The sequence below is a fragment of the Microcoleus sp. ARI1-B5 genome, assembly GCF_036705795.1.
In the GTDB taxonomy this organism is placed as follows: domain Bacteria; phylum Cyanobacteriota; class Cyanobacteriia; order Cyanobacteriales; family Microcoleaceae; genus Microcoleus.
The window spans coordinates 1-43,339 of sequence record NZ_JAUBVK010000049.1 but is presented as its reverse complement, the minus strand read 5'-3'; the positions used below and the strand labels follow the sequence as shown (position 1 = coordinate 43,339).

General features: G+C 47.3%; 30 protein-coding genes, 1 tRNA gene and 1 pseudogene. 20 read left to right on the top strand and 12 right to left on the bottom strand.

Features of this window, described 5'->3' with window-relative positions; translation table 11 throughout:
• From QUB63_RS33665 to QUB63_RS33625, 9 genes and pseudogenes are all read left to right on the top strand, one after another.
• Nucleotides 1-321, top strand: a pseudogene (locus tag QUB63_RS33665) (hypothetical protein); the annotation flags it as partial.
• Nucleotides 321-833 carry a hypothetical protein gene (locus tag QUB63_RS33660; RefSeq protein ID WP_332949732.1) on the top strand — a complete coding sequence of 171 codons (513 nt, stop codon included), beginning with the start codon at nt 321-323 and terminating at the stop codon, nt 831-833. The pseudogene QUB63_RS33665 and the gene QUB63_RS33660, both read left to right, overlap by 1 nt.
• Entirely contained in the window at nt 833-1,012 is a 180-nt protein-coding gene (locus QUB63_RS33655) for a hypothetical protein (protein WP_332949731.1), read from the top strand. Before QUB63_RS33660 ends, QUB63_RS33655 begins: the two co-directional genes overlap by 1 nt.
• Nucleotides 1,012-1,275, top strand: a complete 264-nt coding sequence (locus QUB63_RS33650) for a hypothetical protein (protein ID WP_332949730.1) — start codon at nt 1,012-1,014, stop codon at nt 1,273-1,275. The genes QUB63_RS33655 and QUB63_RS33650 overlap by 1 nt, the downstream gene beginning before the upstream one ends.
• Nucleotides 1,266-1,808 carry a hypothetical protein gene (locus QUB63_RS33645; protein WP_332949729.1) on the top strand — a complete coding sequence of 181 codons (543 nt, stop codon included), beginning with the start codon at nt 1,266-1,268 and terminating at the stop codon, nt 1,806-1,808. The genes QUB63_RS33650 and QUB63_RS33645 overlap by 10 nt, the downstream gene beginning before the upstream one ends.
• The gene (locus tag QUB63_RS33640) at nt 1,805-2,086 is read left to right on the top strand and encodes a hypothetical protein (protein WP_332949728.1); all 282 of its coding nucleotides are present in this window, start codon (nt 1,805-1,807) and stop codon (nt 2,084-2,086) included. Before QUB63_RS33645 ends, QUB63_RS33640 begins: the two co-directional genes overlap by 4 nt.
• A gap of 667 nt (nt 2,087-2,753) precedes the next feature.
• A complete protein-coding gene (locus QUB63_RS33635) occupies nt 2,754-5,789 on the top strand; it encodes a DUF5906 domain-containing protein (protein ID WP_332949727.1) in 3,036 nt (1,011 codons plus the stop codon).
• Between the two features lie 137 nt (nt 5,790-5,926).
• Nucleotides 5,927-6,259 carry a hypothetical protein gene (locus QUB63_RS33630; protein WP_332949726.1) on the top strand — a complete coding sequence of 111 codons (333 nt, stop codon included), beginning with the start codon at nt 5,927-5,929 and terminating at the stop codon, nt 6,257-6,259.
• Nucleotides 6,260-6,291: 32 nt separating this feature from the next.
• Nucleotides 6,292-6,576, top strand: a complete 285-nt coding sequence (locus QUB63_RS33625; protein ID WP_332949725.1) for a flagellar alpha dynein — start codon at nt 6,292-6,294, stop codon at nt 6,574-6,576.
• A gap of 78 nt (nt 6,577-6,654) precedes the next feature.
• Here the strand turns inward: QUB63_RS33625 and QUB63_RS33620 are convergent.
• Nucleotides 6,655-6,739: transfer RNA gene (locus QUB63_RS33620), tRNA-Leu, on the bottom strand.
• Nucleotides 6,740-6,936: 197 nt separating this feature from the next.
• Here QUB63_RS33620 and ndhL point away from each other — a divergent pair.
• The 4 genes from ndhL (at nt 6,937) to QUB63_RS33600 (ending at nt 9,755) form a co-directional block, all read left to right on the top strand.
• Nucleotides 6,937-7,152: an NAD(P)H-quinone oxidoreductase subunit L gene (gene ndhL, locus QUB63_RS33615; RefSeq protein ID WP_332949724.1), complete on the top strand. Its 216-nt coding sequence runs from the start codon at nt 6,937-6,939 to the stop codon at nt 7,150-7,152.
• Complete coding sequence (locus tag QUB63_RS33610; protein ID WP_332949723.1) at nt 7,153-7,458, top strand: DUF3007 family protein; 306 nt, start codon at nt 7,153-7,155, stop codon at nt 7,456-7,458.
• A gap of 412 nt (nt 7,459-7,870) precedes the next feature.
• Nucleotides 7,871-8,668, top strand: coding sequence for a tryptophan synthase subunit alpha (trpA, locus tag QUB63_RS33605; RefSeq protein WP_332949722.1), 798 nt, complete (start codon nt 7,871-7,873; stop codon nt 8,666-8,668).
• 460 nt (nt 8,669-9,128) lie between these two features.
• Nucleotides 9,129-9,755, top strand: coding sequence for a DUF6658 family protein (locus QUB63_RS33600; protein ID WP_332949721.1), 627 nt, complete (start codon nt 9,129-9,131; stop codon nt 9,753-9,755).
• A gap of 385 nt (nt 9,756-10,140) precedes the next feature.
• Here the strand turns inward: QUB63_RS33600 and QUB63_RS33595 are convergent, their stop codons facing one another.
• Both QUB63_RS33595 and QUB63_RS33590 read right to left on the bottom strand, forming a co-directional pair.
• On the bottom strand, nt 10,141-16,116 hold the full coding sequence (locus QUB63_RS33595; protein WP_332949720.1) for an esterase-like activity of phytase family protein: 5,976 nt from the start codon (nt 16,114-16,116) through the stop codon (nt 10,141-10,143).
• A gap of 899 nt (nt 16,117-17,015) precedes the next feature.
• Entirely contained in the window at nt 17,016-18,647 is a 1,632-nt protein-coding gene (locus QUB63_RS33590) for a YcjF family protein (protein ID WP_332949719.1), read from the bottom strand.
• Nucleotides 18,648-19,292: 645 nt separating this feature from the next.
• Here QUB63_RS33590 and QUB63_RS33585 point away from each other — a divergent pair.
• The 3 genes from QUB63_RS33585 to QUB63_RS33575 all read left to right on the top strand — a co-directional run bounded on the left by QUB63_RS33585 (nt 19,293) and on the right by QUB63_RS33575 (nt 22,522).
• Complete coding sequence (locus QUB63_RS33585) at nt 19,293-21,113, top strand: sensor histidine kinase (protein WP_332949718.1); 1,821 nt, start codon at nt 19,293-19,295, stop codon at nt 21,111-21,113.
• A 123-nt stretch (nt 21,114-21,236) separates the two neighbouring features.
• Complete coding sequence (locus QUB63_RS33580; protein WP_332949717.1) at nt 21,237-21,764, top strand: DUF937 domain-containing protein; 528 nt, start codon at nt 21,237-21,239, stop codon at nt 21,762-21,764.
• Between the two features lie 173 nt (nt 21,765-21,937).
• On the top strand, nt 21,938-22,522 hold the full coding sequence (locus QUB63_RS33575; RefSeq protein WP_442921888.1) for a Uma2 family endonuclease: 585 nt from the start codon (nt 21,938-21,940) through the stop codon (nt 22,520-22,522).
• An 84-nt stretch (nt 22,523-22,606) separates the two neighbouring features.
• On the opposite strand, the gene QUB63_RS33570 is transcribed toward QUB63_RS33575, so the two are convergent.
• Both QUB63_RS33570 and ilvD read right to left on the bottom strand, forming a co-directional pair.
• Entirely contained in the window at nt 22,607-22,897 is a 291-nt protein-coding gene (locus QUB63_RS33570; RefSeq protein ID WP_332949716.1) for a hypothetical protein, read from the bottom strand.
• Nucleotides 22,898-23,071: 174 nt separating this feature from the next.
• Nucleotides 23,072-24,757: a dihydroxy-acid dehydratase gene (gene ilvD / locus QUB63_RS33565; protein WP_332949715.1), complete on the bottom strand. Its 1,686-nt coding sequence runs from the start codon at nt 24,755-24,757 to the stop codon at nt 23,072-23,074.
• A 420-nt stretch (nt 24,758-25,177) separates the two neighbouring features.
• On the opposite strand from ilvD, the gene QUB63_RS33560 reads away from it, so the two are divergent.
• Both QUB63_RS33560 and QUB63_RS33555 read left to right on the top strand, forming a co-directional pair.
• Nucleotides 25,178-26,020, top strand: coding sequence for a pentapeptide repeat-containing protein (locus QUB63_RS33560; RefSeq protein WP_332949733.1), 843 nt, complete (start codon nt 25,178-25,180; stop codon nt 26,018-26,020).
• A 150-nt stretch (nt 26,021-26,170) separates the two neighbouring features.
• Entirely contained in the window at nt 26,171-27,007 is an 837-nt protein-coding gene (locus tag QUB63_RS33555) for a sulfite exporter TauE/SafE family protein (RefSeq protein ID WP_332949714.1), read from the top strand.
• A 117-nt stretch (nt 27,008-27,124) separates the two neighbouring features.
• On the opposite strand, the gene QUB63_RS33550 is transcribed toward QUB63_RS33555, so the two are convergent.
• A complete protein-coding gene (locus QUB63_RS33550; RefSeq protein ID WP_332949713.1) occupies nt 27,125-27,925 on the bottom strand; it encodes a hypothetical protein in 801 nt (266 codons plus the stop codon).
• Between the two features lie 221 nt (nt 27,926-28,146).
• On the opposite strand from QUB63_RS33550, the gene QUB63_RS33545 reads away from it, so the two are divergent.
• Together QUB63_RS33545 and QUB63_RS33540 are read left to right on the top strand one after the other, a co-directional pair.
• Nucleotides 28,147-28,473, top strand: coding sequence for a hypothetical protein (locus QUB63_RS33545; protein WP_332949712.1), 327 nt, complete (start codon nt 28,147-28,149; stop codon nt 28,471-28,473).
• Between the two features lie 59 nt (nt 28,474-28,532).
• Nucleotides 28,533-29,072: a GIY-YIG nuclease family protein gene (locus tag QUB63_RS33540; RefSeq protein WP_332949711.1), complete on the top strand. Its 540-nt coding sequence runs from the start codon at nt 28,533-28,535 to the stop codon at nt 29,070-29,072.
• 203 nt (nt 29,073-29,275) lie between these two features.
• On the opposite strand, the gene QUB63_RS33535 is transcribed toward QUB63_RS33540, so the two are convergent.
• The 6 genes from QUB63_RS33535 to QUB63_RS33510 form a co-directional block, all read right to left on the bottom strand.
• Entirely contained in the window at nt 29,276-30,676 is a 1,401-nt protein-coding gene (locus QUB63_RS33535; protein WP_332949710.1) for an IS4 family transposase, read from the bottom strand.
• 19 nt (nt 30,677-30,695) lie between these two features.
• Nucleotides 30,696-30,920, bottom strand: a complete 225-nt coding sequence (locus QUB63_RS33530) for a hypothetical protein (RefSeq protein ID WP_332949709.1) — start codon at nt 30,918-30,920, stop codon at nt 30,696-30,698.
• A gap of 8 nt (nt 30,921-30,928) precedes the next feature.
• A complete protein-coding gene (locus tag QUB63_RS33525) occupies nt 30,929-32,251 on the bottom strand; it encodes a hybrid sensor histidine kinase/response regulator (RefSeq protein WP_332949708.1) in 1,323 nt (440 codons plus the stop codon).
• A gap of 355 nt (nt 32,252-32,606) precedes the next feature.
• Nucleotides 32,607-36,740, bottom strand: a complete 4,134-nt coding sequence (locus QUB63_RS33520) for an ATP-binding protein (protein ID WP_332949707.1) — start codon at nt 36,738-36,740, stop codon at nt 32,607-32,609.
• Between the two features lie 32 nt (nt 36,741-36,772).
• The gene (locus QUB63_RS33515; RefSeq protein ID WP_332949706.1) at nt 36,773-37,297 is read right to left on the bottom strand and encodes a DUF6887 family protein; all 525 of its coding nucleotides are present in this window, start codon (nt 37,295-37,297) and stop codon (nt 36,773-36,775) included.
• A 287-nt stretch (nt 37,298-37,584) separates the two neighbouring features.
• Entirely contained in the window at nt 37,585-43,119 is a 5,535-nt protein-coding gene (locus QUB63_RS33510) for a PAS domain S-box protein (RefSeq protein ID WP_332949705.1), read from the bottom strand.
• Nucleotides 43,120-43,339: the final 220 nt, after the last annotated feature.

The window sequence follows — 43,339 nt, the reverse complement described above, 5'->3', positions numbered from 1 at the left end:
TCTGACGCCCGCCTTTTCGGCAAACTCAGTAAGACCGACACCTGGCAAAAACTGTTAAGAGCGCACGGTATTAACGGCGACTCCTACCTCGCCACAATCAACGACTGTTCGACTCGCGACCCTGTAGACATCTGCGTCAACAGCACTAAAAACAGTCCTAAACCTATTAACTTCCTAGAATGGGTTGATTTTTCTCAACTCATCGCATTGACCTTTGCATCAGTCGGACTGTTTGTGTTGCTAACTTCTGTTTGGTCGCACAATCCCCTCAAATTCCTACCATCCCCTATCCGCATCACCATTCAAATAGGACAAAAATAATGAGCTTACAACTGCGACTGTTCGGCGGTGCGAAAACCGCTGCTGGAAACTTAGCTGCTACCAATGAAGGCGGACACGCAATTAACAAATCAAAAGTGCTGCAAGCCACCGCCCCCGGTGTCATCACCCCCAACAACCCCGGCAACTTCGGCTCAGTCCGCACCGTCCCCGTATTGCCCGAACCGCGCTACTTTGACCGTGAAGAAGCCGATCGCTTGAAGGAACTTGCCAAGGAAAAAACCGACGGCGCGCGCCAGTCGAAACGAGCCTACAAAGCACTAGGCAAGATTGAACTGGCGGATGCCGTGGTGCATAAGGAACACCGCAAATATGAGGGCGCGGTGGCTGAGAACGAGTTCAAAAAAGTTCGGGGCAACGCTGGTTTGGCAAAGAAACTGCACGGGCTGAGGCCGGGTTACGCACGTCTGGGACTGGGTATTGACAAAGCTGACAGCGATGCCCGCACCCACATTGATGCCATCAAAGCCAAGCTGACAGGAGGGCAAAACTAATGTGTGAGCCAATCTTCAACAAAGATGGTTATCCCATTTACCACGAAGATGCCGAATATGGTGGCATTTTTTGGCTTCAAGAATACTGCCCCGATTGCTTTGACGATAACTACACGGATGCCGACTACTACGCCTACCACGATGCAGATGGGAAATTACTAGACAAGGAGGAACACTGATGCGAGCGATGTATCTGGCAAATTATTTCTGTGCCGGGTGCATCGCTTCCTCCTTACTGGGATGGATAGCGAGTTTGCATCCGATGGCAATGAAGGCGATCGCTTTTTTACTAGCAGCAATCGCAGTCGCTTGGGTCATGTGTTGGCTGTTGGACTACTCCCTCAGCCAACTCCTGAAAATCTCAGTCACCCAATTGCAGGCACTTTTGGTCAGCGGTTTGGCTGTGTTACTGATTGGCTTGGGGGTGTTTGTATGCACCTAAAAATGTTTGTTTTGAGCGCGTCAGCAGTTGTGCTGTGGCTAACTCCCTTGAGCGCTCTTGATAAAAAAGTAAGCTGGCACAAAGCAGTCCAGGGCTTGAGTTTGTGCGCGGGAATTGCCTGCGCTCTGAAGGCTGGTAGTATCGCTCGCAAACTGTCTGAGGAGGCCGAAATAGAAGTAATTAAGGAGCGAGCTATTACCGCTGATGTAATTGATGAAATTTCAACATCGGCTTACGTTTCACAGCAGCAAAGACAGCAGGAAGCCGAACTTATCCTGACTTCCCCTGGACTTGATGTGGAAGCGAGTCGCAAGTCGCTGGAAGCTATGTATGACAACGACTTACAGGATAGTGCTTCCCCGAACAACAACCCAGACTACCTAGTTTACTTGGAAGTTTGTAAGTCAATGTCAGCGGGTAAGTCGGTCACTTGGATTGTTGAGAATGTCCTCCACATGGGAGGGCGCAAATTCACCGAGGGCAAAGTCAAACTAGAAACACTTTTGCAGCAGTTTGAGGGGGAGCAAAAATGACAAATATTTCACTGGCAGCGATGCGACTGACTGGGACTAAATCGGAGATTGGAATTACCCTAGCTGTCTTGGAAGGTCTCGGCTTCACTTGGAAAAACAACGGTCAGTATTACCAGCAAAGGAACGAGGCGTATAAGTTCGCTTTTTACTTGTATGACTTGCAGGTGTCGCCAACTGAGCCGACAGCACCCAACCCCAACGAACCGCAACCTCGGCCGTATGATGCGGTGCTCGGCGGTAAGGGGCGGCGATCGGGCGACAAATCCGTCGAGTCCTGAAACCCGCAGAGCGAGCCGTTCGTCTCATGCTTTTACCTTTAAACCCGACGAGTGAGTTTCTGGACGCTCGCGTTTCGTTTTTCGTTTCGTTTCAGAAGGTAAAAAAATAGCTTTTGACCAGGAGGCTAAATTCTAAGGTTGTGAAATCGAGTAACATAGCAGTATGAATCTAGAGTCGCTTCAACAACACACCCATCCAAAACGTCTGAAAGAGTTCCTGAGAGAGAACTCCATATCAGACTTTGAAGCAATGCGGGTAATGCGCCCAAAATTTACAATATTTTGGCGGTACATCTGCAAATCTTTAGTGCAGGCATTAGAGCGATTGGTTAAGGCAATAAACGCATCCTACCCAGTAGCTATTGATGGCTTGTCCCAGCTCTTTTCCTTGATAGAGGCTCTCAATACTGTTAAGCCAAAGGTTGAAACAGTCGAGGTCTATGCCCCCCGTGACCCGCCTAAACCCTACAACCCTCTTCCGAAAGTCGAAATAGGTGGCTGCGCTCGCAGCGACTCACTTGTCCGCTCGCTGATTTTCTAGCGGGCGGTTCCTCCTGTGCCTTGAATTTTTCAAAAACTGTAGACGCCAAAAAACCGCTGCCTTCAATTGGAACCTGGAAACAGCGGTCTTTGGTAACAAAACTCGCCTCAAGGGCGGGTCAAACTCATGACTACATCTTACCCCACAGGGTCAAATTTTGCATCCGATTCCTCAGAAATTTCCAGCCAACTGAACACAGGTTCATTCGACATCCGCAACCATCTGGACAAACTCTCACCCGGCAAAGGGAAGGGCAAATATGTTTGCCCAGTGTGTGGTGGGCGCAATCTAAGCATTGAAAGTAAAACCGGGAAGTACCACTGCTTTACCTCCGACTGTGCCACCGCAGATATTCGTGAAGCCATCAAGCCGTGGACTGAAGTAGTAGCAGAGCGTGAAGCAGCCAAAGATAAGTCAGGCAGTCAGAGCCCACAAAAGAAGGTGGTAGCAGTCCAGAGTCTCACCCCACAGTCGGTACAGGTTCCAATACCGACTGGTTTGAAGCTCCTAAGACTACCAGCACCACAATGCGGGCCCAAACCTCAGAAACCTGACTACTTCCCCAAAGGCGTACCTGTGGATGCAGAGCAAATCATCTATGATTACAGCGCTTCACAGCAAGTTTTTCGGTTCCAGTGGCTAGACCTGAGTCTGCCAAAAGGACGCGATAAAACCTGCCGCCATACTCACATTGACGTACACGGCAAACGGTTATGGAGCAAGGGTGACTTGTCATGGCCTGCTTACCGCATTGATGAAGTAGTTGAAGTTTTAAAGGGTGTGCCAGACGGTGAACCCGTAGCAGTTCTGATGCTTGAGGGCGAGCCAAGTGTGGAACTAGCCCGGTCTCACAGTATCGCAAACCTGACTTTGCCGGGGTCTAGCTGGAACGACCCAGGAATCTCCAGCGCGATTGAAGTGCTGCGAGCAACGGGGAAAAATATCACTCTTGTGAAATTGCGCGACAACGACACTGCGGGAATCAAGAAGGGCCACCAAGTCCAGTCAGTCGCCGATTTCCTTCGGTTCCCTTGCATAGTCATTGACCCAGTTGCCATTTATCCGGATATCCCAGACAAAGGGGATATCCGAGAGATTTTGGAAAATATGGACATTGAAGAGTTTATTCGCCGATTAGAAGCGGAAATTCACAACGCTGCAACTGAAGAAATCAATGAAAATTCTTTTATCTCTCACGCGCATACGCGAGAGAATGTAGTACGTTTGTCGTCTATTAGTAACACTGACGGCTACATCCCAGATACACCGTCAGTTGCAGAGGAAAACTACGTTCTAAAAGCTGAATCTGCACTGTACTCTGATGGTCATTGGGTGTCGATTGCAGGTCAACTTTACCGATTTACTGGTAGTTACTACGAGTTGCGGTCGGAGGCTACAGAGAAGCGGCGTATCTTTGACTGGCTGAAGACATACTCTGAAAAGGGTAAAGGAGGTGTGTACCGTCGCAACCGAGCCAATTCAAGTAGCACGAACGAGGTCTACAACTCAATGGTGCTAGGAATGGCTGTAGACGCTAAGACCGTTAACCCACCGGGATTGAATTGCTCTAACGGAGTGCTAATCATCAACTCTGACGGCTCACACACGATTACCCCTCATGACCCAAAACAGGTCTATACATACATCGGTTGCAAATATGACCCCGATATTGATGCTACAGACTGCGATCGCCTTTTAGAGTGTCTTGAGCCACAACAACGAGAGATTTTTCTCAGGACAATTGCTGCTGCACTGTGTCTACCGCTAGCTCGTTTGAAGATGTCGCGGGTCAAAGGATTGCTTTGTCACGGCGATGGTAACAACGGGAAAGATACTTTGCGGACTGCGTTAGTGGCGGTGTTGGGGCGTGGTGTCACGGGAAAAAGTTTAAAAGACTTTCAGGTATATGACACTGGGCGAAAGTTTCCTCTCGCAGGGCTGGAGAATTCCTTGTGTAATTGGTCAAGTGAAAATGCGGACACTGTGAAACTGGACAAGCTGCAAAGTCTCAAGCAGTTCATCTCTGGCGACGAACTGACTATTGAACACAAGGGACGCGGTGAGTATCCATACAAGCCAGAGGCTATATTTCTTGCCAACTGCAATGAACTGCCATCTATCAGTAGTGACGCAGAGGCTATCAAGAGCCGTTACTGCATCCTGAGCTTCGATAAAAAATACGTGTTTGGAGCGGATGTTGACGAAGGTCAATTAGAGGTCGACACCCGGTTCAAAGAAAAACCGGGATTTATTCTGGAACAAATTGCACCGGCGCTACTCAACAGGATGCTGGAACGGATACCGTTGTTGCTTGCTCAGGGGATTGATTACAGCTCCAGTTACGCAGCTTTGCGAAAAGTTCAAGAAAAGTCTCAGCACCTGTGGCAGTTTGTGAGGGACTTGGGTTATGAGGCTGGCAAGGGCGAGCGGGTCTACGCCAAAGATTTATGGAGCGAGCTACAAGAGTGGTATCAAGAGGCGGGGATACTTGAGCTTGAGTGGAACGAGAAGAGCAAGGAAAAACTGGTTTGGAATGATTTACCAAACCAGTGGGATAAGCCCGTGAAGGCTATAAACCAGTTGTACGCTCGGCTTTGTGAGATTTTTCCCAAGCTGGAGAAACATCGGCATACGGAAGCGCAATTAGAGGGGCAAATAATGGGTAGCGCGTACTACCTCGGCATCAAAAAACAAAAGTCTGGACAAAGTGAGAAATCATCCTCAGAATCCTCAGAATCCTATTCTGCCGTCAAATCATCCTCAGAACTGCTTCAGAAAACGACTTTCTCTGAGGCAGTCTCTGAGGCAGTCTCTGAGGCAGTCTCTGAGGCAACAATCTTTACACAGAGAGCTTCTGAGGACTCTGAGGCACTAAACCCAACTATTTTGGAGTTGTGCAATGGAATCGCAAAACTCACCCTCTCAGACAAGCAAAAACTGGTAGAACTACTCACCGGCATCCCTTGCTCCGACCCGCTCAAAGCTTTTAGAGTCGGAGACAAAGTGGCTGGCAACAACCCAGAGGACTCCAGTTACAACTGGCACGGCCACATCGTTGAGATTCACACGAGCATTAGTTGTAAGGTTGATTTTCAAGAGCGAGAAAAACACAAGGGAGGTCGGGTGATTTCTATGTTGTTCTGCAATCTGCGGAAAATCTAGCTACCGTCCACGGCCGTCACTGAATTACTACCCCCCTTAATTGGGGGATTTTTGTGTCTACAAGTTCTGTAGACGTTTGTTGACAAATGTAGACAAAACGAGTTACTGTAGACAAAGGCTGTTTACAGGTGTCTACAATGAGTCAAAGTCAAGTCGTATCGTTCAGAGCTTCCGGCCAATTCCTCAACTGGATAGAAGCTCAGAGGCTAGAAGGTGAGTCGGTAAGTCAAGTCGCACAACGCATTCTCAAGGAAGTCTCAGCCACGTCTACAACGCTGTCTACGCTGTCTACGCCAAGCGACACCAACGTGCTGTCTACACCGTCTACAGATATGTCTACACGAAGCAATGATAGTTTCGTGTCTACAGATGTTGTAGACATTGTAGACAAGGCTGTAAGTTCAAGTTTTGACCCCGTGATGGAACGTATGGCCGCCATTGAGGAACGGCTGGGAAAATTGAGAGCCTGAGCGAGGACAACGATGAATCGCTCAGGCTTGAATTGAAAGCGGCCAACAAGCAACTCGCAGAATGGGACGCAGAACTGAATCAGTTACACGAGCGCAACGGCGACTTGGTGCTGAAGGTTCAGATGCTGGAGCAAGAACTCAAGGAAGTGCGGCGCGATCGGGAGGAAAATAAAAACTCAGCTCCGACCGTTGCAGAATTTCCAGAGCCGGCCGACTTACTCAACCAGTTAAAAGCGCGGCGCAAAAAGTCCGGGGCAAACTTGGCAGATATAGAGGTGGTTTTGGAAATACTTGACCACTCTCAAAAGCAGGACTGAGCGAAAGATGAGCGGAAAACAGAACTCTTACTGGGGCAACAAGTCTGAAACCATTGACTCACAAAGGATAGAATTTCATGGGGGCGGAGGGACTTGAACCCACACGACCGTTTCGGGTCAACGGATTTTAAGTCCGTAGCGTCTACCATTCCGCCACGCCCCCCTTTTTTGAAGCTGCTGTGGGTTTGAGCCACTGACAACAACAGCCTTTTATTCTACAGCCAAAACCCCAATTTGCGCAACCCCTAATCGAAAAATTCCCAAAAGTCGCGCTCTATCTCCCCAAGCGGTACAATAGTTAACCAGCTAGCGGAGCTTGTCAACCCAGTTACCCTGTTATTATTTCCCTAAAGCAAATCTATGTATATTACCTTGTTGCTTTACGCCGTCTTGGGAGGAACCTACCTCCTGGTAGTACCCGCTGCCACCTACGCTTACCTGAACAGCCGCTGGTACGTGGCTACCTCTTTTGAGCGCGGCTTCATGTACTTCTTGATGTTCTTCTTTTTCCCAGGTATGTTTCTCCTAGCTCCCTTTTTGAATTTTCGCCCCAAACGGCGGCAGATAGAAGCCTAAATGCGACGTATTGACGTAATTGGAATCAGTCTCGGCTTCTTTGTAGCAGGTGGGTTTGTCTACTTGCTACTGCAATTCGCCGGACTCGACAGCATGAATGCTGGGATTTGGAGTCAGTTGTTTTTGGTCGCCAGCTTGATTGGCTGGCTGGTGACTTATTTATTTCGAGCGCTTACTCAAAGTATGACCTACAGTCAGCAACTGAAAGAGTACAAAGATGCTGTGTTGCAGAAGCAGCTTGATGAACTTACTCCTGAAGAATTAGCCAAACTTCAAGCCGAAATTGAGCAGGAAAAAGATAGTTAGTCCATAGTCCTCAGTCATTAGTCATTAGTGATTAGTCATTAGCAATAAACTCTCTTTCTAATGACGGGATCATCCGGATTTGGTAGTGTTTTTTTAGGAGTGCGAGCGTCTCGCTCGCTTCCGGAAACCATCTTGGGAGCATTCGGATTTGGTAGTGTTTTTTTTAGGAGTGCGAGCGTCTCGCTCGCGGGAAGAGCACCCGAAACGATTTTGATTGCGCTCGATCGAAAATTATATAATGACTGACGACCAATGACTCATGACTCATGACCAATGACTCATGATAAGGTTCGCGAGCGGGGACAGCACTCCTAATGACTAATAACTAATGACTCATGACCAATGACTAATGACTAATGACTGATGACTCATGACCAATGACTGATGACCAATGACTGATGACTAATAACTAATGACTATTTCTAATTGTTTTGAAACGTTGCGCAAGAGCAACCAATGTGCATTAATTCCTTTTATTACTGCTGGCGACCCAGATTTGGAGACAACGGCTAAAGCACTGCAAGTTTTGGATGATAACGGTGCAGATGCGATCGAGCTTGGCGTACCTTATTCTGACCCGCTAGCTGACGGGCCGGTGATTCAAGCTGCTGCTACGAGGGCGCTGCAGCGGGGAACGCGGCTGGATGCGGTGCTGGAAATGGTAGCGAAAGTTAGTCCGAATTTGCGATCGCCCATCATTCTCTTCACATACTACAACCCGATTTTGTACCGAGGTATAGAAACCTTCTTGCAGCAAATCAAAAATGCAGGAGTTCAGGGATTGGTTGTACCAGACTTGCCCTTAGAAGAAGCCGACAGCCTCATCCAACCTGCCAACCAATTAGGGATTGAACTAACATTATTAGTTGCTCCCACAAGTCCCAAAAGCCGCATAGAAGCGATCGCCCGCCAGTCTCAAGGATTTATTTACTTAGTCAGCGTGACGGGGGTGACGGGAGTGCGCGAAGGCTTAGAAACGCGAGCAAAAGAGTTGCTGCAAGAAATCCGCAGCATCACCGACAAACCCATCGGTGTCGGGTTTGGTATCTCGAAACCAGAACACGCTCGCCAAGTGAAAGAATGGGGTGCAGATGCTGCGATTGTTGGCAGTGCTTTTGTCAAACGCTTGGCCCAAGGAACTCCCGAACAGGGTTTAGAGGCGATAGGCGAATTCTGCAAGAGTCTAAAAACAGCTATTCAAAATGATTAGTAACTGTGCAGATACTTTCAGCCATTAGACAGATGTGGGCGATCGGGATCTGCCGCGACAATTGCCATTAAAGACCTTGTTGTACTTGAGATCATACACCCCCTTCCTTCTGGTTCCTGACCGGAAGGTTTTTTTTGAGATTAAAACGCAAAACATCTCAACGCAGGGCGCGCAAGTACCAAACCCGCAGCCAAGTAGGGAAACGGCATTGCCGTTTCCTTACCGAAAACTGCGACTTTTAATAATTGGTACAAGATAGAGGATTGTCCATTCCTTCTTCCGACTTCACGCTTGACTTCTTACTTCTACTATAACTTGAGGAATGTAACTTGAGATAGATGAAAATATCCTGTTTCTATTCCTATACTTAAAAAAGTGTTTGAGCGCCTAATTCTGTAATGCTAGCCATCTCCAGAACTACCAGGCATTTGAGCATTTCACAATAGAAAGGAGCATTTTTATGAACAGACTAACTGCGTTTCTGAAAAAAATTCGAGCTGTACAAATTTTAACAGTGTTTCTGGCCGGCCTTTTAGTATTTGTGAGCACTGCCTGCAGCCGACCTGATGTGATGGCAGGAAAAGCTAATGTGATGGTAGGAAAAACTGCCGACCAAATTAGAGAAGAAGTGCCTTCAGGGGCTGTAACTTCCGAATACAAAGGCGGCATGAACGACTACAGCGATGACGATCCCAGAAACCAAAAGGTGACAACAGCAGAAGCAAAAGCTCAGCTTCTCAAAGAGCAAGCGCAGCACCGCATCGACACCAAATCTAGCAGCAATGTGGGCGAAAACGTGCGGCGGGTAGCGGACGATGCGCCGAACAAACTCGACCAAGTTGGCGAAAAGGTGAATGAGAATGCTCGCACGGCTCAGCGCAAAGCTGATGAGTTTGGCGACAAAACCAAACAAGGCTTTGCTAATCTTAAGGAAAACACTCGCGAAGGCTTGAAGGGAGCAAAAGAGATTGTTAAAGAAGCTACCGAGGGAGCAAAAGAAAGAGCGGCAGAGGGTACTGAGTCGCTGAGATATAATACCAGCGGCGGCCAAGAAAATGTCAAAGATGCAGCGCGAAATGCAAAATAGAACGCTGAAGATGCCTAGGACAATGTTCGCAAGAAAGTGAATCGAGATATTGACAGAACTCAACGAGCAGCAGAAAGGGCGGCAGACGCGATCGACTAATTTCAAATAAGGCTGTTTCGCGAGATAAAAGCAGTCAGACAGGATTAAAACCCCTGTCTGTATCACCGTTCAATTCATTCACACCTCCCATCACCAAACCAGCAACAAAACTAATTCGATCCGGAAGAAATCAGATAATGCTGGATCTACCCTCGGATCGCGAAGATTGGTTTACTGACGTTTTTGCTCACCTGGTTGCTAACAAGTCTAACCAGGTGAGTTGCCTCAGTAGATTTAATCTCAGTATTGACTTTTTTGAAGATCGGGTTTTTTTGTGCCGACTTACTTAAAAGATCGCAATTTGATTTAGCATCAATGCATGCATAGCGGATAAAGTTGCGATCGCGATCGGTGCTTGTAACCCAGTGCCATCTGAGTCAAAACTCAGAACACCCGTAGTCGTGTTGTATAAAACATTAGCACTCGTACCCAATGCAACTGGTGCAGTACCGCTGACAAACACCCCAGTAGCCGCCGCTGTTGTATTTAAAGGGACACCAGCAGTCAATCCACCTCCAAATCCAGTCGCACTGAGATAAATTTTATTGTTGGTGTTGAAATCGGTAATAGTATCACCCCCTTCTTTTGCAGATTTGTATGAGAAACTATCAGCTCCGCCTCCGCCTGTAAGCGTATCTTTACCGATCGCACCTTCAATCAAATTAGCACCGCTATTACCCGTCAGCTTATCGTTGAAAGCAGTACCAGTAATATTATTAACATTATTGACATTGCTTGGTTCGGTACTCTTAGTGACAATCCCTAAAACTGGAGGAATATTGGGAAACTTGCGAGTTAAAACACCAGTTGTAGTATCCAAAGTTGCTCCGCCAATCCCAAAATCATTGTCATTCACTACAGCAATAGTATTAGCATCAATTAAAGTCAAACCTTCCACTTTTGCTTCGTTACCTGGGTCATAGCCCGCAGAAATCAAATCGACATATAATTGTTTGCCAACTAATTTAATGCCTGTTGCTGTTAACTCATCATTAGTTGCAGTTTCAATTGTCTTACCCGCAGGTAACTTACTCAAGTCTGACTTACTTAAATTGGTCGCTCCATTCAAGTCTATTTGGAAAACCTTCTTAAAAGCTCCCGTTCCTGACTTATCATCCCTTTCCACTACTAAAAACTTCCCGTTTCCCACAGATACAGCATCCCCTATTTTATCGCTACTTAAACTTTCCAAACGGTAGAGATATTCAGCGGTTGTAGTCTGAGTGTTAGGATCGAATTCCAAAATCCTCACGTTCAAAGAATTGCGAGAATTGCTGTCATTTCCTACATCGGGATTATCAATCGGACTTTGCATAAAAGCGTAGATTTTGCCATTTTGGTACGCAACCCCTTCAAACCCCCGGTTAGCACGACGTTGAGCGTAAATGCTCGGTAATGCTTCAACACCCGTCACCACTCCAGAAGTATTGGCACCTTGCGGAACATATCGTTCGATTAACCTGCCATTGCTATCGAAATGTAAAATTGAAGGGCGGTACTCTTCCACCATCCAATAAGTGCCATCATCAGCACGAGTAATACCTTCTAAATCAACGCCAAATGGGTCACGATTTAAAGCTTTTCCAAACACATCAACAGGTGGTTCATCGCTATTAGCAAATCCAGTTATACCTAGTAAATTTGAGAGACCCGTTAGAGGTTTTCCATCTTTATTGGTAAGACCAATCCGCTGAAAATTAGCTATGCTTCCCGTGATTGGATCTACTTCAAATCGCATCCAACTAGGTTGGAAATTTGGTAAGGCGAAAGGACGAGAACTAATGCCGTTAATATCTATTGGCTCCGCATTGGGTCCACGATCGGTATGGGTGATAAATTTTAAGTTGCCGTTAGTAGCTTTGCCTTCATAAGCTAAGCCCGAAAATCCGCCCAGATTAATAGTTTGACCTGCTGCGGTTCGTGCGAGGGAAGGTAAATTCTCAAAAGATACGGTTGTGGTTTGATTTGGTTTGGCAATACCAGTGGTCAAATTAACATCTATGCCCTTGGTATTTCCGGTATAATCAACTGCATTCGCACTTTTTTTGACAACACCAGCTTCTCCTGGCAAATCTACATTCAGTGGCTTCTCCAATTTCAGCAGCAACAATTCATTTTGGTCGGGTCCAGGCGGACGACCAGCGCCACCTTTATAATTATTATCGTTGGCCACTAAAAGAGTATTCTTGTCAACCACCAGCACATTTTCAATGGTGATGAAAGGAAAGCGAAAATTAGGGCTGCCATCACCGTTTAAGTCGTTGGGGTCTTTAATATTCAGTAAATCGACTACTTCTTCTTTAGCTACATAGCCATTGGCATCTTTTTTTGAGAGATCGATTTTGAAAATTTTCTTGAGTTGAGCGGCATCTCCTTGTTTTTGCTCGCGTTCGATAACCAGATATTCGTTTTGATTAATTACCGTCAAATCCCCAATAGAGTTACCTGCAGCCTCTAGGCGATAGCGTCCGGCAATTCCTTTAAATTGTTTGGTAGTTAGATCGAATTCGTTAATTCGCAGGGTATCTTGAGAGTCGCCAGCTACCGGCCCTTCTAACAGAGCATATAATTTAGTTTTCTGGGGATTTATGGCTAATCCTTCGTAACCTCTAGAACGTCCGAGATTGGCTGTTGCTTTACCGGATAATACATCAGGATTGTCAGGCGATCGCACTAAATCTGAAGTAAATAATTGCTGGCGTTCGTTTACAGCAGTATCGGAAAAATCGCTAAATAATCCATCTACACCCAGCTTGTAAAACTGGTCGTATTCCGCTTGCGGACTGCCATTGTAATCGGCAGCTAAATAGCTTGGTTCATTGCGGAAAGTGTAAGGATGGACAAGCAAACCAGCCCTATGGGCATCTTGTACTAAAGTAGTAGGAGGCAGCGCTTGGTTCGCAGCATCAACAGACACGATCATCCGTTTCCAAGGCCCAATGCCATTGGCATACTTGGCAACTTCAGCTAACCCTTGAGGCGATCGCAAATCTGCATATGTCCGGGGGTCCCCGCTAACCACAAAGTCGTAAGGTTGGTTTTCAATTAACTTGCCATCTGGCCCGACATCTGTAGCATCAAGTAACTGAACTAACGGTACTTGGGTCTTGGTTCTCAAGTATTGGAGGTTGCTAACTTCAAACGATTGGATGTACACTGGTGAATCTGGCTTCGTGTAACCATTTTCGTTGAGAACATTCACTAATCGGTCTTCTAAAGGCAACCCAATAGATTGAAAATAAGTTGGGTGCTTAGTTTCTGGATAAATCCCGATCTCGCGACCTTTTTCTACACCTTTACGCTTAGCTAAATCGATAACTTCTTGGAATGTGGGAATTTGAAACTGACCGTTAAAACTTTGGTCGCGGAAAGCTAAACGTTCCTTGGCTCGCAAAGATTTTAGCTCGGCTAGGGTAAAATCTTCGGTAAACCAACCTGTAATCGCTTGACCGTCTACTACTTTTGTAGCTTTGCGAGTAGCAAATTCTGGGCGATCGGCAACATCTGTAGTGCCAGTAATATCATTTTCGTGGCGCGCCACTAAAACTCCATCTTTGGTAGAAACCAGATCTGGTTCGATATAGTCAGCCCCCATATCAATAGCTAACTCGTAAGACGCCAAAGTATGTTCTGGGCGATAACCGCTAGCGCCCCGGTGGCCGATGACGATCGGCACTTCGCCTGTCAGAGTATTGATATTTCCAAATTGAGGTGTAGAAATTGGCGCTTCTAATAGTTTCCCCGTTTTATCAAAATGCAATAAATACGGCCCGAACTCATCACCGATCCAAATCGTGCCATCTTTAGCAAAAACAAAAGATTCAATATCAAAATCAGCGCCTGTTAATAACCGTTGCGAGGTTCCTTCATTCACAAGTTGAAAGGGAATCTTTTTGTCTGGGTCGGAGAAAGAAATAAATTCTTCAACCTTGACTTTACCGTCGCCACTTCCAACGCCCTTAAAATTAGGAGAAAGGCGATACATTCGCAGCAGGAAATCATCACTATTTGCCTTAGAACCAAAACCATTATCTGGCATAAACCAGTAAGAATTGCGATCGGCAAATTGTACTCCACTAAATCCTTGGACTGGTTGTCCTGGGAAAGGTCCACCTAAATCGGTTGCTTTTGCTCCTGATGGGGGTCCACCAGCAAATGTATCAGCAGGTAAAAGTGCAAATCCTGTCAGTTCCGTTATAGTTTTCGGTTGAAGAGTAATGGGGGTTCCCTGTACCGTGGAAGCAGACTTAACGCCTAACAATTGGTTAATTGTGGGTGCAACATCAATATTGCGAACCTGCGGTATATTTAAGTTGTCAATATCTGGGCCTGCTGCGTAAAAAATAGCCTTCATTTCATTGAGCGTTGGGTCATAACCGTGGGCTCCATAGAAATTAGGCACTGAAAAAATAGCGGTATTTGCACCCACGTCATCTTTGCGCGGCACGACGGGATTTTGGGTGCCGTCGAAGTTATATCCCAATTTCAGGAGTGCAAAAACATCGCCGCTATCTTGACCGATAAATTCACTTCTTGAGTTAATAATATCTGCACTTGTAGGATTGGCAGGTACGGGGCGAGTGTAAACTTTATCAAAAATATTTGCTGTCCCCTGTACGTAGTTAGGGTTAGTGTCTGCTATTTTTTTGAGAGTATCTGTCACTTGTTGTTGCAGTTGCACGTATTCAGAAGGACTAACGGTACCGTTTGGTTCTCGCCCTTGCAAATTGATGTAAACATTGATTGCTGGCCCACTGGTAACGGCCCGCACTTTGTTGGGATCGAAGCCCGCATTTTTCAAGATGTTCTCGCTACTAACTGCTGTGTGGAATGGTGCAAAACCGTGATCGGAAACAACAATAATATTGCTTTGAGGAACACCATCGCTATCAGTCCCCACAGTATCGATAATTTTTTGTACTGCGTCATTGGCGGCTGTATAGGCTGTTTTTACGTAATTTTGGTAGCGAGCAACTTTTTGTGGGTCTTGACCGGAACCAATAGAAGCAGCATCTTTAAAATTAGTTGGTTGGCGGGGGTCAGTAAGTAGAAATTGATGCTCTGAACCATCCGGTTGCTCAAAATAAGTCATTACCAAGTCGGAATTCGGGTTTTGTTGAATTGCTCGTACAGCTAGCCGAGTTTGATAATCTACAATAGTACGCACTTGGTCTTCGTAAATATTTTCGAGTTCGGCATCAGGAAATTGATCGAAACCAGGACTTAGCCGTTCGGGAATGCGAAAATCGGCTTGGGGCAACCAGAAGCCAATGTTGTTATTAATATCATCTACATTGGCTAGCACAGCCGGATTGTTGCTAGGTCGCGGGATGAAGTTCGCTGAGTAACGCGCAACCCTTACCGTGGATAGATCTGGAGCTAAATTGCTTGCATAAAATGCGGTGCCGATTTTGTCAGCAGTACCTTCCAAATAAAATGGTTTCGAGATTTTGTCGCTAGCTTTGATATAGGCTGGGCCCGTTGATGGGAGGTTGAAAGAGCCTGATTTAATGCCTTGACTGGCATCAAAAATTGCTAAGGTATCGTAATTAATTTGGTTGTCATTAGTTGTGTCTAAAGCGGCAATTTGAATGTCGTAGTTAATACCACCGACTGTGAATTTATCGAGAGATGTTTTAGTTTGAAGGATCGGGCTAAAAGATACTTTTCCCGCAGCATTTAGCTGACTAATTCTTGGTTGAGGTGCAACAACAAAATCATTTTTACTGAGGTTAAACCCTTTGGCTCCTACACCTCCAAATGCTCCGAAAGGTACAGTATAATCAAGTGTTCTGACATCTTTTGATTGTAAAATCGGGCTGTTAGGATTGTTGGGAACCAGACGGATGTCGGCTCCATCTCCACCGGGAAATGTGGCGGTGACAACTTTTTTACCAGATTTGCGAAGATTGAGCCACAGTGGTTCGGCTGTGGGACTTTGGCTTTCGACTGGGCCATCAATACCAACTGAGTAGCCGCCAATTGGTGCAGCGAAACCGCTGATATTTTGGTTGAAGGGACTGGCTACTAAGTGAAAACTGTTGCTGTTGATGTCGTTGTTGGCTGCTGTGGAACCTGTGGCGATCGCAATGTGACTGGGAGCTGTTAATGATGGTGTAATTGTCTCATTTTTTGCTGCTACGCCTTGTTTTTTGAGCAAACCCAAGCCTTTATTCGCGTCCAGCACGCCACTGTCGAGGTAGGAACTCACTATAGATGCTGTTGCGCCGTCGAGCGAAATCAAAATGACTTTGGGACTCATAGCGGTTACCTGATTCTTTACATCGCGTTTAGTGTCCGCACTACTTTAATTTTTTTTAAATTAGGTTGCGCGTTTTTTGACTTGCTTGAGTGTAACGACTAAAGGTTAAGAAAAAAATACCTTTTGTTAAATATATGGTTAAAATAAATTGTTCAATTGTTAAGTTTTTTTGATTTCTTAACGTTTATGAACTAACTGTTGAAATCATTTTTTGTTCCCCTCTTAGAAAGGTTTAAATTGTATCTATCTTGGGGAGTATGTTTTTAAATAAATTAATTATTGGAGCTTTTTGTATAAACTCAAAAGAGATTTTTATGGAAGATTGTTTAATACTAATTCTTGCGAAAAATGCGCTCAATAAAATTTTAAATACGATGGAATAGAAGTTGATGAGTTGCGTTATAGCGCAATACGGTTCAGTTAAGACTCCTTATACTGGGAAATCCCCCTAAATCCCCCTTAACAAGGGGGATTAGGCAGGGTGTTTTATGGTCATTATAAAATTAGGTACGTAGTTGGGATGCGAGCTTTCTTTTGACGTATAGATAAAGAGGGCTCGCATCCCAACTACGTACCTTTATTTATTAATATGAAAGTTGCGTCTAATACGCCACCCGACCTTTGAGCGATGCTTTCGCTAGTTGAATTTATTTCCAGAATACAACTGCCCTGCTTTTTAAGGGGGATTAGGGGGAATCTGCCTTAAGTGAACGGTATTGTTGATGAGTGGCGTTCTAGCGTTTAAATATACAAGAGACAAGATGGCATAAATCTTTGATGAGAAAGGGAAACCGCAGATGAACGCAGATGCTTTCCAAGATAATTTGGGAATGCCTGCAATCTTGTCTAATTTATTAAATGATGTACGGTTTAATTACTAATGAATGGTAATTAATTGATTACCATTCTTCGTTTCGCTTGTTGCTGTGGGTTTCCCAATCGTCGGATTGCGGCTGATACAAGGGTTCTGGTTCTAATTCTGCTGGCATTTCTAACTCGGGTTCCGATTCTTCTGGCTGATAAATGTTCAGAGGTTCGACAACGCGGGCGATCGCATCTTTGACAAATGCTTTGACAAACTCGTCTTTCCGATTTAACTGAAACTGCCTTTGCACGACTTCGGCGATGCCGCCGTCGCCCCAATCTTGGTCGTGTCGGAAATATTCAATAAAACTTTTACCGGCAATTCTGGTTAAATAAGCGGCGCTGACTGCTTGAATTGCTTTGCCAAGTACAAAGCCGGCTACGCTTAATTGCAGCGCCCTCGACACTACTTGAATTACGCCTTCAACTATTCCCAAACTGGCTAGGGTTTTGGCGAGAGACAATGCCAATTCTTTCGCGCGATCGATATTTAATTCGCAGCCGTAAATCTTGGCAATTTCTACTACCATTTGAGCGTTAACTGCTGCTGTCGCCAGTAAATCCACAACTGGCAAAGGCGTTACGGCAATTACTCCGGCTCCGATCCACTGAAATCGCTCTACTGCTTTATCAGCGGCGCGCCGCCTTTGAGCGTCAATTAATTTGCGCGCTTGGTCTCCCAAATGCTGGGATTGCAGCAAAATATTGTCCGCAATTAAGTCTTCGCCTTCGGCTCGCAAAATCGCTGCGATGCGCCGAATTAATGGCATAATATCCGGGTCGGGCTGAAAAATTGTGCCGCTTTCTAGTACAACTTTTTGCGGGTTGGCGCTAATGGCGACGACATCCATTGCTGATACAAAACCTTTGACTCGCTGCCGCAGCCGATCGAGAATTTCGTCTCTGTCGCTGTCGGGATAAAGGTCAACTTTATTAAAAACCACGATCGACCTTTTGCCAATTTGGGCCAAAGTCCGCAGCGGTTCGTACTCAGATTTGCGCAAATCGCCGTCCAAAACAAATAAGATCAAATCAGCCCGGGCAGCCAACTGCCGCGCCAATTCCTCTCTGTAAGTCCCCGCTACTCCCGCTTCCAAGATGCCTGGGGTGTCAGTAATTGCTAATTCTCGATCGATCCCTTTCAATGAAAGAGTGTAAGTTTCTCCCACTTCGGTAGTTCCCATCGGCGCGCCCACCTGTCCCGCCATCCGCCCCACCAGCGCATTCACAGCGGAAGTTTTGCCCGCAGAACCGGTACCGAAAACAACTACTCTAACGCTGCCGCGAGCCATGCTAGCTTCAATTTCGCGAGCTCTCAACAGCAAAGCTTGCCGCGCTACTTCATCTTGAATGCGATCGACTTGTTGCCTGATTGCTTTGAGATTTTCCGAAGCTGCTTCACTTTTCACCACAGGAACCTTCGGAGTAATCGGCCGTTTTCCCTTAACTTTCTGAGGGCGTTGTAGGAGTCTAAAATAGTAAAACAGCGCAAAAATTAGGGTTCCCAAAAGTACAATTATCAGGAAAATCAGCAAATTAGCCAGCAGCGGAGAGGCAGACCACGCAACTTGACTGTAAAGCCCTGTTAAGGAACTCACCAGCCCAATAATCAGCCCCAGGGCGAGGCAGAAAGCAGCAATTAAGGTTAACAGGCGCGGCAAAGGCATGAGGGGAGCAGCAAATAAAAGGGCTATGCTTTAATTTTTACATTTTCATGAGAAGTCGGAACTGATGAAGCGTCCGATCGCACTCAAACGCCTGCAAATCCCGATTCTGCTTGTCGGTAGGCGGCGAGTTGGGGGGCCCCGGTGCCAGCGGGACGGACAAGTGCGATCGCGCCCGAGGCTGTAATTCTAGCTACTTCAGCCAGTTTATTGCTGCACTTTACCCACCGGAACGCCTTTGTCGGTTTACTGGCACCTACCTACTTATTTATTTCGATCGCGAGTCGAACTATATATTGTTTACATAAAAATTTTATCTTAAGTACGTAAAAACACGGTTTCTTAACATCAGATTAGTTTCCAAAAAGAATGCAACTGATGCAGCCCGTACTCCAAACCCTTACGGAATCAGTCATTCCCAATTCTTCAATCTTCAATTCTTTAATCTCAAATCTCAAATATAAAATGGTATAAATGCGTCCGGGAAGCTCGCGATGGCGGAAACGAGAAACCCGGTTTATACAGCAGGGTAAGAGCGTCCTAATTCCCAAAAATATTACATTAAGTATCGATGCGGTACTCTCTAATCAGCCGCGAGTTAAGTTAAACTGAATTGTCAGTGCGTGAATTATTCACAGGTTCGCATCTATGCAGCTCAAACATCTGAACCAGCCTTCACAAGAACTCCCTACCTCTTGCGAGGATAACATCGAAGAGAGTCAGCCACCACAGCCCAACTATTTCGCTCAAATAGCCCGTTACTTCGGCAACCTCAGTATTAGCGACAAAATCTGCGGCGGCTACGCACTGGCTCTTTGTGTTGCAATTGGGGGAACGACTGTCGGGATGCTGGCGGGGAATCATTACTATCGCAGAACTAACAATCAAGTACACATCGGTCGAGAAAGTCAGCTTTTAAATAAGTTGCAGGTGGCTTTACTGCGGACGCAAAACAGCCAACAGCGGCTGATTTACTGGCTCGATAGGCCCGAAATATTTGACAGCAAATACCAACAGCTACAAAACAATACCTACAGTTTGAAACAGTCGCTATCTGAAGTTAAAACTCAGACATACCTGGAAGATGTAGAAGGTTTACAAGATTTCATAAAAAATTACTATTCGCTGCTGTCTAATTACATTCAGCAGCTAGAAATAGTTAATGATAAAATCAGTAATTGGCCAGCCAACCGCGCAAAAAACAGTCTTAAACGCCAGTTGCTGTCCAATTTAGACCGAGATAAAATACGCTTGCAACTAGATAGGGCGGTCAATGATTTAGCAGAAATTATCGATCGCGCCGCATTGCAAGAAGATGCAGCGCGCTCAGCCCTGCTGCGAGCCCAGACGCTGCGAGTGCAAATAATTTTTGGTAGCATGGCACTGTCGATCGTAGTTGCAGCACTGCTGGCGGGCTTCACCAGTAGGGCGATCGCCAAACCCCTGGCCGCTGTAACTAAAATCGCTCAGCGAGTGACCCAAGAATCTAATTTTCAGTTGCAAGTACCAGTTACCAGCACCGATGAAGTGGGAGTATTAGCAGATTCGCTGAACCAACTTATTCAGAAAGTAAATCACTTGCTACAAGAATTGAAATCCGAACAAGAAAGTCAGATACTTCAAAATGAGAAAATGGCAACTTTGGGGCGGATGTTGGCAGGTGTTGCTCACGAAGTTAACAACCCAATCAATTTTATCTATGCCAATATCGACCCGGCGAAAAATTACGTGGAAGATGTTTTAGATTTGCTCAAAACTTACGAAACACAAATCCCCAATCCGCCTTCGGCTGTGAAAGAAAAAGCCGAAGAAATAGACCTGGATTTTCTCAAAGAAGATTTGATAAAAATATTTGACTCGATGCAAGTGGGTGCTGAAAGAGCCAAAGCTATTATCTTAAGTTTGAAAGATTTTTCTCGCATCGACGCTGCGGCACCTCATCCGGTAGATTTGCACGCCTGCATAGACAGCAGTTTGCTGATTCTCAACAGCCGGCTCAAACAGGGCGTTGAAGTGGTGCGCAATTACGGGGATATTCCGACTGTTGAAGGCTACATGGGTTTGCTTTACCAGGTGTTTGTCAACGTTCTGAACAATGCACTCGATGCTGTGGAAGAGAAAGCAAAAATTGAGAAAGCCAGCTCCCAGGAGGCGAGAAAACAATCAGGTTCGGAGTCGGTGAAACAGGAAGCACCGAGTTTTTCGCCGAGGATTGCGATCGCTACAGAATACTTGGACGATGACTCAGTGGTAGTGCGAATTTCTGATAACGGTACGGGAATACCTGCGGCAAGTCAAGAAAAAATGTTTGAAACATTCTTTACGACTAAACCGAGAGGTGTAGGTACTGGTTTGGGATTGGCAATCGGCCGCGAAATTATTGTTAAGAAACACGGCGGGACGATTAACTGTTGGTCGGAGGTGGGGACGGGGACGGAATTTGCGATCGCCCTGCCGATCGAACATTAGAATATATTATGGGAGTTGGTAATGGGGAAAAAGGTAATTGGTAATGGGTAATGGGGAATTGGCAATTGGTAATGGGTGATGGGTTAATCTAGAGTGGAGCAATTACAGCTAGGAGCGAAAATTATGGGACTCTTTGACCAAATTTTAAGCGCGATCGACAATCCCAACCAACAAGCAAGTCCCAATCAGTTGGGCAACATTCTGGGTGCGGTAGAGCAGTTGAGCGGCAACCAGGGCGTCGATGCGGGCACGACTCAGCTAGCAATGTCGGTTTTGGGCGGATACGTGCGATCGGCTTTGCAAAACGTGCGAGATCAATCTGGAGACGCACAAGCTCAACAAGTTGTCAACCAATTTAGCGGCACAAATCCCAATCCGCAAGCAGTACAGAGTTTGTTCGGGGGCGGCCAACTCGGACAAGTAGTTGAGGCGATCGCCCAAAGAACCGGTTTGGACAGCGGGACTGTGCAAGCGATGATACCTGTTTTGCTGCCCTTGGTGCTGAATTTGCTAAAAACCGGCAGCAACGCTCAAAATCCAGCCCAGGGTTCAAATCCCGTTTTGAATGCGTTTTTAGATGGAGATGGAGACGGCGACGTAGATATTACTGACGCCATGTCGATGGCTAGCCGCTTTTTGAATCAGCGCTAATTCCCTTAGATTTTGGAGTAGAAGACGGGCGCGGTTGAAACCGCCTCTAAACAAACACTCACGCACTCCAAGCGGGTTAAAGACAAGGCGGTTAAATTACGTTATCCTCTCTTTGTCGGCCCGAAAGCGGACATCGTTTGTTTGGCGTGCGGTTTCAACCGCCGTCTGCATCTATGACTATGACACAAATTCTCGATCGCGAAACAATCGACCAGCGAGTAGTGCTCTGCGGCAATTGGGATCAGTTTAAGTTAATCCAGAAAGCTTCGGAAGATTCACCCGGAGTTAAACTATCTTTTTTTGCTGGGGCGATAGAGATTGTGATGCCGGGATTCCAACACGAAAACTTTTCTGAAATTATAGGCTACCTGGTGACAACTTTTCTGCTAACACAGGGCATCAGATTTTACCCTTCTGGTTCGATGACACAGGAGAAAACCGGAGAAGTTTCAACCCAAGCAGACAAATCGTTTTGCTTGAAAACAGCTAAATCAATCCCCGATTTGTCGATCGAGATAGTTTATACCAGCGGCGGACTGAACAAACTCTCAAAATATCGAGCTTTGGGCGTCCCGGAGGTGTGGTTTTGGGAAGATGGCACGCTGCGGGTGTATCACCTGCGGCCAGATGGTTATCAAGAAGTAATTCAGAGCGAGTTGTCAGGATTGGAAACGCTGAATATCGATTTGTTGAAACGCTGCATTTGGATGGGCGAGACAGACTTGGCTGAAGCAGTGAGAGTTTTCGGACAGGGCTGATTAGCAAAGTTAGGATTTACGCATAGGGGCGCAGAAACCGAGTTGTTTAACCAATTGGTGGATAAGTTTTGGTATTGCCAAACTTCACGCACCGTCAGTGTTGCGGTGCTGTAATATATCCAGAATGCGTCGATTTTCAGTTTGGAGGCCCCGGATATCTAATTCCATTACCTCCATCCGCTGAAGGCTTTGAGTCATCAGTTGAAGCATCGCATCAATATTACGCTGATGAATTTCAATATTGCGGTTCATAGTTTCAATATTCCGCTGGTGTACTTCTGTTGTGGAAATTAAAGCACTAACAGCTACTTTAATATCGATCGCGTCATTTTCTAGGCGCTCCACACGATTGGGGATATTGCTAGATTCAGTCATAGCGGTGCATCGGTATTGTATATCCGTTATTTTAGCAATTTTTCCGGTGTGTCAGCTTTGGGGCGCTCGAATTTTTTTAACCGCAGATATCCGCGGATGAACACAGATGAACGCAGATAGTATTTAATCTGGGTTCATCTGCGTTTATCTGCGGTTAAAAACAGTCTTCTTTCTTCAACCCAAGCCCAAATCAGTCACAGCACCGACACTGCTAGAAGAGACTAACTTAGCGTATTTAGCCAAAACGCCCTTAGTATAGCGAGGTTTAGGAGGCTGCCACAGAGATCGGCGCTGCTCTAATTCTGCATCAGCAACATTGAGCTGCAACAACCGATTGTTAGCATCAATCGTAATCGAATCGCCCTCATTTACCAGAGCAATTGTGCCGCCAACTTGCGCCTCTGGTGCCACGTGACCGACAACCATGCCGTAGGTTCCGCCGGAAAAGCGGCCGTCGGTAATTAACCCGACAGAATCGCCCAAACCTGCGCCAATAATTGCCGAAGTTGGTGCTAACATTTCGCGCATTCCCGGCCCGCCTTTTGGCCCTTCGTAGCGGATGACAATTACGTCTCCGGCTTGAATTTTGCCGGCCAAAATTGCAGCCAAACAATTTTCTTCCGATTCAAATACCCGCGCCGGGCCGGTGATTTGCGGTTTTTTAACCCCTGTAATTTTAGCGACGGCTCCTTCTGTTGCTAGATTTCCCCTGAGAATTGCTAAATGTCCTTGGGCGTAAAGCGGGTTATTCCAAGGGCGGATGACATCTTGATCGGCGCGCGGTTCGGCGGGAATATCTGCCAACACTTCAGCAATTGTTTGGCCGGTAATTGTCATGGCGTCTGGGTGCAGCAAACCCTGTTCTAGCAGCATTTTCATTACTAGAGGAATGCCGCCGGCTTTGTGCAAGTCGGTTGCTACGTATTTGCCGCTGGGTTTGAGGTCGCACAGGACGGGGACTTTGGCTCTAATTGTTTCAAAATCGTCGAGGGACAACTCAACGCCGATCGCATTGGAAATGGCCAATAAATGCAGCACAGCATTGGTTGAACCGCCTATAGCCATAATTACGGCGATCGCATTTTCAAAGGCTTTGCGTGTCAAAATCTGGCTCGGTAACAACTGTTTGCGGATTGCTTCCACCACAACTTTTGCAGATTCGGCAGCGCTGTCAGCTTTTTCGGCATCCTCAGCAGCCATTGTCGAAGAATAGGGCAAACTCATGCCCATCGCTTCAAAAGCGCTCGACATCGTATTTGCTGTGTACATTCCGCCGCAGGCACCCGCACCGGGACAAGCTTTTTGTTCCACTGCGTTGAGTTCTGTTTCGTCAATTTTGCCAGCGCTGAATTGACCGACTGCTTCAAAAACGCTGACAACGGTTAAATCTCGTCCGTTGTGGTGTCCGGGTTTGATCGTGCCACCGTAAACAAAAATAGCAGGAATGTTCATGCGGGCGATCGCAATCATCGCTCCCGGCATATTTTTATCGCAACCGCCGACAGCCACCAACCCGTCCATACTTTGGCCGTTGCAAACAGTTTCGATGGAATCAGCAATCACATCTCTCGACACCAGAGAATATTTCATCCCTTCAGTTCCCATCGAGATCCCGTCGCTGATAGTAATCGTACCGAACATCTGTGGCATTGCCCCGGCTTCCTTTGCACCCGCAACAGCCCGCAAAGCGAGGTCGTTCAATCCCATATTGCAGGGCGTAATCGTGCTGTACCCGTTGGCAATCCCCACAATGGGTTTAGTGAAATCGCCGTCGCCAAAACCGACGGCGCGCAGCATTGCTCGGTTGGGCGAGCGCTGCACGCCCCCAGTCACAGCTTGGCTTCTCAAATTTTCAGGCATTTTAAAAATTCCTTTGTCTGTTGACAGTTGACAGTTGACAGTTGACAGTTGACAGTTGTCAGTTGTCAACTGCCAGCTCGCCCAAAAACGGATACAAGTTTCCGATAATCGTCGTGGTGAGCCCATAATTTTAGACCAAAGTTCCGGCTCCGGTGATGAATCTGTGGAGCAAATCTAAAATCTAAAATCTAAAATCGACTGACTCAGTGCCGAGCGCCGAGAGTTTTACCCTATTGTTGATTTTCTCAGAAGCGTTGATATTTGTCAGGCCTTTTATGAGGCAGCAGCACAGCATTGCCAGGAAAGCAGTGCAAAGATTCTACAGATACTACAGCGTGCAGGGTGAATACCGTGGTTATCTGGGATGATGTGGTAACACCCATCACTCTAACGTTTGAAAACAATTGCGAGGCGAATGACATGGAGGCCGATCGAATTCTGAGGCAATATGCGGCCGGAGAAAGAATTTTTCGAGAGATTAACCTCGCCGGGACTGACTTAAAAGGACTAAACCTCAGCGAGGCTAACTTTACCAGAGCGAATTTCCAAGACGCAAACCTCAAAGGCGCTAACCTGACGGGAGCGAACTTGCGCGAGGTGAAATTGGCTGGGGTGGACTTGACAGAAGCAAATCTCAGCGAAGCAAATCTCATCGGTACCGATTTGAGCCGCGCCAATCTCAGCGGGGCTAACCTGGTGGGAGCCAACCTGCGCGGCTCAATGGCCAGAGAAGTCAACATGACCAAAGCAAATTTGACGGAAGCTAATTTGACAGAAGCCAATTTTACCGAAGCGAATTTGTTTGCGGCCAACTTAACGGACGCTAGCATGATTCGCACTAATTTGATGAAGGCAAATTTGAGTTGGTCAACTCTCAAAGCCGTAAACCTGACAAATGCCATCCTTAGCGAGTCGCTTTTAGAAAGAGCTAACCTGACTCAGGCAATTCTCAGCGGGGCGATGCTGAGCGGGGCCAACCTGACTGGTGCAGACTTGCGCCAAGTCACGATGGTTGGAGCTAATCTCAGCGAAGCTAATCTGAGCAATGCTAATTTGAGAGTTGCCAATGTGAGTTGGTCAACTCTGCGCGGTGCTAACTTGAGCGGTGCTAATTTATACCGGGCAAAGCTGTGCTGGTCTAATTTGAGCGGGGCTGTTTTGGTGGAAGCGGTTTTGATTGACGCTAATCTCAATCGAACTAACTTCCGCGATGCAGATTTGAGGCGGGCAATTATGCCCGACGGCACAACTAATGAGTCTTAACATTTGACTGTTGAGTGTTGAGTGTTGAGTGTTGAGTGTTAACTGTTAACTGTTAACTGTTAACTGTTGACTGTTAACTGTTGACTAAGGACTAATGACTAATGACTGCTGACTAATGACTGCTGACTAATGACTACTGACTAAGGACTAATGACTGTAAGCGAATTATTGATTCTGGGTGCGGCCGGACTTTTTGCCGGAATTCTCGCTGGTTTTTTAGGTATCGGCGGCGGTACGGTGCTCGTGCCTTTGTTGGTGGCTCTCAAGTACGCCCCGGTGCAAGCGGTTGCTACTAGCGGTTTGTCGATCGTCATTACAGCTATTTCTGGCAGCATCCAGAATTGGCGCATGGGCTACCTCAGCTTGAGTCAAGTCGCAGGCATCGGATTTCCCGCCGTCATCACAGCACAACTCGGTGCTTATTTGGCGGGGATATTTCCGCCTTATTTGCTGTTAGTTTCTTTTGGGTTGTTGCTGTGGCTGAATATTTATTTGATTGAAGTCCGCAAGCGCCTGACTGCGAAGAAAGCCCTAGCAGAACAAGGGGAACTGGGAGGACAATCGGGACAAGGAGAAAATGCTCAATTACCAAATAATTCAAGTATTTTATTCAATCCAACTTTTGCTAAAATTGCAACGGGCAGTGCGGCTGGTTTATTAGCAGGTTTGTTCGGCGTAGGCGGCGGCGTTATTATGGTTCCCCTGCAAATTTTGCTGTTAGGGGAAAGCATTAAAACCGCTATTCAAACAAGTTTGGGCGTCATCGTGATTACAGCAATTTCGGCGACGGCGGGACACGCTGCGCGCGGGAATGTTTTGTGGGTTGTGGGGTTGATTCTGGGCGGCGGCGGTTTGTTGGGCGCGCAAATCAGCACCAGGTTTTTGCCGAGATTGCCCGATCGCACTATTAGTTTAGCTTTTCGATCGCTCTTAGCAATCTTATCAATTTATGTTTTCTGGCAAGCTTGGCAAAAATTTAGTCATTAGTCATTGGTCATTGGTCATTGGTCATTGGTCATTGGTCATTGGTTATTTGTAATGGGGAATTGGTGCGCACCCCAGGAAAGACTCGGATTCGGTGCGCAGTGCGCACCCTAGGAAAGACTAATGTTCTGATAGTTTCTTCACTGCGCGAGTCAGGCGCTGCAAATAAGGCTTGACAATTTCTTGATTTTGCCGCTGCAACTCGGAAACTTGCTCCTGCAAATGCTGAATCTCGGTTTGCAGCGTCGCTGCGTCTATTGTCGGTCGATCGAGCAAATCCTGCAATTGCTTCAGAGAACCTTGGATTCGATCCAAGTCTACTTCGTTCGATCGCTCCTGCAACTGAGCTGTAATAGTTTTAACCTCAGTTAACTTTTCGTCCATCAATAAAAATCGGACGTTGACATTTTCCCAATCATTCTCTCTGAGGGCGCTATTTTCCAGAATCCGGAGTTTTTGCTGCAAATCTGACAGGATGCTGTAGAGTTCCTGAGAATCGGCAGGCAGCGCTTGGGCTTGGCGTTCGAGGGAGGCTACCGCAGCTTGTACGTCGGCGATGGCGCCGGATTCCAAAATGCGGAGTTTCTGCTGCAAGTCGGAGACGGTGGTGTCGAGTTGGGCAAGTTCTCCAGGTACTCTCTGAACTTGCTGCGATCGGGCTTCTGCCGAGGCCTGTACCTCCGCGATCGCAGAATTTGCCTTTTGTTGCATTTGTTGCTCGAAACGCTGCCGATTGGCGAGATTCAGCGACAGTGCTGCGGTTAGGGGGGCGGCAGCGTAGAGAAATTGCCCCGACAATCCCGCAGCAATCGTGCCAATCGCTGAACCGGCAACAGAGGCATATTCTGCCACTTCTAGCCAATCCGGCTGGTTTGGGGAAATTCTCAAAGCTGGGAATGATGCGTCTTCGATCTTCTGCATAGCCTTTTAGTCGTAGTCTGATAGATTGCGATACCGACATGATAAAAGACCCCGGCCAATAAATCAGGGCTATTTGTCAAAATTTCGGGATTGCGATATTTCTCTATGCCCAAGGCCTTCGGCATAGAGAACGGCCAGTGTCAGGTAAAATTCAGGATAAGCCGATCGCCTAAAAGTTAACCGATAACCGTTAACCGCCGTCTGTCAGGAGTATACAGAAAATGGGTCTCAAGATTATTGAAAGCTACGATAGCAGTTTTGTCCTCGAACCGGATGCTAAAACTGCACTGTTCGGTTTATTAACAAATGAAAGCTTTCTCCAACAAGTAGCCCTGCAATTGCAGTGCTCGCGCATTGAGTTTGCCGAGTTACTTTTTCAACCAGTCCCTTACAGCACCGAGACGCCGAAGGGAATGCCTGCGGAATTTGAAAAGTATCACGAATCGAGCGATTTTGCGATCGTTAACGTCCCGCCTAATTTCATGTTCCAAGCTAAAATATTTAAACCCAGCCGCCTCTGTGCCGTTTATCGCCTTTTCCAAAGTTAGCTAAAGGCTAGTTAATCTGTGGTTTAATCTAAAATCTAAAATCTAAAATCTAAAATCGGATGACAGAAGACATTCAACCTCTCGCCAGCTTAGAATTCTTTCCCTACATAGACTCCGAGGGGAAATTGCCCGAATTTGTCCAGGGAAAAATTGGCGTTTACGCGATTTTTGACAGCGAGAAAGTGCTGCAATTTGTCGGCTATTCTCGCGATACTTACCTCAGCCTCAAACAGCATTTGGTACGCCAACCCGAACATTGTTACTGGCTGAAAGTCCAAACTATCGAGAAGCCCAGCCGCACTATACTAGAAAGCATCCGATCGAGTTGGATTGCCGAAAACGGCTCGCAGCCGCAGGGTAACGGTGCGGATGCCGCCAAGTGGAACGATCCCATCGATACCAAAACTGTGATGACTGCCCAAGAAGTAGCAAATTATGAAGGTATTGTCGCCGATGAACTTGCCAAAGATAAATTGTTGAAAAATGTAGCGCGGCGGGTGGAAAATGAAATTTTATCGCTGCTCAAAGCTCGCGGTGTAACTGAAGAAATCCGGTTTAATCCCAAGCTGAAAACTAGCGGCTTGCTGGATTTAAAATAAATACTACGAACCGCGCCGGAAACGGCATTGCCGTGTCCATGATTTCGTAGGGAAACGGCATTGCCCATAGGTGTTAACTTAACCCGAAAGTCTTTTCTATTTCTCGTTCACATCCGAGGCCCGATCCCCCTAAATCCCCCTTAAGAAGGGGAGTAGGGGTCGACTTTGAGTGCCTCTTGTCCCCCCCTTCTTAAGGCTTGTCATTACCAACATTTTTCAAACGACTGGGTTGTAAAATCAGCAGCCCAGCACATATCCATCAATCGACTAAATCCTCGCCATAGGGTTTGCCAACCAGGAAGCCCATCATTTTTACGTCCCAGAAAACCTCCCAAACGGGCAACATATTTCCAAAACTCACCCATACTTAAATTTTTTGACAACAAACCAAGGCGAGCGACTAAAATATTTAGCATCATCGGGGGTACAAAGTGTTGAGCCGGCAATTGGGGATGAGTGCGACTAATTTGGCGTAGCTGTAATAATCGCACGGCGACGACCGCAAAAAACCCAAGTAATGTGACTAAGGCATTGGCAGAATTTAATTGACGTTTTTCGATCGCACAACCAGTTTTCAGGCACTTATGATATTCTTCAATCAACCAGCGACAAGCATACCAGTCGAGTTGGATTAAGGCAGAGTTGGGCTCTGTTACAGGTACTGTTGTAAACAAAATCCATTCCAAATCACCATCTACTGACCAAGCTCGTATACACCAACCCTGAATTGGCTGCTGTTTTCTTTCATTACCCGTCGCGGGCGGTTGAATTATTAACGGTGACCAAGCAACCTGTAAATCCACCTCACGCTTGGGTTCGCCATTGCGACCACGTAGGACAATCGTTTTGAGTGCCATTGGTTCCAAGCTACGAGAAAATGCTTTGAGATGTCCTTTTGTTGCGTCTGGTTTGGTAATTACACGATTTTGAGTGACCCGCAATAAACAGTGCCAATGCAATGCCGTAGTACGTCGGATATATGAAAAGATATCGCGGCCTCGGTCTCCAACACTTACCCACATTGAATTAACGGCTGGTGCTTCACCGATTGATTCGATCATCTCGGACCAAATTTCACCTTCGCGAGCGGTTCTGAGTAATTTCTGTGAAATGTTTTCAATTTCGAGATTTTGGGGCGGGTTCGTGCGTACCCAAGGTATTTGTCCTGCCAGTCCCAGTATCTCCGGGTTTCCCGGCACTGGCACTACTGCCAAGCAATTATGCAGCATCATCCCTCGCCCTCTACCGTCGCCGATATGTCCTAACCCTTCTATGTTTCGTGCTTTTTTTGTGTAATCTAGTTCTGATGTGTCCTGGATAAATAGGACAACCTTCTGCGAGCTGTTTTTAGCTCTGACTTTGGTTGCGGTCGTATGTGGTTTAATCAACTCGCTGTGAGTAACTTCGGCTTCTGCAAACAATCTGTAGGCTGCTCTGACTTCATTCCAGCCTTCCATGATATTTGGTAGACTTGCTGCTGGGTTAGCTGCGAGTGCGGCTCCTACGACTATCGCTCTGTCTGTACGACGACTATCCCCCAACTCGGCATCTCCCCACTGTTCAACAGCCCAAGTCTGGAGGTCTGTGAAATTACTCAATTTCATACTCTGACTCTAATACACCTCAGTTCCACTTTAAAATATGTTGGTAATGACAAGCCTTCTTAAGGGGGGCTAGGGGGGATCTGGCCTCGACGGTAAACAGCAGTCTGTGAATACGTTTGAGCTGCTTGTTGACACCAATCGGCAATGCCGTGTCCATAATCCCCGCGCCGGAGACAGCAGTGCCGTTTCCGGCGCGGTATTTCATCCGATTTAAAACTGATATATCATGTGCGTTTATTAACATTTTAACACCTAACATTTAACAGATATCGGAATCTGCAAAATAAACTCTGTCCCCCGGCCAGGAGCAGAAATACAACTAATTTGACCTCGATGTTTTTCCACAACAATATCGTGACAGATGGCCAACCCCAATCCAGTACCGCGGCCCACAGGCTTCGTGGTAAAAAATGGGTCAAATATCCGGTGGCGCACCTCGTCGCTCATCCCACAACCGTTATCGGTAATTACAATCATAACGGATTGAGAGTTTTGAGTTGCGGATTTTGAATTTGGATTGTGCAGCCCAGGTTCTGAATCAGAACTTACCGAAGTGCTGATGGTAATTTTTCGGGGAGACGGTTGAGATTCCAGCGCATCAATAGCATTGATTAGCAGGCTCATGAACACCTGATTTAACTGACTGGCGTAACAGGTGACTTTTGGCAGTTGACTGTAGTGTTTTATCACCTCAATATCACCGACATTGTTTGCTCCCTTGAGCCTGTGTTGCAAAATAACTAAAGTATTGTCAATGCCTTCATGAATATCCACTGGCTTGTACTTTTCTTCGCCCAGGCGGGAGAAGTTGCGAAAAGACAGTACAATCTCGCTAATCCGAGAAGCACCATCTTTCATCGAATGCAGCAGTTTTGGATAATCCTCTGCGATGAAGTCGGGTTGAATTTTGTTTAATTCGCCGACAATTTCTGCCACGGGGTGCGGGTAGTAATGTCGGTACAATTTGACGAGGCGAACCAAATCTCGCGCATAGTCGGCCGCCATACCAATATTGCCGTAGATAAAGTTGACGGGATTGTTAATTTCGTGAGCAATTCCTGCCGCTAGTTGACCTAAAGAAGCCATTTTTTCCTTCTGTATTAACTGAGCTTGAGTCTTCTTGAGTTCAGTTAAAGTTTGTTCTAGTTGCTGGGCGTAGGATTGTGTTTGTTGGAACAACTGGCGCTGCATCAGTTGATTTGAGACGCGGGCCAAAACTTCTTGTTCCTGAAAGGGTTTTGTGATATAATCTATACCGCCAACTTCAAAGGCTTTGACTTTATCGAACACTTCATTCAAAGCACTGATAAAAATAACGGGAATGTCCTTGGTTGTCGGAGAAGCTTTCAATGCTAGGCAGACTTTGTAACCGTCCATATCGGGCATCATGATGTCCAGCAAAATCAAGTCAGGAGGAGTTAATTCGATCGATCTTAGAGCTAGTTGCCCGTCGGGTGCGGTGCGTGTTTTGTAGCCTTGCTTCGAGAGTATTTTAGCTAGAAGGTGCAAATTATTCGGAATATCATCAACAATTAAAATATTCCCTTTTAAGATGGGAGTTGCTTCGTAATTCATATCTCATTTCTTCAGTTGACAGTTGACAGTTGACAGTTGACAGTTGACAGTTGATAGCGACCTCTACCTGAAAGGAAAAGGATTGGAGTAATGAATAGTCTTCTTTTAATTTATCCCTAAAAGGGAGAGGCTTTAAACCAATTGTTTCTGGTAAAATAATACCACTTTCAAACAACAATGCAACTGGCTTAGAAGCTCCAAATCCTTATGCAGTCAGTCATCCCCAATTCTAAAATCTAAAATCTAAAATCTAAAATGGTATAACCTTTGTAGGTTCGAGCGTTCGGAATGCAAGTCCTCTCTCGTTTGATGAGGACTTGCATTCCGAACGCTCGAACCCGATCTAATATTATTTTTATTTGGTTTCGGGACGGATGAGAGCTAGTATTTCATTGAACTGAAACTCGTTAGCTAATGCGGCCAGAGCGCTAGCTAAAGAACGATCGCGATCGCGAATTTGCTCAATTTGACTGAGAATTAACTCTAAATCGCACTCAATTGTGGCTTTTTCTAAAGCGGCCAGCCAATCCGCAGGTAAAGCTGCAAGAGTCTCTGGAGTCGCAACCTCGATTTGAGTTGACTCGGAGACACTCTCGGGTTCATCGTAAATGTAACGCACTCCGAGATGTTTGTGTAGCGTGGCAAAGATTTCTGCTTCTCGGAATGGTTTGTGGATAAAGTCATCGCAATCGTCTGATGCAGTAACGGTTCGCGCTTCTTGGGCGTTAGCGGCACTCACGGCAATAATGGCGGTAGCTTGGCCTTTAACGGTGGCTTTAATCTGTTTAGTCGCTTCACCTCCATCCATCCCGGGCATCCACATATCCATAAAAATTAAGTGCGGCTCAAAACTCGTCCACATTTCAATAGCTTCTTGGCCGTTGCTGGCTTCTTCGAGCTCAAAGTCAAAGGCTGCGAGGATTTTGAGCAGCAGTTGGCGGTTGTCCGATCGATCGTCCACAATCAGTATACGATAGCGCGACTGGTTGGGTTCTAGGGCGATCGGCCGACGAGGCGGCTGTACCGGTTGAATGTCCGCCGCATCAACGGCGCTGACGGGGATATCAAACGCGAAGGTGGTGCCGCGTCCTACTGCACTGCACACAGTAATCATACCGCCCATCAGCTTAATAAAGTGTTGGCTGATGGCTAGCCCCAAACCGGTTCCCTGCTGCGATTTTTCCCCAGATTTGGTTTGCACAAAGGCTTGAAAAAGCCGATCTAACTCATCGGGAGCCATGCCGCAGCCTGTATCTTCTATTTCAAAATGTAATTTGTAATTGATTGGTAATTGCTGATTTTCATTCTCAATCACCGAAGTTACTCTTAGCGCAATGCCTCCCTCTTCCGTAAACTTAATGGCATTAGAAAGCAGATTGATTAAAACTTGGCGCAACTTAACTTGATCGGTACGCACGTATTGGGGAATATCGCTAGAGCAGCTAAATATTAACTGCAATTGTCGCTCCCGCGCCTGGAGTTGGAACATCTCTTCCACCTCGCTCAGCAGGCTGCTTAATTTAAAGTTTGTTGGGTAGAGGGTTATGCGTCCAGCCTCTATTTTGGCTAAATCTAATATTTGATCGATCAGAGTTAACAAGTGCTCTCCGCTGCGGTTGATGATGCGGATATTTTCCTGTTGTTCGGGATTGAGATCCGCAGAGCGCTGCATCAATTGGGAGAATCCCAGAATTGCGTTGAGAGGGGTGCGGAGCTCGTGGCTCATGTTGGCCAAAAAAGTGCTTTTGGCGAGGTTGGCAGCTTCTGCGGCCCAGGCGGCTTGTTGGAGCTGTACAGTTTGCTGTTGAGTGGCTTCGAGCAATTGAGCTTGTTGTAAGGCGACTCCGAGTTGAGTGCTAATTTGCAGCGCAATATTGATTTCTGCTTCGCGCCAAGTGCGGGGCGCAGAATTTTGATAGCTGGCGAGCAAACCCCAAAGTTTATTGCCGCAGAATATGGGGCAAATAATGTAGGCTCGGGCTTGAAATTGCTCTAACAGTTCCACGTAACAAGGACTAAACCCAGCGGTGTATATGTCTTCAACAATTCGGTAAGAAACCCCTCGATCGTACCTACCGCCTTGATTTTCTTGTAGATAGGTATCGTGCACTGGTTCTCTGTAGGCTTGCAGGGTTTTGGCAGTACAGCGAGAGCCTTCTACGAGATTTTTGGGCAAATTAAGATCGTCCCATTCTTTTTGCATCAGAGATATCCAGCCGGACGCCATTGACTCGGCAACAAATTCGCCGCTCCAATCAGGATTAAAGCGATAGATAGCGACTCGATCGCACTTTAGGGTTTGTCGCAGCTCAGAGGTTGTGGTTGCGAAGATTGTTTCAATATCTAAGGAGTGACGGATGCGATCGATCGATCGCGCGATCGCTTGTTCCCGCTGCGCGCTTTCTCGCAAAGCTGCCTCGGCAAGTTGGCGGTCGCTAATATCTAAGACTGTGCCGAACCAACGGAGCAACTGCCCTTTTTCATCAAAAACCGGTTTCCCTCTGACTTCCAGGTAAGTGAGGGAGCCATCTCTGCGGATCAGCCGCAGATCGAGTTCAAAGCTTTTTTTGTGGATCGATCGATCGTGAAGCATTGTGAGATAGCGCGATCGATCTTCGGGATGAAAACGCTCGACTAATTCTGGGGTTGCTAAGGGTTTTTGAGTGGGATCGACCTCGCAAATGCGATAGAGTTCTTCACTCCAAGTGCTTGTTGCTTGGGCTATATCGTATTCCCAACTGCCAATCCGGGCAATTTTTTGGGCTTCGAGCAGTCGGAATTCTGCCAACTGGCGATCGCTAATGTCCCGCGCTACCCAAACCGCAGAGCGATCGGAGAGCGGCGAAATTTTAGCAGCAAACCAAACTTCTTGGTTGTTAATCTGCATACTGTAGTCAAAACTAATAGTTTGTTTGGTTTCCAATGCCATTCGTACTTGAGCGAAATAAATCTCATTGCTTTCGTCCTGAAAAAATTGAGCGATGATAGAGTCGATCTGATTCGTGCGATCGTTGTAGTGAAAAATCCCCTTACTGGGTATAATTTGGATGGTTTTTTCTAGCGGCTCGAAAATCAATATGATATCTGCGATCGACTCGAATATTTTCAGAACTTGCTCGGTAGAAGTGGAAAGTTTTTGTTCGATCAATTGGCGGTCGGCAATTTCATACTGTAATAGTTCGTTAGCACGAGCTAAGGCGCAGGTACGTTCGGCTACTTCGGTTTCTAAAGTGCGATTGTAGTCAGTTAAGATTTTTTCATATTGTTTGCGGTCTGAGATGTCAGTAAAAGCATGGATGGCATAAATAATGTTTCCGCCTGCGTCGAAAATTGGTGTGGCGCGCACCTCAACACGAATAATTTCCCCATCTCGATGCAGTTCTAAATCGTCAACAAACACAGTTTCGCCCCGCAGCGCTCGGAAGGCGGGCAGTTCTTCTGTTGGATACGGCTGGTTTTGGCGGTAAATTTGATAAACTTCTGGAATTTCTTCTAAAGTCGCGTCGGGGATATTTTCTACGCCGAGCAAACGCTTGCCAGTTTGGTTGAAGTACGCCACTTTACCCGAGGCATCGTGGATAGATACCCCCGCTGGTATGGCTTCTAAAAATTGCTTGAGTTGGCTCTCGCTCTGCGCTAAAGCTTCTGTTAAAGATTTTTGTTCTGCAAAAGCCTGTTGCAGTTGCGCTGCCATGAGATTGAAGGAATTGGCGAGTTCTCCGATTTCATCGCAGCGTCTAATTTCTAAAGGTTTATCCCATTCGCCTTTGGCCACATTTTTGGCGGCGGTATTCAAGCGCAAAATTGGCTTGGTTAGCCAACGGTTCGTCAACAATCCGATCGCACTGGCGATCGCCAACACCAAAGTACCGCCGCACAACCCCAATGTATTGCGGGTATTCGCTTGAATGTGACCCATGAAATCAGACTCTGGCACCACCACCACAATCAACCAATCCCAGCCGCGGGCATTTCGATAGGGAGTGACGCGGACAAACTGGGGAGAGCCGTTACTCTTCAGGGTCAATTGCTGGGCTGTTTGCAGCGGGCCCAAGTTGCGAAAGCGGTTGGCGAGTTGCCGAGCAATCTCTCGGGTTTGGATGTCTTTGGTGTTGCTGCGTCGCAGTGGCGTCGGTGGCTGTTTTCCTGGCTTGACAAAAGGTGTTTTGAGGGTGGATGCGGCAACCAAATTGCCCGATCGCTCCATAATAAAGGTCTGTCCCGACTCAGAGAAGTGGAGGCGAGCCAGAAAGTTATTGATTGACAGCCCGGAATTATCGGTGAGCCGATCGCCAATTCGCTCTGCTACTTGCTGCATTAACTGCTGTGCTAGATCCTCGACGGATTCCCGGCCGCTTTTGAAAGAAAGATAACCCACTAGGCCGACGGCGCTTACCGTTAGCAACACAAAGGGAACAATGACAACTGTTCGCAGGGGAAGTTTGCTGAGAAGTTGGGCGGCTGGGCTGTTGAGGGGATTAATGGGCATGGGCTTGAGGGAATTGGGCGGGCGATCGAATTTTAACTGCTGTAATCTGCCTTTACCCCGGCAATTGGCGCGCCCGGTAGGCTCTGAAATTTTCCGGCTTCTATATAGCCAACTACGAGGGAAGATTGGGCCCTGCTGTCAAAATTTGCTTCTCTCAGTTCTGTTTCTAGCTGTTTGGCATTTGATTCATTTCTACTCACAAAAATTGTTATAATTTTTCTAACTTTTTTCTGTGTATCGGCAATCGTATCGTTAATTAAAAGCTCTATAAATGGCTTATGGGTTGGCAGAGAACTACCCATTATTTGAATTTTAATTTCTGTTGGATTTCCCTCTGAATCTGTCAAAGTCAAGCTAGAGGATATTTCGGGGATTTTATTGATAGTTTGATTTGGGTGCTGGAAGTGCAACCATTTAACAACTGTTGCCTCTGTTGCGGCTACAGATTCATGCAGTCGATCGACAAAAGCATAAAAAGCTTCATTATCTTCTCGGTGAGCAAGTACGTAAGCTCGCAATTCCTGTTTGCTCATAGTTTGAAAATTAGGTCGGTTCATCAGAGTATCTCCATTGCCCCTTCAACAATTCGGAAAGTTTGAGGGCTTGCGCACTCATGGCTAGAAACCCGGTTTCTACGAAAATTTTGCCTTTGTATCTCTCGTTTATAGCCGAGTCCCGATCCCCCTAAATCCCCCGATCGCGCAGGGGAGTAGGGGTTGACTTCGATCGGATTCTTGTCCCCCCCTGGTTGAAGGGGGGTGTCAGGGAGATCTGGCCCTAATTGTCAAAGAGTAGACTCATGCTACGTTTGAACTTATGTTGACACGCTTTGCGCTCGATCGCCCTACTCAGGCACATTTAACTGAGCTAAAACGGAGGCCAATAGAGCAGGATCGATCGGCTTTGTTAAATGTTCGTCGTAACCTGCGGCGATCGCCCGTTCTCGGTCTTGTTCGCTAGCATAAGCTGTCAGCGCCACAGCCGGCAAGCGCTTAATTTTGTCAGATTCGGACGATCGCACTTTGCGGATCAGCGAATAGCCATCCTCAATTGGCATCCCGATATCGCTGACTAAAATATCCGGCGGCGACTGCTGCAAAATCTCGATCGCCTCTTGTGCTGAAGCAGCAGCCATCGCCTTCGCCCCCAACTGTTCCAGCGCCACCAGCAAAAACTCGCGGTTGTCGGGTTCGTCGTCAACTACCAACACTTTTAAACCCGCCAAAACACCCGGACTCACGGCAGCTAATTGCCTTTCCTCTCTCAACTGCGGCTGCTGACTCCGGCGCTGTTTGAGCGGCAGCATTACCGTAAATGTCGCACCCTTGTCTTTACCCGGACTTTCGGCGCGTACAGTGCCGCCGTGGAGTTCCACCAAGTGCCGGACGATCGCCAATCCCAGTCCCAAACCGCTGTCAGCCCGAGTAATCGAGCCGTCTGCTTGTCGGAAGCGATCGAACACGTAGGGCAGAAACTCAGCAGAAATGCCCTTGCCGGTATCGCTAACAGTAATTTGCACGCAATTAGGTGATGGGGAATTAGCCACAGCTACCGCTTCCAAGCGCACTTCCACAGTTCCCCCAGAAGGCGTAAACTTCACGGCGTTAGTCAGCAAATTCGACACTACCTGCTGCAACCTCTGGGCGTCGCCCCACATCAAATTGACTGCGGGGTCAATTTCCGAGGAAACGGTGACAGACTTAGCCTGGGCGGCGAAACAAACTGAATTCAGAGCAACTTCGATCGTCTTTCTCATGACGAACCAGCCGGGTTTCAGAACCAGTTTGCCTTGAATAATCCGGGAAACGTCGAGCAAATCTTCGACTAGCTGCGCCTGCACCCTAGACTGACGCTCGATCGCCTCCAAACCCGAAGCTAAAGAATCTTGCGTGTACGGGCGGCCGCGCAGCATCTGCGCCCAGCCCAGAATCGCGTTTAAAGGAGTGCGGAGTTCGTGAGAAAGAGTGGCTAGAAACTCGTCTTTTTGGCGGTTGATGGCTTCTGCTTGCGCGCGCGCGGCTTGTTCGCGATCGAGCAACTGAGCGAGTTCTGCCTCAACTTGCTTGCGATCGCTGATGTCGGCGACGATCGACATACAATTGATGTTGCCCTTACCGTCGCGGACTGGAGTTGCCCACAAACCGATCTCGATCGAACTGCCGTCTTTCCTTTGGCGCTGGGTTTCCACTCCGGCGATCGCGTGTCCGGCGCGAATTCCTTTCAACTTCGCGGTGAATTCCTGGCGCTTCTCTGCGGGAACGCTGGGCACAAATTGACCTACCGCCTCTGATTCTGACCAGCCAAAAATCCTCTCGGCCGCTGGGTTCCACATTTTCACAATGCCGTCGTCAGCGCTAAAAACGGTAATTGCTAGGGGACAAGCCTGGATCAAGGCTTCCAAAGTTTGATTGATTTGCGATCGCGCTTCCTCTGCTTGTTTGCGATCGCTGATATCGACGTTCACGCCGATCGTCCGCAGAGGCAAACCGAGCTCGTCCTGAAACACCTTAGCCCTGCAAGCAATCCAGCCCACGCTGCTGTCCGGGCGGCAGATGCGGTACTCAATGTTTAATTGCTCCCCCGACGCCGCTGCGGCCTGCACCTGCTGTTCGGTGAAAGCGCGATCGTCTGGATGCACCATTGCCAGCAATTTCTGATAGCTGCTCTCCAAACCGCCGGCCGGCAGCCCGTACAAAGCCTCTAATTCCGGCGTACACGCGAGGAAGCCGGTTTGGACGTTCCATTCAAAAGTTCCGATTTTGCCTGCTTGCTGAGCGATTTGCAGGCGTTGTTGATTGTTTTTGAGTTCTGCTTCCACCCGCGCGATCTCGGTCAAGTCGATGTAGAAAGCGACGATCGTTTCTGGTTCGCGATCGTCCGGGCACAAAGTCGTCCCGCCCATCAGAAGTGGGACGCGGCTGCCATCTTTGCGGATGTACTCTTTCTTGAAAGGAGTTGCGACTCCCGACGCCCGCAGTTCCCCGGCCGCCTTGGCGTCGAGGTGCAGGTATTCGGGGGGGGTCATCCTGTCCCACCGCATTTGACCCGAGAGCAAGTCTGAGCGCGTGTAGCCGACCATGTTGAGCAGGGAGTCGTTGGCGAAGGCGATGCGGCCGGTAAAATCGCCGATCGCGACTCCGAAAATATTTGACTCGAACAGCCGCCGGAATAAAGCTTCGCTTTGCTGCATTACCCGTTTTGCTTGCTTGCGATCGGTAATTTCGGCGATCGCGCTGCTGACTCCCAACAGCGTTCCCGATTCATCGCACACGGGGTAAAAGCTGACTTGCCAATCCCGCAAAACTCCCGGCTGTTGGCGGGTTTCGGCTTTAATTTCCAAGTCGAGCACGGGGGTTTGCGTCGCCAGCACTTGGCGGTAAATTGGCTCTACCATATCGGCAAGTTCCGGTATCGCTTCTCTGAGGGTGCGCCCGATGTGATCGGCGATCGTGCGGCCGTTGATCTGAGCGAGGCATTTGTTAATGCGGATGTAGCGCAAATTGGTATCGAGAAAGCACAGCCCGACTGGTGTGGTGTTGTAAACTAAGTCGAGTTCTGCTAGTTGGCGGCGGATGCGAATTTCGTTTTCTCGGAGCTGATTTTGGGCTTGTTTGCGAGCGGTGATATCGAGTACGAAGAATGCTCCTTTGTCTTTGCATCCTTGGAAGTTTCCGCCGCCTACTAAAACTGGGAACCGCGTGCCGTCTTTGCGGAGATATTCTTTTTCAAAAGGCGCGCAACTTCCTTCTGCTTCGACTTGCGCGAGGGCGATACGATCGAGTTCTAGATATTCCGGCGCCGTAAGTTCGAGCCAGCGGATCTGTCCCGAAACTAAGTCTTCCCTCGTATATCCAATCATTTCCAGCAAGGCGTCGTTAGCGTCCGTAACTTCGCCGCTGACATCCCAGAAACCTATGCCAATCATGTTAGATTCTACCACGCTGCGGAAGCGTATTTCGCTTTCCCGCAAAGCTAATTCTGTTTGTTTTGCTGCGGTAACATCTGCGATAATTATGCCGGCTCCGATGATTTCTCCCCTTTCATTTTTCACGGCGTAGTAGTTGGCGAGCCAGTAGCCGAAAGCTCCCGGTTTTCCAGGATGTTCGCCGCTGACTTCTACGTTTAAAACAGGCTCGCCAGTTTCTAGAACTTGCTGAATTATCGGTGCAAATTTGGCGGCGGATTCTGGCAACAATTGGCGGTAGTCTTGACCGAGATGCTGTTGGGCCGGTAAACCGTTGAGTTCTGCTAATACTTGATTGACGCGGATGAAGCGCAGGTCGCGATCGAGAAAGCAAATCGCTAGGGGAGATGCTTCTAACAGCGAGTCTATTAAGGCGAAGGATTGCGATGTTTGTGATAGTGCTTGCTGCGCTTCTGCATAAAGTCTGGCGTTGTCTAGGGCGATCGCCACGCGGTATGCTAAATCTTCTAGCATTGCCATGTCTTCTGCAGTGTAGCGGCGGCCAAACTTTGAGGTAAAGCAAGTGATCGCACCCATTACCCGCCCGCGCGCCTTCAGCGGTACGCAAGCGTGAGATCCGATATTGAGCGATTCCCTACGGGATAGCTTCGCTTCACGCAACATTTCAATTTCTGCTGCATTTTCGGCTGCTGCTAAAATCTCCTCATCCACTTCGGCAATTAGTTCGGATGTTCCGGTGCTAATTACCAGCGGATAGCCATTAACAGTATTGTCGGCGATTGGAGTTTGGATTCTCAACTTATTAAGAGTATCAACCGTAGAGGGTTCTGCGTGAGCTACAGCGACTCGACGCACTGTTGAGTCGGTTTCGGTCAAATGAATGCAGCACCCGTCAGCGATCGAATTTACTGCTAATTCTGCGACATTTTGCAGCACCGTTTCCCCGTCAAACGCAGCAGCCAGCATTTTGCTGACTTCTGCTAAAAATGCCGATCGCTGCTGTTCTATTTCGGCTTTTTCCCGGGCTGCTTGCTCGATTGTCAACTGCAATCTTTGAGTTTCTGCAAGTTTGAGTTCTGTGATATCGCGGGCGACAACTAAAGCCGATTCTGGTACGCCGTCTTTGTCTAATTCTGGAACAACGCGAGATTGATAACTTCTGATACCGTTGGTTGAATAGGCCTGAAATTCGATGATTTCTTCTCTGCCTGTTGCTAACACTTTGCGCAGGGTTTCATCCCACCTTTGGCACAGTTCCGGCGGCATTCCTATCTCTTGACTGGTTTTGCCGAGGAAGAATGAAACTGGTTTTCCTTGACTTCTGGCAACGGCTTGATTGACATAAAGATAACGCAGTTCTTTGTCGGTGCGGATAATCACATCTGGCGTATTTTCTAGCAGCGTTCTCAGTTGCTGTTCGCTGCTTTCCAAAGCTGCTTGCGCTTGTTGTCTTTCGGTGACATCTCGCACCGTACCAACGTGTCCGATGAGTTCCCCGGAGTCGGAGAACATCGGCGCACAACCAACGTTAATCCAGCGGACAATCCCGTCTGCTGTTTGCAGGCGATATTCGATCGCATATTCCCCAGCTTCCCGAGTATAATCCAGCCACCGGCTCAATACGCGCGATCGGTCTTCCGGGTGAATGCAATTCTCCCAACCTTCTCCTAAAAGTTCTGCCAAACTCAAGCCGCAAATAGCCTGAGTGCGCGGGTTTGCATAGGTGTAGCGCCCCTCGAAATCTGCCATAAAAATCCCCACCGGCGAACAGGAACTCAAACAGCGAAATCGTTCTTCTTGAGCTTGCAGCGCTTCTTTAGCTACTGTCAGTTCGGCTGTGCGCTGTTTGACCCTGTTTTCTAGCTGGGCGTAGGATGAAGCTAGGGCTATTTCTGCTGATTTGCGCTCCGTAATATCGATGCCACTTGCTATCACATATTCTACCAAACCCTCGCCATCGAGGATCACTGTATTAGACCAAGAAATGAACCGGTTAAAGCCCTTTTTAGTGCGCCAATAGTTTTGATATTCGCTGTAAAAATGTTCCGCGTTTAGTTTAGTAAAAACTGTTTTGACTCGCTCTATTTCTTCGGGAAGCAAGAACAGATCCCAAACATATTTATCCACAACTTCTGCTGTCGAGTAGCCTGTGATTTTTTCGCAAGCTTGGTTGAAGCGGACAATCCGTCCTTCGCTGTCGAGAACTACAATCAAGCAAGCCGTCGTGTCAATTACTTTTGAAATAATCTTGCGTTCTATTTCTAGTTCTTGTTCTGCAGACTTTAAGCCAGCATACCAAGCGCTAACCATTGCAGCGGCAAAAAGTAAGATTGCCGGAGTTGCCTTGAGTGCAAACAGTAACAGAGTTGTCAGCAGTAAGACCGTGCCTGCGCTAAATGTAGCAATGCTGTAAGAAGATTTAATGGGTAAGGGCAAGACCTGAAACCGACTCATTTTTGTTGACCTGTAGCGATGGCGCGATCGCACTATTTCTTTTTGGGCCGATGAAACAACATTGTTAAAACTAATTATGTGTTTTTTCTATAGAAAACCACATTTGTCGGAACCCTGCCATCTTCCCAGAGACAGATTTGCCGAAGTCAGTTGACAGTTGACAGTTGACAGTTGACAGTTGACAGTTGACAGTTGACAGTTGACAGTTGACAGTTGACAG

What these genes read in the sequence shown, in the direction of transcription:
- QUB63_RS33660 (WP_332949732.1), top strand. Translation starts at nt 321, where the DNA reads ATGAGCTTACAACTGCGACTGTTCGGCGGTGCGAAAACCGCTGCTGGA.
- QUB63_RS33655 (WP_332949731.1), top strand. Translation starts at nt 833, where the DNA reads ATGTGTGAGCCAATCTTCAACAAAGATGGTTATCCCATTTACCACGAA.
- QUB63_RS33650 (WP_332949730.1), top strand. Translation starts at nt 1,012, where the DNA reads ATGCGAGCGATGTATCTGGCAAATTATTTCTGTGCCGGGTGCATCGCT.
- QUB63_RS33645 (WP_332949729.1), top strand. Translation starts at nt 1,266, where the DNA reads ATGCACCTAAAAATGTTTGTTTTGAGCGCGTCAGCAGTTGTGCTGTGG.
- QUB63_RS33640 (WP_332949728.1), top strand. Translation starts at nt 1,805, where the DNA reads ATGACAAATATTTCACTGGCAGCGATGCGACTGACTGGGACTAAATCG.
- QUB63_RS33635 (WP_332949727.1), top strand. Translation starts at nt 2,754, where the DNA reads ATGACTACATCTTACCCCACAGGGTCAAATTTTGCATCCGATTCCTCA.
- QUB63_RS33630 (WP_332949726.1), top strand. Translation starts at nt 5,927, where the DNA reads ATGAGTCAAAGTCAAGTCGTATCGTTCAGAGCTTCCGGCCAATTCCTC.
- ndhL (WP_332949724.1), top strand. Translation starts at nt 6,937, where the DNA reads ATGTATATTACCTTGTTGCTTTACGCCGTCTTGGGAGGAACCTACCTC.
- QUB63_RS33610 (WP_332949723.1), top strand. Translation starts at nt 7,153, where the DNA reads ATGCGACGTATTGACGTAATTGGAATCAGTCTCGGCTTCTTTGTAGCA.
- trpA (WP_332949722.1), top strand. Translation starts at nt 7,871, where the DNA reads ATGACTATTTCTAATTGTTTTGAAACGTTGCGCAAGAGCAACCAATGT.
- QUB63_RS33600 (WP_332949721.1), top strand. Translation starts at nt 9,129, where the DNA reads ATGAACAGACTAACTGCGTTTCTGAAAAAAATTCGAGCTGTACAAATT.
- QUB63_RS33595 (WP_332949720.1), bottom strand. Translation starts at nt 16,116, where the DNA reads ATGAGTCCCAAAGTCATTTTGATTTCGCTCGACGGCGCAACAGCATCT.
- QUB63_RS33590 (WP_332949719.1), bottom strand. Translation starts at nt 18,647, where the DNA reads ATGCCTTTGCCGCGCCTGTTAACCTTAATTGCTGCTTTCTGCCTCGCC.
- QUB63_RS33585 (WP_332949718.1), top strand. Translation starts at nt 19,293, where the DNA reads ATGCAGCTCAAACATCTGAACCAGCCTTCACAAGAACTCCCTACCTCT.
- QUB63_RS33580 (WP_332949717.1), top strand. Translation starts at nt 21,237, where the DNA reads ATGGGACTCTTTGACCAAATTTTAAGCGCGATCGACAATCCCAACCAA.
- QUB63_RS33575 (WP_442921888.1), top strand. Translation starts at nt 21,938, where the DNA reads ATGACTATGACACAAATTCTCGATCGCGAAACAATCGACCAGCGAGTA.
- QUB63_RS33570 (WP_332949716.1), bottom strand. Translation starts at nt 22,897, where the DNA reads ATGACTGAATCTAGCAATATCCCCAATCGTGTGGAGCGCCTAGAAAAT.
- ilvD (WP_332949715.1), bottom strand. Translation starts at nt 24,757, where the DNA reads ATGCCTGAAAATTTGAGAAGCCAAGCTGTGACTGGGGGCGTGCAGCGC.
- QUB63_RS33560 (WP_332949733.1), top strand. Translation starts at nt 25,178, where the DNA reads ATGGAGGCCGATCGAATTCTGAGGCAATATGCGGCCGGAGAAAGAATT.
- QUB63_RS33555 (WP_332949714.1), top strand. Translation starts at nt 26,171, where the DNA reads ATGACTGTAAGCGAATTATTGATTCTGGGTGCGGCCGGACTTTTTGCC.
- QUB63_RS33550 (WP_332949713.1), bottom strand. Translation starts at nt 27,925, where the DNA reads ATGCAGAAGATCGAAGACGCATCATTCCCAGCTTTGAGAATTTCCCCA.
- QUB63_RS33545 (WP_332949712.1), top strand. Translation starts at nt 28,147, where the DNA reads ATGGGTCTCAAGATTATTGAAAGCTACGATAGCAGTTTTGTCCTCGAA.
- QUB63_RS33540 (WP_332949711.1), top strand. Translation starts at nt 28,533, where the DNA reads ATGACAGAAGACATTCAACCTCTCGCCAGCTTAGAATTCTTTCCCTAC.
- QUB63_RS33535 (WP_332949710.1), bottom strand. Translation starts at nt 30,676, where the DNA reads ATGAAATTGAGTAATTTCACAGACCTCCAGACTTGGGCTGTTGAACAG.
- QUB63_RS33530 (WP_332949709.1), bottom strand. Translation starts at nt 30,920, where the DNA reads ATGTTAATAAACGCACATGATATATCAGTTTTAAATCGGATGAAATAC.
- QUB63_RS33525 (WP_332949708.1), bottom strand. Translation starts at nt 32,251, where the DNA reads ATGAATTACGAAGCAACTCCCATCTTAAAAGGGAATATTTTAATTGTT.
- QUB63_RS33520 (WP_332949707.1), bottom strand. Translation starts at nt 36,740, where the DNA reads ATGCCCATTAATCCCCTCAACAGCCCAGCCGCCCAACTTCTCAGCAAA.
- QUB63_RS33515 (WP_332949706.1), bottom strand. Translation starts at nt 37,297, where the DNA reads ATGAACCGACCTAATTTTCAAACTATGAGCAAACAGGAATTGCGAGCT.
- QUB63_RS33510 (WP_332949705.1), bottom strand. Translation starts at nt 43,119, where the DNA reads ATGAGTCGGTTTCAGGTCTTGCCCTTACCCATTAAATCTTCTTACAGC.